At 64.5% G+C, this 57,671-nt stretch carries 26 protein-coding genes, 1 other RNA gene and 1 pseudogene (2 of these 28 only partly in view); 17 read left to right on the top strand and 11 right to left on the bottom strand.

The window, feature by feature from the left end; translation table 11 throughout:
• The 3 genes in view from KI241_RS18480 to KI241_RS18470 are tightly spaced (at most 50 nt apart) and all read left to right on the top strand, a layout consistent with a single transcriptional unit that may run on beyond the window.
• Positions 1–9,633, top strand: the 3' portion of a protein-coding gene (locus KI241_RS18480; protein WP_212802852.1) for a non-ribosomal peptide synthase/polyketide synthase. 2,721 nt of this gene lie to the left of the window's left edge; only the last 9,633 of its 12,354 coding nucleotides appear in the window; the start codon falls outside the window, past its left edge; it ends in the stop codon at positions 9,631–9,633.
• Positions 9,633–24,677 (top strand): non-ribosomal peptide synthase/polyketide synthase, encoded by a 15,045-nt coding sequence (locus tag KI241_RS18475; protein ID WP_212802851.1) that lies wholly within the window; start codon positions 9,633–9,635, stop codon positions 24,675–24,677. The genes KI241_RS18480 and KI241_RS18475 overlap by 1 nt, the downstream gene beginning before the upstream one ends.
• A 50-nt stretch (positions 24,678–24,727) precedes the next feature.
• Positions 24,728–25,678, top strand: coding sequence for an alpha/beta hydrolase (locus tag KI241_RS18470; RefSeq protein ID WP_212802850.1), 951 nt, complete (start codon positions 24,728–24,730; stop codon positions 25,676–25,678).
• A gap of 523 nt (positions 25,679–26,201) precedes the next feature.
• Here the strand turns inward: KI241_RS18470 and dacB are convergent.
• Positions 26,202–27,668 carry a D-alanyl-D-alanine carboxypeptidase/D-alanyl-D-alanine-endopeptidase gene (dacB, locus tag KI241_RS18465; protein ID WP_212802849.1) on the bottom strand — a complete coding sequence of 489 codons (1,467 nt, stop codon included), beginning with the start codon at positions 27,666–27,668 and terminating at the stop codon, positions 26,202–26,204.
• A 232-nt stretch (positions 27,669–27,900) separates the two neighbouring features.
• On the opposite strand from dacB, the gene KI241_RS18460 reads away from it, so the two are divergent.
• Positions 27,901–28,245 carry a YggL family protein gene (locus tag KI241_RS18460; RefSeq protein ID WP_042728048.1) on the top strand — a complete coding sequence of 115 codons (345 nt, stop codon included), beginning with the start codon at positions 27,901–27,903 and terminating at the stop codon, positions 28,243–28,245.
• Positions 28,246–28,404: 159 nt separating this feature from the next.
• Here KI241_RS18460 and KI241_RS18455 read toward each other — a convergent pair whose 3' ends face one another.
• A complete protein-coding gene (locus tag KI241_RS18455; RefSeq protein ID WP_047737812.1) occupies positions 28,405–29,595 on the bottom strand; it encodes a benzoate/H(+) symporter BenE family transporter in 1,191 nt (396 codons plus the stop codon).
• 272 nt (positions 29,596–29,867) lie between these two features.
• Between KI241_RS18455 and KI241_RS18450 the strand changes: the two genes are divergently transcribed.
• Positions 29,868–30,632 carry a GntR family transcriptional regulator gene (locus tag KI241_RS18450; RefSeq protein WP_042728046.1) on the top strand — a complete coding sequence of 255 codons (765 nt, stop codon included), beginning with the start codon at positions 29,868–29,870 and terminating at the stop codon, positions 30,630–30,632.
• A 138-nt stretch (positions 30,633–30,770) separates the two neighbouring features.
• Here the strand turns inward: KI241_RS18450 and guaD are convergent, their stop codons facing one another.
• From guaD to xdhA, 4 genes are all read right to left on the bottom strand, one after another.
• A complete protein-coding gene (guaD, locus tag KI241_RS18445; protein WP_042728045.1) occupies positions 30,771–32,075 on the bottom strand; it encodes a guanine deaminase in 1,305 nt (434 codons plus the stop codon).
• A gap of 21 nt (positions 32,076–32,096) precedes the next feature.
• A complete protein-coding gene (gene xdhC, locus KI241_RS18440; RefSeq protein WP_042728053.1) occupies positions 32,097–32,939 on the bottom strand; it encodes a xanthine dehydrogenase accessory protein XdhC in 843 nt (280 codons plus the stop codon).
• A gap of 116 nt (positions 32,940–33,055) precedes the next feature.
• Positions 33,056–35,455 carry a xanthine dehydrogenase molybdopterin binding subunit gene (gene xdhB, locus KI241_RS18435; protein ID WP_212802848.1) on the bottom strand — a complete coding sequence of 800 codons (2,400 nt, stop codon included), beginning with the start codon at positions 35,453–35,455 and terminating at the stop codon, positions 33,056–33,058.
• A complete protein-coding gene (xdhA, locus tag KI241_RS18430) occupies positions 35,448–36,902 on the bottom strand; it encodes a xanthine dehydrogenase small subunit (RefSeq protein ID WP_212802847.1) in 1,455 nt (484 codons plus the stop codon). The genes xdhB and xdhA overlap by 8 nt, the downstream gene beginning before the upstream one ends.
• Before the next feature lie 264 nt (positions 36,903–37,166).
• On the opposite strand from xdhA, the gene KI241_RS18425 reads away from it, so the two are divergent.
• From KI241_RS18425 to ffs, 7 genes are all read left to right on the top strand, one after another.
• Positions 37,167–37,826 carry a GntR family transcriptional regulator gene (locus KI241_RS18425; protein WP_042728042.1) on the top strand — a complete coding sequence of 220 codons (660 nt, stop codon included), beginning with the start codon at positions 37,167–37,169 and terminating at the stop codon, positions 37,824–37,826.
• 1 nt (position 37,827) lies between these two features.
• Positions 37,828–41,316 (top strand): chromosome segregation protein SMC, encoded by a 3,489-nt coding sequence (smc, locus tag KI241_RS18420; protein WP_212802846.1) that lies wholly within the window; start codon positions 37,828–37,830, stop codon positions 41,314–41,316.
• A gap of 248 nt (positions 41,317–41,564) precedes the next feature.
• On the top strand, positions 41,565–42,410 hold the full coding sequence (gene zipA, locus KI241_RS18415) for a cell division protein ZipA (protein WP_042728040.1): 846 nt from the start codon (positions 41,565–41,567) through the stop codon (positions 42,408–42,410).
• Between the two features lie 152 nt (positions 42,411–42,562).
• Entirely contained in the window at positions 42,563–44,920 is a 2,358-nt protein-coding gene (gene ligA, locus KI241_RS18410) for an NAD-dependent DNA ligase LigA (protein ID WP_042728039.1), read from the top strand.
• Positions 44,921–45,031: 111 nt separating this feature from the next.
• Complete coding sequence (locus KI241_RS18405) at positions 45,032–46,192, top strand: putative zinc-binding metallopeptidase (protein WP_042728038.1); 1,161 nt, start codon at positions 45,032–45,034, stop codon at positions 46,190–46,192.
• Between the two features lie 143 nt (positions 46,193–46,335).
• Complete coding sequence (locus KI241_RS18400; protein WP_144419431.1) at positions 46,336–46,734, top strand: hypothetical protein; 399 nt, start codon at positions 46,336–46,338, stop codon at positions 46,732–46,734.
• 401 nt (positions 46,735–47,135) lie between these two features.
• An RNA gene (gene ffs, locus KI241_RS18395) (signal recognition particle sRNA small type) lies at positions 47,136–47,232 on the top strand.
• 186 nt (positions 47,233–47,418) lie between these two features.
• On the opposite strand, the gene KI241_RS18390 is transcribed toward ffs, so the two are convergent.
• Positions 47,419–47,733 (bottom strand): helix-turn-helix transcriptional regulator, encoded by a 315-nt coding sequence (locus tag KI241_RS18390; protein WP_042728037.1) that lies wholly within the window; start codon positions 47,731–47,733, stop codon positions 47,419–47,421.
• 335 nt (positions 47,734–48,068) lie between these two features.
• On the opposite strand from KI241_RS18390, the gene KI241_RS18385 reads away from it, so the two are divergent.
• Complete coding sequence (locus tag KI241_RS18385; protein ID WP_047737802.1) at positions 48,069–49,811, top strand: GGDEF and EAL domain-containing protein; 1,743 nt, start codon at positions 48,069–48,071, stop codon at positions 49,809–49,811.
• On the opposite strand, the pseudogene KI241_RS18380 reads toward KI241_RS18385, so the two are convergent.
• Positions 49,763–50,529: pseudogene (locus KI241_RS18380) on the bottom strand (transporter substrate-binding domain-containing protein). The gene KI241_RS18385 and the pseudogene KI241_RS18380 overlap by 49 nt on opposite strands.
• Positions 50,530–50,672: 143 nt before the next feature.
• Here KI241_RS18380 and dnaX point away from each other — a divergent pair.
• From dnaX to recR, 4 genes are all read left to right on the top strand, one after another.
• Positions 50,673–52,748 (top strand): DNA polymerase III subunit gamma/tau, encoded by a 2,076-nt coding sequence (gene dnaX, locus KI241_RS18375; protein ID WP_042728034.1) that lies wholly within the window; start codon positions 50,673–50,675, stop codon positions 52,746–52,748.
• Positions 52,749–52,810: 62 nt separating this feature from the next.
• Positions 52,811–53,149 (top strand): YbaB/EbfC family nucleoid-associated protein, encoded by a 339-nt coding sequence (locus tag KI241_RS18370; protein ID WP_003183512.1) that lies wholly within the window; start codon positions 52,811–52,813, stop codon positions 53,147–53,149.
• A 198-nt stretch (positions 53,150–53,347) separates the two neighbouring features.
• Entirely contained in the window at positions 53,348–54,382 is a 1,035-nt protein-coding gene (locus KI241_RS18365) for an NADP-dependent oxidoreductase (RefSeq protein ID WP_212802845.1), read from the top strand.
• Positions 54,383–54,448: 66 nt separating this feature from the next.
• Positions 54,449–55,051: a recombination mediator RecR gene (gene recR / locus KI241_RS18360; protein WP_042728052.1), complete on the top strand. Its 603-nt coding sequence runs from the start codon at positions 54,449–54,451 to the stop codon at positions 55,049–55,051.
• A gap of 111 nt (positions 55,052–55,162) precedes the next feature.
• Here recR and KI241_RS18355 read toward each other — a convergent pair whose 3' ends face one another.
• From KI241_RS18355 to hemN, 3 genes are all read right to left on the bottom strand, one after another.
• Entirely contained in the window at positions 55,163–55,711 is a 549-nt protein-coding gene (locus KI241_RS18355; protein WP_042728032.1) for an adenine phosphoribosyltransferase, read from the bottom strand.
• 76 nt (positions 55,712–55,787) lie between these two features.
• Complete coding sequence (gene fnr, locus KI241_RS18350; protein ID WP_042728031.1) at positions 55,788–56,522, bottom strand: fumarate/nitrate reduction transcriptional regulator Fnr; 735 nt, start codon at positions 56,520–56,522, stop codon at positions 55,788–55,790.
• Positions 56,523–56,616: 94 nt separating this feature from the next.
• Positions 56,617–57,671, bottom strand: partial view of an oxygen-independent coproporphyrinogen III oxidase gene (hemN, locus tag KI241_RS18345; protein ID WP_212802844.1) — the 3' portion only. Its footprint extends 328 nt past the window's final position; the window shows 1,055 of its 1,383 coding nt (coding positions 329–1,383); its start codon lies off the right edge, out of view; it ends in the stop codon at positions 56,617–56,619.

Here is a 57,671-nt window from a genome sequence, read left to right as displayed (position 1 = left end):
CGCATCGAGCTGGGGGAAATCGAAGCGCGGCTGTTGCAGCAGCCCCAGGTGCGCGAGCTGGCGGTGCTGGCCCAGGACAGCGAGCAGGGCCAGCAACTGGCGGCGTTCATCGTGCCGAGCGACGCTGCCGTGCTGACCCAGGCCGAAGCCCAGGTGCACCTGCGCGAAACCCTCAAGGTTGCCTTGCGCGAACACTTGCCGGACTACATGGTGCCGACGTACCTGGTGTTCCTGGAACGCCTGCCCCTGACCCCCAACGGCAAACTCGACCGCAAGGCGCTGCCAGCCGTGGACGGCAGCGACCAGCAGCGCGCGTTCGTGGCGCCGCGCAGCCCCGTTGAGAAAACCCTGGCGGCGATCTGGCAGTCGGTGCTGAACCTCGCCGAGATCGGCCTGGACGACAACTTCTTCGAGTTGGGCGGCGACTCCATCGTCTCCATGCAAGTGGTCAGCCGCGCGCGGCAGGCCGGAATCACGCTCAACCCCAAGGCGCTGTTTCAACATCAGACCCTGCGTAGCCTGGCGCAGGTGGCAGGCGCGGGCGACCCGCAAGTGGTCGAGCAGGGCCCGGCCACGGGCGTGGTGCCGTTGACCCCGGTGCAGCATTGGTTCTTCGAGCGTGACATCCCCGAACGCCAACACTGGAACCAGTCGCTGTTGCTGGTGCCGAGCCAATGGCTCGACGCACCTGCACTGGACATGGCCCTGACTCACCTGACCGGGCATCACGACGCCTTGCGCCTGCGTTTCACCCAGGTGAATGGCCAGTGGCAGCAGGCCTATGTCGAACCGTCGGCGGCCAGCCTATTGTGGCAACGCCAGGCGAGCTCGGTGGAACAGCTCAACGCCCTGTGTGATGACGCCCAGCGCAGCCTGGACCTGGAAGACGGGCCATTGATGCGGGCGTTGCTGGTGGACATGGCCGACGGCAGCCAGCGCCTGTTGCTAGCAATTCATCACCTGGTGGTGGACGGTGTTTCCTGGCGCGTGCTGTTGGACGACCTGCAACGTTTCTACGGCCAGCTACATGCCGGCCAGCCGCTCCAGGCGCCCGCGAGGACCAGCGCCTACGGGGCGTGGTCGAGCCGGCTGCACGGCGACCTCGACCGGTTCATGCACAGCCTCGACTACTGGCGTGCCCAGGCGGGCACCGGCAATGACTTGCCGTGTGACTACCCGCAGGTGGCCCTGCAGGCTCGCGACGAGCGCAAGGTCCAGGTGAAGCTGGACGCCGAACAGACGCGCCAACTGCTGCAACAGGCCCCCAAGGCCTACCGTACTCAGGTCAACGACCTGTTGCTGACCGCCCTGGCGCGCACTCTGTGCCGTTGGACCGGTCAGGACCACGCGCTGATCCAACTGGAAGGGCATGGCCGCGAAGACCTGTTCGACGGCGTTGACCTGACCCGCACCGTCGGCTGGTTCACCAGCCTGTTCCCGGTCAGCCTGCGACCGGCCGCCGAACTGGGCGCCTCGCTCAAGGCCATCAAGGAGCAACTGCGCGCCGTGCCGGACAAGGGCCTGGGTTATGGCGTGCTGCGCTATCTGGGCGAACCGGCGGTACGCGCCGAGCTGGCGGCCCTGGCGTCGCCGCGCATCACGTTCAACTACCTGGGCCAGTTCGACCGTCAGTTCGACGACGGCGCGCTGTTCGTGCCGTCCAGCGAAGGCAGCGGTGCCGCCCAGCATGCCCGGGCGCCGCTGGCAAACTGGTTGACGGTCGAAGGCCAGGTCTACGGCGGCGAGCTGACGCTGAACTGGGGCTTCAGCGAGCGAATGTTCAAGCACCAGACCATCGAAACCCTTGCGGCGGCGTATCGCGCCGAGCTGAGCGCGCTGATCGAGCATTGCTGTGGCCTGCAAGCGCCGCAAGCGACCCCGTCGGACTTCCCCCTGGCGCGCCTCACCCAGGCGCAGCTCGACAGCCTGCCGGTGGACGCCGGGCAACTGGACGATCTCTACCCGCTCTCGCCGATGCAGCAGGGCTTGTTATTCCACAGCCTGTACGAGCAGACGGCGGGGGCGTACATCAACCAGTTGCGGGTGGACGTGCACGGCATCGATCCGCAACGGTTTCGCCAGGCCTGGCAGGCCACGCTCCAGGCCCACGACATCCTGCGCAGCGGCTTTGCCTGGCAGGGTGACCTCGAACAGCCGGTGCAGATCGTCCTGCGCCAGGTCCAATTGCCGTTCACGCACCTCGACTGGCGCGGGCACGAGCGGCTGGCCGATGCCCTGGATGAACGCGCCGAAGCCGAACGCCGGGAGGGTTTCGACCTGGCCCAGGCGCCGTTGCTGCGCCTGGTGCTGGTGCAGACCGCTGCCGATCGTTGGCACCTGATCTACACCCATCACCACATCCTGATGGACGGCTGGAGCAACGCCCAATTGCTGGGTGAAGTGCTCCAGCGCTACAGCGCTCGCCCAGTCGTGGCCAGTGGCGGACGCTATCGCGACTACATCGCCTGGCTGCAACGCCAGGACGCGCACCAGAGTGAAGCGTTCTGGACGGCGCAACTGGCCACCTTGCAAGAGCCGACGCGGTTGGCGCGGGTGCTGCCCGGCGCTGAAGCCGAGAGTGGTCATGGCGATCATTACCTGACCCTGGATGCCCCGCGAACCCAGGCCCTGGAACAATTCGCCCGCGCGCAGAAAGTCACCCTCAACACCCTGGTGCAGGCGGCGTGGCTGTTGCTGCTGCAGCGCTACACCGGCCATGCCAGCGTGGCCTTCGGCGCCACCGTGGCCGGACGTCCGATGGAACTGCCGGGCATCGAGCAGCAGGTCGGCCTGTTCATCAACACTTTGCCGGTGATCGCCGCGCCGCGCCCGGACCAGTCGGTCGCGGCCTGGTTGCAAGCCGTGCAGGCGCAGAACCTGAGCCTGCGTGAATACGAGCACACGCCCCTGGCCGATCTCCAGCGCTGGGCCGGGCAGGGCGGCGAGGCACTGTTCGACAACATCCTGGTGTTCGAGAACTACCCGATTGCCCAGGCCCTGCAACAAAGTGCCGAAGACGGTGTGGTGTTCGGCGAGGTCAGCCACCTGGAGCAGACCCATTATCCGTTGAGCGTGGCCGTGACCCTCGGCCAGACGCTGGCGTTGCACCTGTGTTTCGACCGCATGCAGTTCAGCCTGGCCGCCATCGAGGGCATCGCCGCCCAACTGGTGCATCTGCTGGAGCGCTTCGCCGAGTCAGCCGTGCGCCAACTGGGGGACATTGCCCTGGTCAGCGCCGAAGAGCAGGCCCGACAATTGGCGGCCAATGCGCCACAGCCGTACCCGACCGACGTCGCCGTGCACCAGCGCATCGCCCAGTGGGCCGCGTTGAGCCCGCAGCGTACGGCGGTGAAGTTCGACGGCGAATCGTTCAGCTACGGCGACATCGATCGCCGGGCGAACCAATTGGCCCATGCCTTGATGGCTCGTGGCGTCGGCCCGGAAAGCCGGGTCGGCGTTGCCTTGCCGCGCAGCGAAGGGGTGATCGTCGCACTGCTGGCGGTGCTCAAGGCCGGTGCTGCCTATGTGCCGCTGGACACCGGTTATCCCCGTGAGCGCCTGGCCTACCTGATCGAGGATTGCGGGCTGGCGCTGTTGCTCACCGATTCCCGGGTGTCGGCGCAACTGCCCCTCGAAGGCGTCGCCCAGGTGCTGGAACTCGATGGCCTCGACCTGAGCCGGCAACCGATGGACGCCCCTGTCGTGTCCATCGATCCGCAAAGCCTTGCCTACGTGATCTACACCTCCGGTTCCACCGGCAACCCCAAAGGGGTGAGCGTGGCCCATGGTCCGCTGGCGATGCACTGCCAGGCCATCGGCGAGCGCTATGAGATGCTGGCCAGCGATTGCGAGTTCCACTTCATGTCCTTCGCCTTCGACGGCGCCCATGAACGCTGGCTCACCAGCCTGACCCACGGCGCTTCGCTGCTGGTTCGCGACGACAGCCTGTGGACCCCGGAGCAGACCTACAACGCCATGCGTGAACACGGCGTGACGGTGGTGGCGTTCCCGCCGGTGTACCTGCAACAGTTGGCCGAACACGCTGAGCGCGAAGGCAACCCACCGAAGGTGCGCATCTACTGCTTCGGCGGCGACGCGGTGCCCAACGCCAGTTTCGAGCGGGTCAAGCGCGCCCTGGACCCGGACTGCATCATCAACGGCTACGGCCCGACCGAAACCGTGGTCACGCCGCTGATCTGGAAGGCCGGCCGCGAGGTGAGCTGTGGCGCCGCTTACGCGCCCATCGGCAGCCGCATCGGCGATCGCAGCGCCTACGTGCTGGACGCCGACCTGAACCTGTTGCCCCAAGGCCTGGCCGGTGAGCTGTACCTGGGCGGCAGCGGGCTGGCCCGGGGTTACCTGAACCGTCCGGGCCTGACCGCCGAGCGCTTTGTCGCCGATCCGTTTGGTGGCCGCGGCGGCCTGCTGTACCGCACCGGTGACCTGGTGCGCCAGCGCGCCGACGGGACCTTCGATTACCTGGATCGTATCGACAACCAGGTGAAGATCCGCGGCTTCCGTATCGAGCTGGGCGAGGTCGAAGCCCGCCTGCAAGCGTTGGCCGGCGTGCGCGAGGCGGTCGTGGTGGCCCAGGAAGGCACCGCCGGCAGCGGCAAACGCCTGGTTGCCTACGTGGTCGCCGACGCGCCAGCCCCTCGGGACGAAGCGTTCGCCGAACACCTGCGCGCGCAGCTCAAGGCGAGCCTGCCGGCGCACATGGTCCCGGCCTATCTGCTGGTGCTCGAACGCCTGCCGCTGACCCCCAACGGCAAGCTCGATCGCAAGAACCTGCCCAAGCCCGACGTCAGCCAACTGCAACACGCCTACGTGGCGCCGCGCAGCCTGCTGGAACAGCAATTGGCGTCCATCTGGCAGGACGTGCTCAAGCTGGGGCAGGTGGGCCTGCGGGACAATTTCTTCGAGCTGGGTGGCGATTCCATCGTTTCGATCCAGGTGGTCAGCCGCGCCCGCCAGCTCGGGATTCACTTCACGCCCAAGGATTTGTTCCAGCACCAGACCATCGAAGCGTTGGCCGCGATGGCGCGCCAGGGCGAAACCGCGCAAGGGGTCGACCAGGGACCGGTGACCGGCGAGCTGACGCTGCTGCCGGTGCAGCGGCTGTTTTTCCAGGAGGCGATCCCCGAGCGCCAGCACTGGAACCAGTCGGTGTTGCTCAAGCCGACCCAGCTTCTGGACGCCCGTGCGCTGGAGCAGGCCCTGGACGCCCTGGTGGTGCATCACGACGGCCTGCGCTTGAGCTTTGTCGATGACGGCAAAGGTTGGCAGGCCAGCTATCGGTCGCTGGCCCAGCAGCCCGAGGGTCTGCTGTGGGTGGCGGAGGTGGCCGATGCCGCGGCGTTGGAACACCTGGCCAACGAAGTGCAACGCAGCCTGGACCTGCAAGCCGGGCCGTTGTTGCGGGCCGCGCTGGCGACCCTCGCCGATGGCAGCCAGCGCGTGCTGCTGGCGATCCATCACCTGGTGGTGGACGGTGTGTCGTGGCGGATTGTGCTGGAAGACCTGCAGAGCACCTACCGCCAATTGTCTGCCGGCCAGGCGCTGCAACTGCCGGCAAAAACCACCTCGGCACAAGCCTGGGCCGACCGTTTGCAAGGCTACGCCCGCAGTGCCGCATTACAGGAGGAACTGGCGTTCTGGCAGGCGCACCTCGACGGTGCTGACGGCCGGTTGCCGCTGGACAACCCCCAGGGCGGACGGCAGAACCGCCTTGCCCTCACCGTGCGTACCCGCCTCGATGCGGCGCTGACCCGCCAATTGCTGCAGGACGCGCCCAAGGCGTATCGCACCCAGGTCAACGATCTGCTGCTGACCGCGTTGGCCCGGGTGATGGTGCGCTGGACCGGCACCGACAGCGCATTGATCCAGCTCGAAGGCCATGGCCGCGAAGCGGTGTTCGCCGACGTCGACCTGACCCGTACCGTCGGCTGGTTCACCAGCCTGTACCCGGCCCGACTGACGCCGACGGCGGACCTGGGGGATTCACTGAAACAGGTCAAGGAGCAACTGCGCTCGATCCCGAACAAGGGCCTGGGCTTCGGGGCCCTGGCTCAACTAGGGGATGCCACGGCGCAAGCCTGCCTGGCCGGGCTGCCCACGCCGGGCCTGACCTTCAATTACTTGGGCCAGTTCGACGCCAGTTTCGATGAGGCGCACGGGGCCTTGTTCGTGCCGGCCAGCGAAGGCGCCGGCGACGAGTTGCACGCCGATGCGCCGTTGTCCAACACCCTTGCCCTCAACGGCCAGGTGTTCGGCGGCGAACTGAACCTGGGCTGGACCTTCAGCCGCGAGCAGTTCGACGCGGCCACCGTGCAGGCCCTGGCCGATGACTACGCCCGGGAGCTGCAAGGGCTGATCGAGCATTGCTGTGACGGCACCCATGGCGGCGTCACGCCGTCGGACTTCCCGCTGGCTCGCCTGGACCAGCGACAACTGGACGGCCTGCCGATGGCGGCGGCGCAGATCGCCGACCTCTATCCGTTGTCGCCGATGCAACAGGGCATGCTGTTCCACAGCGTCTATGGCCAGGCCAGCGGCGCCTACATCAACCAGTTGCGCCTGGACGTCGAAGGCCTGGACCCGGACCGCTTCCACCAGGCATGGCAGGCGGCAGTGGACGCCCATGACATCCTGCGCACGCGTTTCGTCTGGCAAGGCGACCTGCCTGATCCGGTGCAGGTGGTCAGCAAACACCTGGCATTGCCTTACTGCCTGCACGACTTGCGCAACGATCCGCAGCGCGATGAAACCGTGGCGGCCCTGGCCGAGGCCGAACGCCGGCAACTGGACCTGGGCGCGCCGGCGCTGCTGCGGCTGGCGATCGTGCGCCTCGACGCACAGCGCTATCACCTGATCTACAGCCATCACCACATCCTCATGGACGGCTGGAGCAACTCGCAATTGCTCGGCGAAGTGCTGCAACGCTACAGCGGCCAGGACGTGCCCGTGCCGGTCAGCCGCTACCGCGATTACATCGCCTGGCTGCAACGCCAGGCCGTGACGGCCAGCGAGGCGTTCTGGACGCCGGCCCTGCGCCGCCTGGAGACGCCGACCCGGCTGGCCGAGGTGCTGGCAAAACCGGCGATGGATGAGACGGGGTATGGCGATCACGTGCATGGCCTGGACGAAGCGCTGACCCGGCGCCTGGAGGCCTTTGCCCGCGCCTCGAAAGTCACCGTCAATACACTGGTGCAGGCCGCCTGGCTGCTGCTGTTGCAGCGTTACACCGGCAAGGACACCGTGGCCTTCGGCGCCACCGTGGCCGGGCGTGCGGCGCAGTTGCCCGGCATCGAGCAGCAGATCGGCCTGTTTATCAACACCCTGCCGGTGATCGCCAGCCCACGGGCCGAGCAGACCCTGGACAGTTGGCTGCACGCGGTGCAAGAGCAGAACCTGGCCCTGCGCGAATTCGAGCACACGGCGTTGCTGGACATCCAGCGCTGGGCCGGGCAGGGCGGTGAGGCGTTGTTCGACAGCCTGCTGGTGTTCGAGAATTACCCGATTGCCCAGGCCCTGGAACAGGGCGCCCCGGACGGCTTGCGCTTCGGCCCGGCGGCCACCCGGGAGCAAACCAGCTACCCGTTGACGCTGTTGGTGAGCCTGGAGCGGCAACTGTCGGTGCACCTGAGTTACCAGCGCTCGAGTTTCGAGCCGGCCGCCGTCACGCGACTGGCCGCGCACCTGGCGCAACTGTTGGCGCAGATGGTCGATGGCGGCGAGCGCCGGCTGGCTGAGCTGACACTGCTCGAAGCCGACGAGTACCAGCGCCTGATCCACGACTGGAACCCGGTCGACGGGTCGTTCGAGCACAGCCTGTGCATTCACCAGGTGATCGCCCGTCAAGCGGCAGCCACGCCGGATGCCTTGGCCGTGACCTTCGCCCACACAACACTGAGCTACAGCGAGCTGGATGGTCGCGCCAATCGCCTGGCCCACAAGCTCATCGAATTGGGCGTTGGCCCGGAAGTCCGGGTCGGCGTGGCGATGCCGCGTTCCGAGCAGTTGCTGATCGCCTTGCTGGCGGTGCTCAAGGCCGGCGGTGCTTACGTGCCTCTCGATCCGGATTACCCGGCCGAGCGGGTGGCCTACATGCTCGACGACAGCCGTGCGCGGGTGCTGCTGACCGAACAGGCGGTGGCGGCGACCTTATCGGTGCCTGAGGCGACGGCGGTGTTGATGCTCGATCGTCTCGACCTGGACAGTTATTCACTTGCTGCCCCCTGCACCGGCGTGACCCCGGACAACCTGGCCTACGTGATCTACACCAGCGGTTCCACCGGCCTGCCCAAAGGCGTGGCGATCGCCCATCGCAACGTGTTGGCGCTGATCGATTGGTCGCGCGCGGTGTACCGCCGCGAAGATATCCAGGGCGTGCTGGCGTCCACCTCGGTGTGCTTCGACTTGTCGGTGTGGGAGCTGTTCGTGACCCTCGCCAACGGCGGTTCGCTGATCATCGCCCGCAATGCGCTGGAGCTGCCGCAACTGCCGGCCCGGGATCAGGTACGCCTGATCAACACGGTGCCGTCGGCCATCGCCGCGTTGCAGCGCAGCGGCGGGATTCCGGCCGGTGTGCGGATCATCAACCTGGCGGGAGAGCCGCTGAAGCAAAACCTGGTGGAGGCGCTGTATGAGTCGCCGACCCTTGAGCATGTCTACGACCTCTACGGCCCCTCTGAGGACACCACCTATTCCACCTGGACCCGGCGCACTGTCGGTGGCACGGCGAACATCGGCCGACCGCTCAAGCACACCGCCAGTTACCTGCTGGATGCCGACCTGCAAGCGGTGCCCCAAGGTGTTTCGGCGGAACTGTACCTCAGCGGTGCCGGCATCACCCGGGGTTACCTGGGTCGGGCGGCGCTGACCGCAGAGAAGTACGTGCCCCATCCGTTTTCCACTGCGGGCGAGCGGTTGTATCGCACCGGCGACCTGTGCCGTTATCGCGTCGATGGCGTGCTTGAATACCAGGGTCGTATCGACCATCAGGTGAAGATCCGCGGGTTCCGCATCGAGCTGGGGGAAATCGAAGCGCGGCTGTTGCAGCAACCCCAGGTGCGCGAAGTGGCGGTGTTGGCCCAGGACGCTCCGGGCGGCCCGCAACTGGTGGCCTACGTGGTCGTCCCGGCACTCGACCGGGACGCCAGCGAGCAGGCGCGCAGCTTGCGCGATCAACTCAAGGCCGGCCTCAAGGCGCATTTGCCCGACTACATGATCCCGGCCCACCTGCTGTTCCTCGACCAACTGCCCCTGACCCCCAACGGCAAGCTCGACCGCAAGGCGCTGCCGGCGGTGGACGCTGGCCTGTCCCAGGCCGGTTATGTCGCGCCGGCCAGCGCACTCGAACAGCAGGTGGCCGCGATCTGGGCCCAGGTGCTCACGGTGGAGCGTGTCGGCCGCGACGACCACTTCTTCGAGCTGGGCGGCCATTCGCTACTGGCGGTCAATGCCGTCTCGCGCATGGCCCTCGAACTGGGGCTGAGCCTGACCCCCCAACTGATTTTCCAGCACCCCGTCCTCAAGGCGTTTGTCGCGCAACTGGACACCGCGGACGGGCCAATCAATGAACAGAAACTGAACAAGCTGGAAGCCCTGCTTGATGAAATGGAGGAAGTCTGATGGACAAGAGTGTTGCTTTGAGGATTGCCAAGCGCTTTATCACTCTGCCGCTGGACAAACGCAGGCTGTACCTGGAGAAGATGCTCGAAGAGGGCGTCTCGCCGGCCAACCTGCCGATTCCCGAGGTGCGTTCCGGGTTCGAGCACATCGCGCTGTCCTACGCCCAGGAGCGCCAGTGGTTCCTGTGGCAGATGGACCCCCACAGCCCGGCGTATCACATCCCCACGGCCTTGCGCCTCAAGGGCCGCCTCGACGTGCCGGCCCTGGAGCGCAGCTTCAACGCCGTGGTCGAGCGCCACGAGAGCCTGCGCACCACCTTCATCGAACACGGCGAGCAGACCGTGCAGGTGATCCACCCGCACCTGTCGCTGCGCATTGCGATCGAGTCATTGGCGGGCGGTGCGCCGGCCAGCGAGGACGAGCGCATCAAGGCGTTCGTCGAAGATGAAACCGCGCGTCCCTTCGATCTGCGCCAGGGGCCGTTGCTGCGGGTGTCGCTGTTGGAAGTCGGCGAGGATGACCATGTGCTGGTGTTGATCCAGCATCACATCATCTCCGATGGCTGGTCGATGCAGGTGCTGGTGGATGAACTGGTGCGCCACTATGCGTTCCTCACGGCCGCCGACGGTGCCGATGCGGCCCTGGCGTTGCCGGAACTGCCGGTGCAATACGCCGACTACGCGATCTGGCAGCGGCACTGGCTCGAGGCCGGTGAGCGTGAGCGGCAACTGGCCTACTGGGTCGAGACCCTGGGTGGTGAACAACCTGTACTGGAGCTGCCCCTCGATCGGCCGCGCCCGCCCGTGCAAAGCTTTCGCGGCGCCCGCCTGGACCTGAACCTGCCACCCGCGCTGGGCGCGGCCCTCAAGCAGTTGGCCCAGCGCGAAGGGGCCAGCCTGTTCATGGTGCTGCTGGCCTCGTTCCAGGCACTGCTGCACCGCTACAGCGGCCAGTCGCAGATTCGCGTCGGCGTGCCGGTGGCCAACCGCAACCGGGTCGAGACCGAAGGCCTGATCGGTTTCTTCGTCAACACCCAGGTGCTCAGTGCCGAGGTCGACGGGCAGTTGCCGTTCGACCGGCTGCTCGACCAGGTCAAGCAGTCGGCCCTGGCCGCCCAGGCGCACCAGGACCTGCCGTTCGAGCAATTGATCGAAGCCCTGCAACCGGAGCGCAGCCTCAGCCACAGCCCGATCTTCCAGGTCATGTTCAACCACCAGAGCGCCAGCGCAGAACAGGCCCGGCAACGACAACTGCCGCAACTGAGCATCGAGGACCTGGTGTGGGAAGGGCGCACCGCTCAGTTCGACCTGACCCTGGGCACCTATGAAACCGAGCAAGGCGTTGCCGCTGAACTGACCTATGCCACCGACCTGTTCGACGCCCGGACCATCGAGCGTCTGGCCGGGCACTGGCTGAACCTGTTGCGCGGCATCGTCGAGACGCCGCAGCAACGCATCGGCGAACTGCCGCTGCTCGATGCGGCCCAGCAGCAAGTGGCCCGGCAGGACTGGTTGCGCACGGTCGAGCATGGCGACGCGGTCTGCGTGCACCAGCGCATCGCCGAACAGGCACGCCGCACGCCGGAGGCGGTCGCCTTGATCGTCGAAGAGCAGGTCCTGACCTACGGCCAACTGGAGGCGCGCGCCAACCAGCTCGCCCATCGGCTGATTGCGCTGGGCGTGACGCCCGACCAGCCGGTGGGCATCGCGGTGGAGCGCAGCGCCGAGATGATTGTCGGCCTGCTGGCGATCCTCAAGGCCGGGGGCGCCTACGTGCCCCTGGACCCGGCGTACCCCGAGGATCGCCTGGCCTACATGATCGAGGACAGTGGCTTGCGGTTGCTGTTGACCCAGGCCCGCCTGCAAGGCGTGCTGCCGATTCCGGCTGGCTTGCCGACGTTGTTGCTCGACCAGCCCGACGCGGCGTTGCAGCAGGCTCCGCACACCTGTCCGGTAGTGTCGCTGAATGCCGAGCACCTGGCCTACGTGATCTACACCTCCGGCTCCACCGGCAAGCCCAAGGGCGTGATGGTGCGCCATGGCGCGCTGGGCAACTTCATCAGCAGCATGATCGCCCGGCCGGGCCTGGACGCCAGCGACCGCATGCTGTCGCTGACGACGTTTTCGTTCGATATCTTTGGCCTGGAAATCTACGGGCCGTTGTCCGCCGGGGCCTGCGTCGTGTTGACCGGGCAGCATGTTCACCAGGACCCGCAAGCGGTGCTGGCGCTGGTCGAGCGCCACGCTGTGACGGTGCTGCAAGCCACGCCATCGAGCTGGCGCATGTTGCTGGACCATGAACACGCGGCACGACTGGCCGGACGCACCTTGCTGTGCGGCGGCGAAGCCTTGCCGCTGGCGTTGGCGCAACGGCTGCTGGCCCTGTCGCCGAAGGTCTGGAACCTCTACGGCCCGACCGAGACCACGATCTGGTCGGCCGTGCATCCGCTGAGCCTGGACAACAGCCGGCCGTTCCTCGGCACCCCCCTGGACAACACCGCGCTGTACGTCGTCGGCAGCGATCTGGCGCTCAACCCGCCCGGCGCTCCCGGTGAGTTGCTGATCGGCGGCGACGGCCTGGCCCGCGGCTATTTCCAGCGCCCGGCCCTGACGGCGGAGCGCTTCGTGCCGGACCCATTCTCCCGCACCGGCGCGCGCCTGTACCGCACCGGTGACCTGACCCGGTATCGGGCCGAAGGCGTGGTCGAGTACATCGGCCGCATCGACCATCAGGTGAAGATCCGTGGCCTGCGCATCGAACTGGGCGAAATCGAGGCGGCGCTGCTGGCCCTCGCCCAGGTGCGTGAAAGCGTGGTGGTGGCCCACGAAGGGGCGACCGGTGCGCAACTGGTGGGCTATGTGGTGCCCCGTGACCAGGCCATGCCGGATGCGCAAAACCAACAGGCGCTGCGCAACGACATCAAGGCCGCGTTGAAGGCGCAGTTGCCGGAATACATGGTTCCGGCGCACCTGGTGTTCCTCGCGAACCTGCCGCTGACCCCCAACGGCAAGGTCGATCGCAAGGCGCTGCCGGCCCCGCAAGCCAGCCCGTCGCAAGGCACTTACGCGGCCCCCCGCAGCGCCACCCAGCACATCGTGGCCGGCATCTGGCAAGACGTGCTCAAGCTTGAGCGGGTGGGCTTGGACGACCACTTCTTCGAACTCGGTGGCCACTCGTTGCTGGTCACCCAGGTGATGACCCGGGTGCGCCAGGCGTTGAAGGTCCAGGTGCCGCTGCGCACCTTGTTCGAACACAGCGTGCTCAGGGATTTCGTCGCGGCCCTGGGCGTGGAGCAAGCGCATCGGGAGCCGCCGCTGGTGGCGTTGCCGCGACAGCCGTTGATGCCGTTGTCGTATGCCCAGGAGCGCCAATGGTTTCTCTGGCAACTGGAGCCCACTAGCACCGCCTATCACATCCCGGCGGCGTTGCGCCTGCGCGGGGCGCTGGACCTGCCGGCGTTGCAGCGCAGTTTCGATGCGCTGCTGGCCCGTCACGAATCCTTGCGCACGCGCTTCGTCGAGCACGATGGGCAGGCGTGGCAGACCGTCGACCCTGTTGCTTCGCTGGACATCACTGTGCAGACGTTGCCCGCCGACCTCGACGACGCGGCGCTCTTGATGCGGGTGGCGGAAGAAACCCGCGGCCTGTTCGATCTGCACCAGGGCCCGCTGATGCGGGTCACGCTGATGCGTCTGGCGGCTGAGGACCACGTGCTGGTGCTGACCCAGCACCACATCGTCTCCGATGGCTGGTCGATGCAGGTCATGGTCGATGAGCTGATGGACACCTACGCTGCCTTCAGCACCGGCCAGGCACCGGCTTCGGCAGCGCTGGCGGTGCAGTACGCCGACTATGCCGCGTGGCAGCGACATTGGATGGACGCCGGTGAGCGCGAGCGTCAGTTGAGCTACTGGACCCAACGCCTGGGTGATAACCCACCGTTGCTGGAATTGCCCACCGACCGGCCGCGACCGGCCGAACAAAGCCATCGCGGCGCACGCTTGCAAGTGCCCTTGAGTGCCTCCCTGGCCGCCGACCTCAAGCAACTGGCCCAGCGGGAAAACGTCACCTTGTTCGTGGTGTTGCTGGCGGCGTTCCAGACCCTGTTGCATCGCTACAGCGGCCAGGCCGACATTCGCGTTGGCGTGCCCGTGGCCAACCGTAACCGGGTCGAAACCGAAGGGCTGATCGGCTTCTTCGTCAACACCCAGGTGCTCAAGGCCGACATCGACAGCCAGCAAAGCCTGCGTAGCCTGTTGCAGCAGGTGCGCGACAACGTGCTCGGGGCCCAGGCCCACCAGGACTTGCCGTTCGAACAACTGGTGGACGCGCTGCAACCGGAGCGCAGCCTCAGCCACAGTCCGCTGTTCCAGGTGTTGCACAACCACCAGGCGCGCCAGCCCCGCGGTTCGGTGGCGCAATTGGCGCACGTCGATGTCCAGGCCCTGACCTGGGACAGCGACACCGCCAAGTTCGACCTGACCCTGGACACCTACGAATCGGCGGACCAGCTCTGGGCCGAACTGACTTACGCCACCGACCTGTTCGAGGCCGCGACCATCGAACGCATGGGCCGGCACTGGACGAACCTGCTCCAGGCGCTGGTCGCCGACTGTGGACAACGCATCAGCCAGGTGCCGCTGCTCGATGCTGCCGAACAGCAGGCCATGTTGGGCCTGTGGAACCCGCAACGGGCGGATTTCCCGAGCCATGAATGCCTGCACCAGCGGATCGAGGCCCAGGCCCTGCGAGCCCCCGACGCCATTGCGTTGAGTCATTTGGACCAGCACCTGAGCTATCACCAGCTCAACGCCCGGGCCAATCGCCTGGCCCATCGGCTGATCGAGGCCGGTGTCGGGCCGGACGTGCGCGTCGGGCTGGGCATGGCGCGCGGCCTGGAACTGGTGGTGGGGCTGTTGGCCATCCTCAAGGCCGGCGGCGCCTATGTGCCGCTGGACCCCAGCTACCCCGAGGAACGCCTGGCCTACATGATCGCCGACAGCGGGATCGGGCTGCTGGTGACCCAGGCCCAGGTGCTCGACCGTTTGCCGGTGCCCGACAGCGTGCGCTGCCTGCGGGTGGATGAGGACCCGCTCGGCTACAGCGACGCCAACCCGGGCGTGGCCATGTCTGCGGACAACCTGGCCTACGTGATCTACACCTCCGGTTCCACCGGGCAGCCGAAGGGCACGTTGCTGGCTCATCACAATGTGCTGCGGTTGTTCGAGGCCACCGCGCAGTGGTTCGAGTTTGGCGCACATGACGTCTGGACCCTGTTCCATTCCTTTGCGTTCGACTTCTCGGTCTGGGAAATCTTCGGTGCGTTGCTGTACGGCGGCCGGTTGGTGGTGGTGCCGTACGACACCAGCCGTTCGCCGGAAGAGTTTCATGCCTTGCTCTGCCGCGAAGGCGTCACCGTGCTGAACCAGACCCCGTCGGCGTTCAAGCCGCTGATGCAGGTGGCTTGCGCCTCAGCCACGGATGCGCAAGCCCTGGCGCTGCGTTATGTGGTGTTCGGCGGCGAGGCGCTGGACGTCAAGCACCTGCGGCCATGGTTCGAGCGCTTCGGCGACCGCGCGCCGCGACTGATCAACATGTACGGCATCACCGAGACCACGGTCCACGTGACCTACCGTCCGCTGGGCGAAGCCGATTTGCAGCGCGACGTCAGCAGCCCGATCGGCGAGCCGATTGGCGACCTGTCGTGGTACTTGCTCGACGGCGACCTGAACCCGGTGGCCGCCGGGTGCATCGGCGAGTTGTACATCGGCCGCGCGGGCCTGGCGCGGGGCTACCTGAACCGTGCCGACCTGACCTGCCTGCGCTTTGTCCCCGACCCGTTCGGCGGCGAGGGTGGCCGGCTGTATCGCACCGGCGACCTGGCGCGCTGCCGCGCCGATGGCATGATCGAATACGTCGGGCGTATCGACCATCAGGTGAAGATCCGCGGCTTCCGCATCGAACTGGGGGAAATCGAAGCCCGGCTCCTGGCATTGGCGTCGATCCGTGCCGCGGCCGTGCTGGCGGTACCCGGCCTGAGCGGGCCGCAGTTGGTGGCCTACCTAGTGCCGACCGACGCCACCTTGGCGGGCGACCCGTCGCGCCAAGGCCAGTGGCGCGATGCAGTGCGCGCCGAACTCCGGGCGACCTTGCCCGAGCACATGCTGCCGGCGCACCTGGTGCTGCTGGAGCAACTGCCGCTGACCGCCAACGGCAAGCTCAACCGCAATGCATTGCCGTCGCCGGACACCGGCACCGTGACGCAGGCTTACCAGGCCCCGCAAAGCGAGCTGGAGCAGCGTCTGGCAAGCCTCTGGCAAGAGGTGTTGAAACGGCCGCAAGTGGGCCTGGACGACAACTTCTTCGAGCTGGGCGGCGACTCGATCATCTCGATCCAGGTGGTCAGCCGTGCCCGCCAGGCCGGTATTCGCCTCAGCCCCAAAGACCTGTTCCAGCACCAGAGCGTGCGGCGCCTGGCCCTGGTGGCGACGCTGGAGGACGATCAGGCCGGGATTGACCAGCAACCGGTCGAGGGGCCGGCGTTGCTGCTGCCGATCCAGCAGCAATTCTTCGACGAGGCGATCCCCACGCGTCATCACTGGAACCAGTCGGTGCTGCTCAAGCCTCGCATCGCCCTGGAGGCGGACAAGCTCGAACAGGTGCTGCGTGCCCTGGTCAATCACCACGACGCGCTGCGCCTGGGCTTTACCCAGCAGCCATCCGGCTGGGTGGCGGTGTATCGACCCCTTGAGCAGCCATCCGACGATTGGCTGTGGCAGGCCGACGTGGCCGACAGCGCGGAACTGGAAACGTTGGGCAACCGGGCCCAGCGCAGCCTTGACCTGCAAGACGGCCCGCTGCTGCGGGCGGTGCTGGCCAACCTTGCCGACGGCAGCCAGCGTCTGTTGCTGGTGATTCATCACCTGGTGGTGGACGGCGTGTCCTGGCGCATTCTGCTGGAAGACCTGCAAAACGCTTATCAACAGGTGCACCAGGGCCAAGCCTTGAAACTGCCGGTCAAGACCCATGCCTTCAAGGACTGGAGCGAACGGTTGCAGCGCTACGCCGCCAGCCCGGCGTTGCAGCAGGAGCGGGCGTACTGGCTGGACGGCCTGGGTGCCTGCGGCAACGACCTGCCGTGCGAGCGTCTCGACGCCGGCCAGCAGAACCGGCTGCAAGCCACGGTCATGACTCGCCTCGATGCGAACCTGACCCGCCAACTGCTGCAAGAGGCGCCGAGCGCCTACCGCACCCAGGTCAACGACCTGCTGTTGACCGCGCTGGCGCGGGTGATCGGGCGCTGGACCGGGCAACCTTCGGTGCTGATCCAACTGGAGGGCCACGGCCGAGAAGCGCTGTTCGACGACATCGACCTGACGCGCACAGTGGGCTGGTTCACCAGCCTGTTCCCGGTGTGCCTGACCCCGCTGGATGGGCCGGGCGAATCGATCAAGCAGATCAAGGAACAGTTGCGCTCGATCCCGAACAAGGGCATCGGCTTTGGCGTGCTGCGCCACTTCGGCGATGCGTCCACCCGGCAAGCTTTTGCCAACCTGCCCACGCCGCGCATCACCTTCAACTACCTCGGCCAGTTCGACGGCAGTTTCGCCGGCGATGACGGCGCGTTGTTCACCCCGGCCCAGGAAAACGCCGGCCTCGACCAGAGCGCCGATGCGCCGATGGGCAACTGGCTGACCCTCAACGGCCAAGTCTATGGCGGTGAACTGAGCATTGCCTGGAACTTCAGTCGCGAGCGCTTCCACCCTGCGACCCTCGAACGCCTGGCGGACGAGTACGCCCAGGAGCTGGCGCTGTTGATCGGCCATTGCGTGGAGCCTGGCAGCGTCGGCCTGACGCCGTCGGACTTCCCCCTGGCCGGCCTGACCCAGGCGCAGCTCGACGGGTTGCCGATGCCGGCGCGGCAGGTGGTCGATGTCTACCCGCTGTCGGCGATGCAGCAGGGCATGCTGTTCCACAGCCTCTATGAACACGCCGCCGGCGACTACATCAACCAGGTGCGCCTCGACGTCGAAGGCCTGGACCCGCAACGCTTCCAGCAGGCCTGGCAGGCCGCCGTGGAGGGCCACGACATCCTGCGCACCAGCTTCGTCTGGCAAGGGCTGGAGCGGGCCGTGCAAGTGGTGCACAAGCAACTGGCGATGCCGTTCACCGTGCTCGACTGGCGTGAGCGCAGCGACACCCACGCCGGCCTCGACGCACTGGCCGAGGCCGAACAGGCCCGGGGCTTCGACCTGACCCAGGGACCGCTGCTGCGCATGACGGTGGTGCAACTGGATGAGCGGCGTTGCCACCTGATCTACACCAACCACCACATCCTGATGGACGGTTGGAGCAACTCCCAACTGCTGGGCGAAGTGTTGCAGCGCTACGCCGGCCAGCCGGTGCCAGCCACGGCGGGGCGCTATCGCGACTACATCGACTGGTTGCAGCGCCAGGATCCGCAGCTCAGCCAGGCCTGGTGGTCCAGCCAACTGGCCGATCTGCAAGAGCCGACACGCCTGGCCCACGCGATCCAGCGGCCCGCCGACGATCAGCCGCGTGAGGGCCATGGCGAGCGTCATCAACTGATCGATGCGCTGCAGACGCGCCTGTTGAGTGAGTTCGCCCGCCAGCAGAAGGTCACCCTCAACACCTTGGTCCAGGCCGCGTGGCTGTTGTTGCTGCAACGCCTGACCGGGCAGCAGACCGTGGCGTTCGGTGCCACCGTGGCCGGCCGTCCGACCGAACTGGCCGGGGTCGAGCAGCAGATTGGCCTGTTCATCAACACCTTGCCGGTGATCGCCAGCCCGCTGCCGGCGCAGACCGTGGGCCAGTGGTTGCAGAGTGTCCAGGCGCAGAACCTGGCGCTGCGTGAACATGAGCACACGCCGTTGTTCGACATCCAGCGCTGGGCCGGCCAGAACGGTGAGGCGTTGTTCGACAACATCCTGGTGTTCGAGAACTACCCGGTGTCCCAGGCGCTGGAGCAGGGCGCCCCCGGGCAACTGCGCTTCAGCCACATCCAGAATCACGAACAGACCAACTACCCGCTGACCGTGGTGGTCAACGCCGGTGAGACCCTGGCGTTGCAGTACAGCTATCGACGCGAAGCGTTCGCCGAGGGCGTGGTCGAGCAGTTGAGCAGCCTGTTGGGCAACCTGCTGCGGCAAATGACCCAGTCGGCCGAGACGACCCTGGGCGAACTGGCGTTGCTGGACAGTGCGCAGGTGCAAGTGATCGAACAGTGGAACGCCACTGCCCAGCCGTTCGCCCTGGACCAGGGCGTGCACCGTCTGATCGAGGCCCAGGCCCTGCGCACGCCCGACGCCATTGCCCTGGTGTTCGGCGACCAGGCACTGGACTACCGCCAGCTCAACGAACGGGCCAACCAACTGGCCCACGCGCTGATCGAGCGTCAGGTCGGGCCGGACACGCTGGTCGGCATCGCGATGGAGCGCAGCCTGGAAATGGTGGTCGGCCTGCTGGGGATCCTCAAGGCCGGCGGCGCCTATGTGCCGCTGGACCCGGAGTACCCGCGTGAGCGGCTCGGCTACATGATCCAGGACAGCGGCATCGGCCTGCTGCTGACCCAGCCGCAGGTGCTCGGCGCCTTGCCGCTGCCCCAGGGCTTGCCAAGCCTGTGCCTGACACCCGCGGGCGAGGCCTTCGACGCCTACCCGAGGGCGAACCCCGAGGTGGCGGTGCAGCCGGAGAACCTGGCCTACGTGATCTACACCTCCGGTTCCACCGGCCAGCCCAAGGGCGCCGGCAATGCCCACCGGGCGCTGGTCAATCGGTTGGTGTGGATGCAACAGGCCTACGGGCTGACGCCGGCGGACACGGTCTTGCAGAAGACCCCGTTCAGTTTCGACGTCTCGGTGTGGGAGTTCTTCTGGCCGCTGATGGTCGGTGCGCGGCTGGTGGTCGCGGCGCCCGGCGCTCATCGGGATCCGGCGCGGCTGATCGAGTTGATCGAGCGCGAGCAGGTCAGCACGCTGCACTTCGTGCCGTCGATGCTCCAGGCGTTCTTGCAGGCTGCCGACGTCCAGCGTTGCACCAGCCTGACCCGCATCGTTTGCAGCGGTGAGGCACTGCCGGTGCAGGTGCAGGTGCAGGTGTTCGCCAAGCTGCCGGGGGCCGGGTTGTACAACCTGTACGGCCCGACCGAGGCGGCCATCGACGTCACCCATTGGACCTGCCGCGAAGAAGGCCGCGACAGCGTGCCCATCGGCCAGCCGATTGCCAACCTGTCGACCCATATCCTCGACAGCGGCCTGAACCCGTTGCCGGTCGGCGTGGCCGGCGAGTTGTACCTGGGCGGCGTGGGCCTGGCCAGGGGTTACCACCGTCGCCCGGGCCTGAGCGCCGAGCGTTTTGTCGCCAGCCCGTTGGGCGGCGGCCAGCGTCTGTACCGCACCGGTGACCTGGCGCGGTATCGCGCCGACGGGGTGATAGAGTACGTCGGTCGCATCGACCATCAGGTCAAGTTGCGCGGCCTGCGCATTGAGCTGGGGGAAATCGAGGCGCGGCTGATGGCCCATGCGGCAGTGCGTGAAGCGGTCGTCGTGGCGTGTGACGTAGCGGGCAGCCAGCAACTGGTGGCCTACCTGGTGGCCGTCGATCCGGCCGAGCCGGCACGCCATCCCCCACTCAATGGGCAACTCGACGCCTGGCTGGGGGAAAGCCTGCCGGACTACATGGTCCCGGCACACCGCGTATGGCTGGCGCAGATGCCGCTGAGCCCCAACGGCAAGCTCGACCGCAAGCGCCTGCCGGCCCTGGAGCCGGCCGCCGCAGAGCACGTGGCGCCAGCCAATGCCACCGAGCGCACGCTGGTGCAGATCTGGCAGGGCGTGTTGGGCGTCGAATCCGTTGGCGTCACGGATAATTTCTTCAATCTGGGCGCCGACTCGATCATCTCGATCCAGGTGGTCAGCCGCGCCCGTGAACAGGGCATCGACCTGAGCCCGAAAGACATCTTCCAGCACCCCACCGTCCGCCAACTGGCCGAGCGGGTCATGTCGGCGGAACCTGTCACTTCGGCGGCCAGCGCCCTGGTGGACATGCCGCTGCACGGCCTGACCGAGCAGCAGGTGCGCCAGTTGCCGCTGCCGCGAGGGCAGTTGGACGGGTTGTACCGTCTGTCCCCGATGCAACAGGGCATGTTGTTCCTCGGCTTGAATTCGCCGGAAGCCGACCTGTATATCAACCAGTTGAGCATCCCGGTCCAAGGCCTGGAACCGGCGCGTTTCCAGGCTGCCTGGGAGGCGGTGAGCCGGCGTCATGACATCCTGCGCAGCGGTTTTCTCTGGCAGGACATGGCCGAGCCGTTGCAGTTCGTCCTCGCCGATGCGCCGTTGCCCATCAGCCTGCTGGACTGGCGCGAGCAGGACGTTTCGGCCCAAGCCCTGCAACACCTGGCCGACCGTGAACGGGCCCGGGGCTTCGACCTGGATCGCCCACCGTTGCAGCGCCTGCTGCTGGTGCGGATCGGTGCGGACAGCTATCAACTGATCTGGACCTATCACCACATCCTGATCGACGGCTGGAGCAGTTCGCAGTTGATCGGTGAGGTGCTCAGCCTCTACTCGGGGCGCGATCTGCCCGAGGCGGTGCCGTACCGTCACTACATCAACTGGCTCGCCCAGCAGGATGCCAGCGGCGGGGAACGTTTCTGGCGCCGGCACCTGGCCGAGCTCGACGAACCGACCTACCTGGCCGACGCCGTGCCGCGCAAAGAAGAAGGGCAGGGCAGGGGGCATGAAGCGCTCTACAGCCGCCTGGGCGAAGCCCGGACCGAACAGCTCAAAGCGTTTGCCAGGGACCAGCAAGTCACCCTCAATACCCTGGTGCAAGGCGCCTGGCTGGTGCTGCTCAGTCGCTACAGCGGCCAGCGTTGCGTGGCGTTCGGTGCCACGGTGGCCGGCCGTCCCGCCAGCCTGCCGGCGTCGGAATCGATCCTGGGGTTGTTCATCAACACCCTGCCGGTGATCAAGCAGGTGTGCGCCGAGCAACCGGTGGGGCCGTGGTTGCGGGACCTGCAGGACTACAACCTGGACATGCGCGAGCGCGAATACACGCCGCTGACCGACGTCCAGCGCTGGGCCGGGCGCGCCGGGCAATCGCTGTTCGACAGCATCATCGTGTTCGAGAACCACCCCATCGACCAGGCGCTACGCGAGTGGCGCGATGACTCGTTGAAGTTTGGCGAGAGCAGCGCTGCCGGCCTGACCAACTTCCCGATGGACCTGATGGTCACCCTCGAAGACGGGCTGGTGATCGAATACATGTTCCTGCGCGAGCATTTCGACCGGGCCACGGTGGAAGGCATCCGCGCCAACATGGAAGGGCTGTTGGCGGCGCTGTGCGAGGACGCCGCACGGCCCCTGGGCCGTCTCGGCCTGGACACCGGGCAGGCACTGGCGGCCCCGGCGGCCGAGCCATCGCTGGTGCCAGTGCCAGTGCCGGTGCACGTGCGCATCGGCCAATGGGCTGCCCGCGACAGTGAGCAGACGGCGGTCATCTTCGACGGCCAGCGGTTCAGCTACGGCCAGATCGAGGCCCGGGCCAATCGCCTGGCCCACGCCCTGATAGCCGAAGGGGTCGGGCCGGACGTGCGGGTCGGCGTGGCCTTACCCCGCAGCGAGCAGATGATTGTCGCCTTGCTGGCGGTGCTCAAGGCGGGCGGTGCCTACGTGCCGCTGGACGCCACTTATCCACGGGAGCGCCTGAGTTACCTGATGGACGATTCGGGCATTGCCCTGTTGCTCAGCGACTCGCGCCTGGACGCCGTATTGCCGACTCGGGCCAATCTTCATGTGCTGGCGCTGGACCGTCTGAACCTCGACGACCTGCCGGGCACGGCGCCCCAGGTGACGGTGCAGCCGGAAAACCTTGCCTACGTGATCTACACCTCCGGCTCCACCGGTTTGCCCAAGGGCGTGGGCGTGGGCCATGGTGCCCTGGCGATGCACTGCCAGGCCATCGGCCAGCGTTATGAAATGAGCACGGCCGATTGCGAGTTGCACTTCATGTCGTTCGCCTTCGACGGTGCCCATGAGCGCTGGCTGACCCCGTTGACCCATGGTGCGCGGTTGCTGATTCGCGATGACAGCCTCTGGACTGCCGAGCAGACCTTCAACGCCTTGCATGAGCATGGCGTGACGGTGGCGGCGTTCCCGCCGGTGTATTTGCAGCAACTGGCCGAGCACGCCGAGCAACAGGGCAACCCGCCGCCGGTGCGGGTCTACTGCTTCGGCGGCGATGCCGTGCCGCAAGCGAGTTTCGAGCTGGCCAGGCGGGCCCTCAAGCCGCGCTACATCATCAACGGCTACGGTCCGACCGAAACCGTGGTCACGCCGCTGATCTGGAAGGCGGGCGCCGAGCAGACGTGCGGCGCGGCGTATGCGCCCATCGGCACGCTCGTCGGCCAGCGTTGTGGCTACGTGCTGGACCACGACCTCAATCGCCTGCCGGTCGGCGTGGCGGGCGAGCTGTACCTGGGCGGGGCGTTGGCCCGAGGTTACCTGGGGCGCGCCGGCGGCACGGCCGAACGCTTTGTCGCCGATCCATTCGGCGGCGCCGGTGCCCGCCTGTATCGCACCGGCGACCTGGTGCGACAACGCGAGGATGGCACCCTTGACTACCTGGGCCGTATCGACCAGCAAGTGAAGATCCGGGGCTTCCGTATCGAACCGGGGGAAATCGAGGCCCGCCTCAAGCAACTGCCAGGGGTGCGTGACGCGGCGGTGGTGGCGCGTGACGGCGCCAGCGGCAAGCAATTGGTCGGCTACGTGCTGCCCGTCGATTCGACATCGGCCGGGGAGTGGTGCGAGGGCCTGCGCGAACAGCTCAAGGCGAGCCTGCCGGACTACATGGTGCCGGCCCACCTGATGCTGCTCGAACGCCTGCCGCTGACACCCAACGGCAAGCTCGACCGCAAGGCACTGCCGGCGCCGGGTGCCGATCCGGCGCGCCAGGGCTACGTGGCACCGGACAGCGCGCTTGAAAAAGCCCTGGTGGACATCTGGCAGGACGTGCTGAAAGTCGAGCGGGTCGGGGTGACCGATCACTTCTTCGAACTGGGCGGTGACTCGATCCTCAGCCTGCAAGTGGTGGCCCGCAGTCGGGGGCTCAAGGCCCAGGGCTTGAACCTTAAGCTGCGCGACCTGATGCAGAAACCGACCATCGCCCAGTTGGTGGCGGGTTTGCAGGGCCAAGCCTCGACGCCTTCCACTGTGTTGGCGATGAACGCCGAGGTGCGGGGCACGGCACCGCTGTTCTGCATCCATGCCGGGTTTGGCACGGTGTTCGACTATGAACCGCTGGCGCGGCGCTTGAGCGGTGTGCGCCAGGTGCTGGCGGTGCAGTCGGCGATGCTGCTGGATCCGGCGTGGCGCGACGCATCGCTGCCGGCGATGGCCAGCGCCTACGTGGCCCAGATCCGCGCACGGCAACCGCAAGGGCCGTATTCGCTGCTGGGTTGGTCCCTGGGTGGCACCCTGGCCTTGTTGATGGCCGCGCAACTGGAGCGCGAAGGGCAGCAGGTCGAGTTCGTCGGCCTGGTCGACAGCTTCGTGCCTTCGGCCGCGGTGGATCGCCACGCAGTGGATGACTGGCGCGCCGACCTGCGGGATTTCGTGCGGGTGACGTTGCCCGACGCCAGGTTGCCGCAGTTGATCGAGGGCGAGGAAACGGCGACGAATCTGCGCGCGTTGCTGGCGACGGCGATGGCCGGCGAGGGCGTTGCCTCCACCTACCTGGCCTTGGGTGCCGATGAGCTGGCCCATGTCTTTTGCGTCGCCCGCCACCTCAAGCACCTGTCGCTGCAACTGGACCGGTGCCCGACGGTGGCGGTGGAGCCGACGTGCTGGTGGACGCCGGGGCGCGAAGCCGAAGGGCTGGAACTGGCTGCGCAGGTGGGGCAGCCGGTGCAGGGTGAGCGGATCGACTGCGGTCACTTCCAGATTCCCCGGGATGAACGATTCCTGGCCAGGGCTGAAGAAATCCTTGCCGAGATCGTTGAATCAGAAGTCTTGTCCTGAACCTGTGGCCGGCCGGGCGTTGTGCCCGGTCGGCGTGGAGAGTGTGCTCAATGTCGTTGAACCCTGATATCGCTGCATTCCTGGAACTGGTGGGCAATGGCCGCGCCAGTGGCAAACGCGTGCCCATGCACCAGATGAGCCCGGACCAGGCCCGTGAACAATTCGATCAGTCGTCGCAGTTGATGGATGCCGGTGGCGAGGCACTGGAGGTGGTCGAGCCCCTGCACATTGCAACCCGCGACGGTGCCCGGCTGGCAGCCCGGCTGTACAGCCGGCGCCCGCTGGAGCAAGGGCTGGTCCGACCGGCGCTGCTGTATTTCCATGGGGGCGGCTATGTGGTCGGCAGCCTCGATTCCCATGATTCACTGTGCCGCAACCTGGCGGCGATGGCCGACTGCGTGGTGGTGTCGGTGGCTTATCGACGGGCGCCGGAGTTTCGTTTTCCCACCGCCGTCGAGGATGCCCTGGACGCCTGGACGTGGCTGGTGGCCGAATCGGACAGGCTCGGCATCGATACCCGGCGCCTGGCCGTGGGCGGCGACAGCGTCGGCGGCAGCCTGGCCACGGTGCTGGCGACGCAGCCGCTGGACACCGCGCCGCTGTTGCAGGTGCTGATCTATCCGGTGACGGATGCCAGCCGCAGCAGGCCGTCCATCGAGCGCTACGGTGAAGGTCATTTGCTGGAAAAGGCATCGTTGGAATGGTTCTACAACCATTACCAACGCGACGCCACCGACCGCCACGACCCGCGCTTCTCACCGCTGCTGGGCGAGATCCCGCCGAACCTGCCGCCGGTGCTGCTGATCCTCGCCGAATGCGACCCTCTGCATGACGAAGGCGTGGCGTATGCGCAGCACCTGCAACAGGCCGGGGTGGCAGTTGAGCTCAAGGTGTATGCCGGCATGACCCATGACTTCATCCGCATGGGCGCCATCGTCGACGACGCCGAAGAGGCTCAGCAACACATCGCCCAACGATTGAGGGCAGTGTTTGCTCACTGATAAACATCACCTGAACAGACAGACCGCTTTCGCGAGCAAGCCCGCTCCCACCATTAAATGGGGGATGTCCATAAAATCTGCGCCTGGCAAAGGTCCCTGTGGGAGCGGGCTTGCCCGCGAAGGCGCCCGCCCAGCCAACATCACCGGTCCAGGCAGACCGTTTTCGCGAGCAAGCCCGCTCCCACCATTAAATGGGGGATGTCCATAAAACCTGCGCCTGGCAAAGGTCCCTGTGGGAGCGGGCTTGCCCGCGAAGGCGCCGGCCCAGCCAACATCACCGGTCCAGACAGACCGCTTTCGCGAGCAAGCCCGCTCCCACCATTAAATGGGGGATGTCCATAAAACCTGCGCCTGGCAAAGATCCCCGTGGGAGCGGGCTTGCCCGCGAAGGCGCCCGCCCAGCCAACATCACCGGTCCAGACAGGCCGCTTTCGCGAGCAAGCTCGGTCCCACCATTGGATTGGGGTGAGTTCCGAGTTTTGTTGCCCCCGGCTACCCATTGGGAACCGGGGGCGGTCCCCGGTCAGAGTACCGAGGCGGTCTGTGGCAGTTTCGGTTGGCGGTACAGGTCCAGCAGGACCTGGTCCAGTACGGACGAAGCGCCCCAGGGTTTGGGGTCGTTAAGGATGGCTACCACGGCCCAGGTGTTGCCGTTGATGTCACGGCTGAAGCCGGCAATGGCGCGGACGGTGTTCAGGGTGCCGGTCTTGACGTGGGCTTCGCCGGCCATGGCGGTGGTCTTGAGGCGCTTGCGCATGGTGCCGTCGGTGCCGGCGATTGGCATCGAGCTGATGTACTCGGCGGCATAAGGGCTGCGCCAGGCGGCTTGCAGCATCGCCGCCATTTCCCGGGCGCTGACACGTTCGGCGCGGGACAGGCCGGAGCCGTTCTCCATCACCAGGTGTGGCGCGGTGATGCCTTTCTTGGCCAGCCACTGGCGCACGACCCGCTGCGCGGCCTTGGCGTCGTCACCGTCGGCTTCGTTGCGAAACTGCGCGCCGAGGCTCAGGAACAACTGCTGGGCCATGGTGTTGTTACTGTATTTGTTGATGTCACGGATGATTTCCGCGAGGTCCGGCGAGAAGGCCCGGGCCAGCAGCTTTGCACCGCCCGGAGTCGCGGCGAGGCGATCCTTGCCCTGGATGCTGCCGCCCAGTTCCTTCCAGATGGCTCGCACGGCGCCAGCGGTGTAGGTGGCGTGGTCCAGCAGCGACAGGTAGGTCTGGGAGCTGCACCCCTCGCCGAGCTGGCCGCCGACAGTCACGGTCACGCTGCCGTCCGCCTGGGGCACCGGGTTGTAGCGCACGCCGCCGGTGCATTGCTTGCCGTTGACGGCCTTGACCTGGTTGTCGATGCGAATGCTGGCGATCGGCGGTTCCACCGACACCAGCACCCGGCCGGCGTCATTGCGGGCGACGAAACGCAGGGCCTTGAGGTTGACCAGCAGGGCGTCGGGCTTGACCAGGAACGGTTTGTTCTCGTCGTTGCCGTCGTCGTTGAACTCCGGCAGTTGCGGCTGGATGAAGAAACCGCGGTCCAGCACCAGGTCGCCGGTGACCTGCTGTACGCCATTGGCCCGCAGGTCGCGCATCAGCAGCCAGAGTTTTTCCATGTTCAGCTTGGGGTCGCCGCCGCCCTTGAGGTACAGGTTGCCGTTGAGGATCCCGCTGTTGAGGGTGCCGTCGGTGTAGAACTCGGTTTTCCACTGATGATTGGGGCCGAGCATCTCCAGGGCCGCGTAGGTGGTCACCAGTTTCATGGTGGACGCCGGGTTGACCGAGACGTCGGCGTTATAGACGGTCGGGGTGCCGGGGCCGTTGAGCGGCACCATCACCAGGGACAAGGCGTTGTCTTGCAGTTTGCTGGTCTTGAGGGCCTTCTGCACGTTGGGTGACAAGGCGGTGTTGATCGTGGCGGCGCTGGTGGAAACAGGGAGGGCCAGGGGAAGAAGAAGGCTGGCCAGAAGCAATGGACGCAAAGATTTGATCATTTGAAATAAAACCCTACAGGCGAGGGGGAAAAGACGAGGACATGAAAATGAACGCCCTCAACGGTCATGAAAGTGTCGGCATTATGCCCCAAGCTGCAACGGCTTGGCCCGTACCCTGGCCCTTCGCGACGCTATTTTTTACCGACGGTAGGTCGATCCCCCCGAACAGTCGGGCAATTGATGCACCAAACTGGTAAAGTGCCGGCCGTTATTACTTAAGAGGATTGTTCCAATGGCGACTAACCGTTCCCAGCGTCTGCGCAAAAAACTGTGCGTGGATGAATTTCAAGAGCTGGGTTTCGAATTGAACCTGGATTTCAAAGAAGATCTGGCCGACGAGGCTATTGACGCTTTCCTCGACGCTTTCTTGAAACAAGCCATGGAAGCCAATGGCCTGGGCTACGTGGGCGGCGACGACTACGGTCTGGTTTGCCTGCAGAAGCGTGGCTCGGTTTCCGAAGAGCAGCGTGCGGCCGTCGAGGCCTGGCTCAAGGCGCGTCCTGAGCTGACCAGCGTTGAAGTCAGCCCGCTGATGGACGTGTGGTACCCGGAAAAGCCGATCAACGCCAAGGCGTGATGATCTGAGCCGGCAACCCTTCGGGGTGCCGGCTTTTTTGTGCCTGCTTATCGGGTGATTGCCAGGCCGCCTTCGCGAGCAAACCCGCGCCCACAGGGGCATGCGAACGACACAAATCCAATGTGGGAGCGAGCTTGCTCGCGAAGCTTTCAGAGGCAATCAGGCCTTGCGCCAATTGAGGATCAGCAAGGTCAACACCCCCGCCACGATCCCCCAGAACGCCGACCCGATGGAAAACAGCGTCAACCCCGACGCGGTGACCATGAACGTCACCAGCGCCGCTTCCCGTTCCCGGGCTTCGCTCATGGCGATGGTCAAGCCATTGATGATCGAGCCGAACAATGCCAGGGCCGCGATGGACAGCACCAGTTCCTTGGGCAACGCCGCGAACAACGCCGCCAGCGTGGCGCCGAACACCCCGGCAATGCCGTAGAAAATCCCGCACCAGAGCGCCGCCGTGTAGCGCTTGTCGCGATCCTCGTGGGCGTGCGGGCCGGTGCAGATGGCGGCGCTGATGGCTGCCAGGTTGATGCCGTGGGAGCCGAACGGTGCCAACAGCAGCGAGGCAATGCCGGTGCTGGTGATCAGCGGCGAGGCTGGAACGTTGTAGCCGTCGGCCCGCAGCACGGCGATGCCGGGCATGTTCTGCGAGGTCATCGCCACGACGAACAGGGGGATGCCGATGCTGATGGTGGCGGCCAGGGAGAAGTGCGGCGTGGTCCAGACCGGTGTCGCGACTTCCAGGGCAAACCCGCTGAAATCCAGCAGCCCGAGCAGGCCGGACAAGGCCGTGCCCACCAGCAGCGCGGCCAGCACCGCGTAGCGCGGCGACAGGCGCTTGACGATCAGGTAAGTGAAGAACATCCCCAGGACCAGGCCGGTGCGATGCTGGGTGGCGACGAAGATCTCGCTGCCGATCTTGAACAGGATGCCTGCGAGCAGGGCTGCCGCCAGGGACGCCGGGATGCGCTTGACCAGGCGCTCGAAACTGCCGGTCAGGCCGCAGATCGTCACCAGCACCGCGCAGGTGATGTAGGCACCGATGGCCTCGCCGTAGCTCACGCCGCCCAGGCTGGTGATCAACAGCGCCGCGCCGGGTGTCGACCAGGCAATGGTGATCGGCGTGCGATAGCGCAGCGAAAGGCCGATGGTGCACACGGCCATGCCGATGGAAATCGCCCAGATCCACGATGAAATCTGCCCGCTGGTCAACCCTGCTGCCTGCCCGGCCTGGAACATCAGCACCAGGGAGCTGGTGTAGCCGGTCATCATGGCAATGAACCCGGCGACGACGGCCGATGGCGATGTGTCGGCGAGCGGACGAAGTGGCGTAGTCGTGACTTCGGTCATAGCGGGCGATGATCCTTGTTATAAATTTGGCAAAGCCTGGAACAACCCTGTGGCGAAGGAGCAAGCGCCCTCGCCACAGGGTTGCGGTTTAAGCCTAAACTCAACCCCGTGAGCGATTGCAATACAGCCAGGCCCGCAAACAGCCGTACAGTCGTGTTGCCATCAGAGGTTGTGTACAATCGAGGTGTTTTTTACGCGATACTTGCCAGCGACCGGCTGTGCCGTATTACAGTCACGGTCAATTCGCCGCAGTTCTCCCGACTCGAGTGCCCATGAACGAACAGTTGCAGCCCCTCAAGAAACAACCGCGAGCCGGTAAGGCCGGTCGCAGCGGTACCCAGGACGATATCGTCTATGCGCATATCTTCGAGGCCATTCTCGAACAACGCTTGGCGCCCGGTACAAAGCTGAGCGAAGAGGCACTGGGGGAGATTTTCGGGGTCAGCCGCACGATCATTCGTCGGGCGTTGTCGCGCCTGGCCCATGAAGGGGTGGTGCTGCTGCGGCCCAACCGCGGCGCCGTGGTCGCCAGCCCGAGTGTCGAGGAGGCTCGCCAGGTGTTCATGGCCCGGCGCCTGGTGGAGCGGGCTATCACCGAACTGGCGGTGCAGCATGCCACCGCCGAGCAGCTTGCCGAGCTGCGGCAGATGGTCAACGACGAGCGCGACAGTTTTTCCCGGGGCGACCGTGGCGCCGGCATCCGCCTGTCGGGCGAATTCCACCTCAAGCTGGCCGAAGCGGCAAAGAATGCGCCGTTGATCAGCTTCCAGCGCAGCCTGGTGTCCCAGACCTCGCTGATCATTGCCCAGTACGAAAGCGGCAACCGTTCCCACTGCTCCTATGACGAGCACACCCAGTTGATCGACGCCATCGAGGCGCGCGACGCGACGCTGGCGGTGGACCTGATGATGCACCACATGGACCACATCGACAGCAAGCTCAACCTCGACGAAGAAAGCGCCTCGGACGACCTGCACGCGGTGTTCTCGCACCTGTTGCAGAGCAAGAAGCCAGGACGGTCGACGGCCAAGCTCTGATTGAGTTGAGTCAGCGGCACCGAGTTCCCCCCTTCGCGAGCAAGCCCGCTCCCGCATTCGACCGTGTTGTCATGACATACGCGGATCAAATGTGGGAGCGGGCTTGCTCGCGAAAGCGGTGTAACAGGCGAAGGAAATCTACCGCTGATGCACCAATTTACCGGCCGCGTAAGTCTGCATCACCGTCCGGTCATCCCCCAGGGTCATCAGCACGAACAACCGCTCGGCAATGTCGTTGGCCTGTTTCAGGCGATAGCCCAGCAGTGGCGTCGCGTTGTAGTCCAGTACCAGGAAATCCGCATCGGTGCCCGGCTGCAAGGTCCCGATCCGCTCTTCCAGGCGCAGTGCCCTGGCGCCGCCGAGTGTCGCCAGGTACAGCGACTTGAACGGGCTCAACCGCGCACCCTGCAACTGCATCACCTTGTAAGCTTCGTTCAGCGTGTGCAGCAGTGAAAAACTGGTGCCACCCCCCACGTCGGTGCCCAGGCCGACGTTCACCTTGTGCTTCTCGGCCATGGGCAGGTTGAACAGGCCGCTGCCCAGGAAGAAGTTCGACGTCGGGCAGAAGGCGATGGCCGAACCGGTTTCGGCCAGGCGTGCGCATTCGTCGTCGCACAGATGCACGCCGTGGGCGAACACCGAGCGCTCGCCCAGCAGTTGGTAGTGGTCGTAGACGTCCAGGTAACCCTTGCGCTCGGGAAACAGCGCCTTGACCCATTGCACTTCCTGCAGGTTTTCACTGATGTGGGTCTGCATGTACAGGTCGGGGTACTCGCTCAGCAACTGCCCGGCCAGCGTCAATTGTTCCGGGGTGCTGGTGGGGGCGAAGCGGGGCGTCACGGCGTAGTGCAGGCGGCCCTTGCCGTGCCAGCGCTCGATCAACGCCTTGCTCTCGGTGTAGCTGGATTCGGCGGTGTCGGTCAGGTAATCCGGGGCGTTGCGGTCCATCATCACTTTGCCGGCGATCATCCGCAGGTCCAGCTTCTGGGCCACTTCGAAGAAGGCATTCACCGACTGTGGGTGCACGCTGCCGAACACCAGCGCCGTAGTGGTGCCATTGCGCAGCAGTTCCTTGACGAAAAGATCGGCCACGGCCGCGGCATGGGCCGGGTCGGCGAACTGGCTTTCGCAGGGGAAGGTGTAGGTGTTGAGCCAGTCCAGCAATTGCTCGCCATAGGCGCCCACCATGCCGGTTTGCGGCAGGTGGATGTGGGTGTCGATGAAGCCGGGGGTGATCAGCGCGTCGGGGTAATGGTTGATCTCGATGTCCGCGGCCAGGGTCGGCAACAGGTCATGGGCGTGGCCGATGGCGCTGATCTGGCCGTTTTCCACCACCAGCAGGCCGTCTTCGAAATACTCATAGGAGGCTTCGATCCCTACTTCGGCCGGGTCGGCGAGGCTGTGGAGCAGGGCGGCGCGGTAGGCTTTGCGTGTCAGGGGCATGAAAGGTTTCTCAATGAAGAATCAACGGTTGGCCTGGCTGCGGCGCGAGGCCGGCAGCAGCTTGGCGATCGGTTCGGCGCGCGCGGTGTGCTGGCCGAAGTCGGCGTTATAGGTGGCGATGATTTCGCCGGCGATGGAGATGGCGATTTCCACAGGCAGCTTGCCTTTGACTTCGCCGATGCCCATCGGGCAACGTAGGCGTTGCAAGGTGCCGCTGTCGAAGCCGCGATCGCGCAGGCGATGTTCGAACTTGACCCGCTTGGTCTTCGAACCGATCAGGCCGAAGTAGGCGAAGTCGTTGCGCTTGAGGATCGCGGCGCTCAGTTCCAGGTCGAGCGCGTGGTTGTGGGTCATGACGATGCAGTAGCTGCCGGCGGGCAGTTCGTCGACTTCATCCAGTGGCTCTTCGGTGACGATCTTGCGTACGCCGTGGGGCAAGTGTTCGGGGAATTCCGCCTCCCGCGAATCGATCCAGCGCACCTTGCAGGGCAGGCTCGCCAGCAACGGCACCAGGGCGCGGCCGACATGGCCGGCACCGAACACGGCAATCTGCGCCTGCACCTGGCCCATGGGTTCGAACAGCAGCACCGTTACGCCACCGCAGCACTGGCCGAGGCTGGCGCCGAGGCTGAAGCGTTCCAGGTGGGTAGCCTGCTGGCCGCTGGCAAGCATCTGCCGGGCGATTTCCATGGCCTTGTATTCCAGGTGCCCGCCGCCAATGGTGTCGAACGTCTGGCTGGCGCTGATGACCATCTTCGAACCGGCGTTGCGCGGCGTGGAGCCGAGCTCTTCGATGATGGTCACCAGCACGCAGGGTTCGCCGCGGGTTTGCAGGTCGGCGAGGGCGCTGATCCAGTTGTACATGTTCACCTCGACATCTTTGTTGTCTGTTCGGCGGCCTTCGCGAGCAAGCCCGCTCCCACACTTTGGAATACGTTTCCCTGTGGGAGCGGGCTTGCTCGCGAAGGCGGCGCTGCGGTCTACAGCGAAGCCAACTCGGTTTCAGCGGGTTCAGTCGCAACGACCTTCAACCCACGCATCTGCTCGCAACCCCACAACACCCGTTCCGGTGTCGCCGGCGCGTCGATCTTCGGCTGGTGCCGGTAATCCCCCAGGCTCGCCACGGCGTCCTTGATGGCGCACCAGGCGGCGATGCCGAGCATGAACGGCGGCTCGCCCACGGCCTTGGAGTGGAATACAGTGTCTTCGGGGTTCTTGCGGTTTTCTACCAGCTTGACCCGCAAATCGAGCGGCATGTCGGCCACGGCGGGGATCTTGTAGCTGGCCGGACCGTTGGTCATCAGCTTGCCCTTGTCGTTCCACACCAGCTCTTCCATGGTCAGCCAACCCATGCCCTGGATGAAGCCGCCTTCGACCTGGCCAATGTCGATGGCCGGGTTCAGCGAGGCACCGACGTCGTGGAGGATGTCGGTGCGCAGCATCTTGTATTCGCCGGTGAGGGTGTCGACGATCACCTCGGCGCACGCCGCGCCATAGGCGTAGTAGTAGAACGGCCGGCCACGGGCCTGGCTGCGGTCGTAGTAGATTTTCGGGGTCTTGTAGAAGCCGGTGCTCGACAGCGAGACCTGGGCGAAATAGGCCTGTTGGACCAACGCCTCGAAGGTCAGGATGTGATCGCGCACCCGCACATGGCCGTTGTGGAAGACCACGTCTTCCTCGCTGACCTTGTACTGCCGCGCGGCGAACTCCACCAGGCACCGCTTGATGATCTCGGCGGCATTCTGCGCCGCCTTGCCGTTGAGGTCGGCACCACTGGAGGCGGCGGTGGGCGAGGTGTTGGGGACCTTGTCGGTGTTGGTCGCGGTGATCTGTACCCGGTCCATTTCCACCTGGAACACTTCGGCCACCACTTGCGCGACCTTGGTGTTCAGGCCCTGGCCCATTTCGGTGCCGCCGTGGTTCAGGTGGATGCTGCCGTCGGTGTAGACGTGGATCAGGGCACCGGCCTGGTTGAGGAAGCTGGCGGTGAACGAAATACCGAACTTCACCGGCGTCAACGCCAGGCCCTTTTTCAGGATCGGGCTGTTGGCGTTGTAGCGCCGCACCGCTTCGCGGCGTTCGGCGTACTGGCTGCTTTCTTCCAGTTCGCGGGTCATTTCCTCGAGCATGTTGTGCTCGACGGTCTGGTAGTAGTGGGTGACGTTGCGCTCGGTCTTGCCGTAGTAGTTGGCCTTGCGCACGGCCAGTGGGTCGAGCGCCAGGTGCCGGGCGATGGCGTCCATGACTTCTTCGATGGCCACCATGCCTTGGGGACCGCCGAAGCCGCGGTAGGCGGTGTTCGAGGCGGTGTTGGTCTTGCAGCGATGGCCGTTGATGGTCGCGTCGCCCAGGTAATAGGCGTTGTCGGCATGGAACATCGCCCGGTCGACAATCGAGGCCGACAGGTCCGGCGAGCAGCCGCAGTTGCCGGCCAGTTCCAGGGCGATGCCGTGCAGGCGCCCGGTGCTGTCGAAGCCCACGTCGTATTCGATGTAGAACGGGTGGCGCTTGCCGGTCATCAGCATGTCTTCGACCCGCGGCAGGCGCATCTTGGTCGGCTGCCCGGTGAGGTGGGCGATCACCGCGCACAGGCAGGCCGGGCTGGCGGCCTGGGTTTCCTTGCCGCCGAAGCCGCCGCCCATGCGGCGCATGTCCACCACCACCTTGTTCATCGACACGCCCAGCACTTCGGCCACCAGCTTCTGCACTTCGGTGGGGTTCTGGGTGGAGCAGTAGACGATCATGCCGCCGTCTTCGGTGGGCATCACCGAGGAGATCTGGGTTTCCAGGTAGAAGTGTTCTTGCCCGCCGATGTGCAACGAGCCCTGGATGCGATGTTCGGCGCTCGCCAGTGCGCCGGCCGAGTCACCGCGCTGATGGGTGTGGCTGTCGAGCACGAAGTGGCGCTTGCGCAATGCTTGGACCACGTCCAGCACCGGTTCCAGGTCTTCATATTCGACGATGGCCGCCATGGCTGCCTTGCGTGCGGTTTCCAGGTCCCGGGCAGCGACGGCCAGCACCGGCTGGCCGACGAATTGCACATCGTCGATCGCCAGCAGCGGGTCGCCGGGCAGCAACGGGCCGATGTCCTTGAGGCCCGGGATGTCTTCGTGGGTGATGGCGATGCGCACGCCTTCGAAGGCATAGCAAGGCGTGGTGTCGATGCGCAGGATCCGTGCATGGGCACGGTCCGAGAGGCGCGCGTAGACGTGCAACTGGTTGGGGAATTCGAGGCGGTCGTCGATGTACTGCGCCTCGCCGGACACATGCTTGGCGGCGCTGTCGTGCTTGACGCTGCGGCCTACACCGGTGCTCAGGTCGCGGGCGAACAGCTCGGCCAGTTCGGCTTGGGTCTTCTCTACGGCGTGATGGTTAGACATAAGCGGTCACCCGAGTCTCGATGTGCGGCGTTTGCAGTTCGATGAAGTACTTGCGCAGTAGGTTGCGGGCGCTGAGCAGGCGGTATTCCTTGCTGGCGCGAAAGTCCGACAGAGGCGTGAAGTCCTCAGCCAGGGCCGCGCAGGCGCGTTCGACGGTGCTGTCGTTCCACGGCGCACCGATCAGCACGGCTTCGCAATGGGTGGCGCGCTTGGGGGTCGCGGCCATGCCGCCGAAGGCCACGCGGGCATCGCGGACCACGCCGTTGTCGATGCGCAGGTTGAACGCCGCGCAAACGGCGGAAATATCGTCGTCCAGGCGCTTGGACACCTTGTAGGCGCGGAACGCCTGCTCGGCGCTGGCCCGGGGCACGATGATCTTCTCGATGAACTCGCTTTCCTGGCGGGCGGTCACTCGGTAGTCGATGAAGTAGTCTTCCAGCGCCAGGGTGCGGCGGGTCTGGCCCTTGCACAGGACGATCTGCGCGCCGAGGGCGATCAGCAGGGGCGGCGAGTCGCCGATCGGCGAAGCGTTGCCAATGTTGCCGCCCAAGGTGCCCTGGTTGCGGATCTGCAAGGAGGCGAAGCGTTGCAGCAGGTCGCCAAAGTCCGGGTATTCGGCCTTCAGGGCTTCGTAGCAGTCGGACAGCGCGGTGGCGGCGCCGATCTCCAGGCGATCGTCGAACCGCTCGACGCGCTTGAGTTCGGCGACGTTGCCGACGTAGATCATCACCGGCAGGGTGCGGTGGAACTGGGTGACTTCCAACGCCAGGTCCGTGCCGCCCGCCAGCAGGCGCGCCTGGGGGTAGGCGTCATAGAGGTCGGCCAGGTCGGCCACGGTCAGGGGCACCAGGCAGCGCTTGTCGCCGCTGTTGAGTTCGCCGGTTTCGGTGGGGGCGATGGCTTTGAGGCGGGCGATGGTCTGGTCTTGGCGAGCGTCGAACTGATCCGGCTGGCTGGCGCAGCAGGCCTGTTCGGCGGCGGCCAGAATCGGCCGGTAGCCGGTGCAGCGACACAGGTTGCCGGCGAGGGCTTCATGGGCCTTGTGGGCGTCGGGTTGGGCGCTGTTCTTCTGCAGGGCGAACAGCGACATGACAAAGCCCGGCGTGCAGAAGCCGCATTGCGAGCCATGGCAATCGACCATCGCTTGCTGGACGCTGTGCAACTGGCCCTGGTGCTTGAGGTCTTCGACGCTGATCAGCTGTTTGCCATGCAGGGACGAGACGAACGTCAGGCATGAGTTGAGGCTGCGATAGCGCAGGCCTTCGCGGCCGTTGCCGTCGGTGTGCAGTTCGCCCACCACCACGGTGCACGCGCCACAGTCGCCGCTGGCGCAGCCTTCCTTGGTACCGGATTTGCCGAGGTGCTCGCGCAGGTAATTGAGCACGGTCAGGTTCGGGTCCAGGGCATGCTCGCTACGGAGCTCCTGGTTGAGTAAAAACTGGATCACGGAAGGCCTCGCAGACTCATTATTGTTGTATCGACGTGGGCCGAATTTAGCAGGTCTGACTTTTCGGTCAATGATTTTCTGACTTAAAGGTCAGGAAAATTCGGTTTGTCGATTTACAACGGGTGAATTGAGTATTGACCCTCGGGCCATACCCTGCTTTTTTTGCTTATATCGTGCCAAAACCCGGTACAGGCCCTGCGCCATGACGTAGTGAGTGCGCTACACTGCGCCGCTTGTGCAAATCGAAGAGTTTGAAGGAAAACCATGACGTTCAAGGCCCCGGACAGCCTCGCCGAGCAAATCGCCCACCATCTCGCCGAGCGCATCATTCGCGGTGAAATGAAGCCGGGAGAGCGCATCCAGGAGCAGAAGGTCACCCTGGCGCTCAATGTCAGCCGTGGGTCGGTCCGCGAGGCCTTGTTGATCCTGGAGCGGCGCCACCTGGTGGCGATCCTGCCGCGCCGTGGCGCCCACGTCACCGAACTCACTGAACACAAGGTGCGCAGCCTGTGCACGCTGATGAGCGAGCTGTACATCCTGCTGGGCAATGCCGTGGCCCATGGCTGGCAGCAACCGGCCGACATGGCGCCGTTCGTGGCGATCCAGCAGCGCCTGACGGACGCCTTCCAGCGCCAGGACATCCGCACCTTCGTCGATGAAAGCTTCAGCGTGATGCGCGCGGCGTACCCCTTTGCCAACAACCCGTACCTACAGGAAACCGTCGAGAACCTGCAACCGGCCATGAGCCGTGCCTATTTCCTGGCGCTGGACCAGCGCAAGGCCGAAATGAGCGAGTTCCTCGATTTGTTCCAGCGCCTGCTCGTCGCCGTGCTGGCCCGTGATTTGCCGCAGATCCGCATCGTGCTGACGGCCTACGCCCAGCGCAGTTGCGACCTGGTGGTTTCTGCCCTGACGGCGGCCTGACGTGCGACTCAAGTGCATCAAGCTGGCGGGGTTCAAGTCCTTCGTCGACCCGACGACGGTGAACTTCCCCAGTAACATGGCGGCGGTGGTCGGGCCCAATGGTTGCGGCAAGTCGAACATCATCGACGCCGTGCGCTGGGTGATGGGCGAGAGCTCGGCCAAGAACCTGCGCGGCGAGTCGATGACCGACGTCATCTTCAACGGCTCCACCAGCCGCAAGCCGGTCAGCCAGGCCAGCATCGAACTGGTGTTCGATAACTCCGACAGCACCCTGGTGGGCGAGTATGCGGCCTATGCGGAGATTTCCATTCGCCGCAAGGTCACGCGCGACAGCCAGAACAGTTACTTCCTGAACGGTGCCAAGTGTCGGCGCCGGGACATCACTGACATTTTCCTGGGGACCGGCTTGGGCCCGCGCAGCTACTCGATCATCGAGCAGGGCATGATCTCCAAGCTGATCGAGGCCAAGCCTGAAGACCTGCGCAACTTCATCGAAGAAGCCGCCGGTATTTCCAAATACAAGGAACGACGCCGGGAAACGGAAAACCGTATCCGCCGCACCCATGAAAACCTCGCCCGCCTGACCGACCTGCGCGAAGAGCTCGAACGGCAGCTCGAACGCTTGCACCGTCAGGCCGAGGCGGCCAAGAAGTACCAGGAATACAAGGGCGAGGAGCGTCAGCTCAAGGCCCAGCTCTCGGCCCTGCGCTGGCAGGCGTTGAACGAACAGGTCGGCCAGCGTGAGGCGGTCATCGGCAACCAGGAGGTCAGCTTCGAAGCGCTGGTGGCCGAGCAGCGCAACGCCGACGCGGCCATCGAACGGCTGCGGGACGGGCACCATGACCTGTCCGAGCGCTTCAATCTGGTGCAAGGACGCTTCTATTCCGTGGGCGGCGACATCGCTCGGGTCGAACAGAGCATCCAGCATGGCCAGCAGCGGCTGCGCCAGTTGCAGGATGACTTGAAGGAAGCCGAACGCGCGCGCCTGGAAACCGAGTCCCACCTGGGCCATGACCGCACGCTGCTGCTGACCCTTGGCGAAGAGCTGGAACGGCTCACGCCGGAGCAGGAAATCACCAGTGCCGCCGCCGAAGAAGCCGCCGCGGCCCTGGAAGAAGCCGAAGTGACCATGCACGGCTGGCAGGAACAGTGGGACAGCTTCAACCTGACTTCGGCCGAGCCACGCCGCCAGGCCGAGGTCCAGCAGTCACGCATCCAACAGTTGGAAACCAGCATGGAGCGCCTGGCCGAGCGCCAGCGCCGTTTGGCCGAAGAGCGCGCGTTGCTGGCGGCGGACCCGGAAGACGCGGCGATCCTGGACCTGAGCGAGCAACTGGCGACCAGTGAAGCCACCCTCGAAGACTTGCAGGCCAGCGAGGACGCCCAGGTCGAGCGCCTGGAGCAGTTGCGCCAGGCCTTGCAGGCGGCTTTGCACAACCAGCAGCAGGCCCAGGGCGAATTGCAGCGGCTCAATGGCCGTCTTGCCTCGCTGGAAGCCTTGCAGCAGGCCGCGCTGGACCCGGGCACGGGCACAGCCGAATGGCTGCGCGACCAGCACCTGGCCGAGCGGCCGCGCCTGGCCGAGGGCCTGAAGGTCGATGCCGGTTGGGAACTGGCGGTGGAGACCGTGCTGGGTGCCGATTTGCAAGCGGTGTTGGTGGACGATTTCGGCGGCTTCGACCTGTCGGGCTTCAGCCAGGGCGATTTGCGCCTGCTCAGCCCGGCGGGCGACGGGGTGCGCGTGCCCGGCAGCTTGCTGGACAAAGTCGAGGCCCAGGTCGACCTGTCGCCCTGGCTGGGCCAGGTCAAGCCGGTGGAGAGCCTCGAACAGGCGTTGGCGCTGCGAGGGCAACTGGCGCCGGGCGAGAGCCTGATCAGCCGCGACGGGTACTGGGTTGGCCGGCACTTTCTACGGGTGCGCCGGGCCAGCGAAGCCGAGAGCGGGATGCTCGCCCGTGGCCAGGAAATCCAGCGCCTGGGTGCCGAGCGTGAAGAGCGCGAGGCCAGCGTCGAAGCCCTGGAAAGCGAATTGCAGAACCTGCGGGCGCAACAGCGTCAGCAGGAGAACGGCCGCGAACACCTGCGACGGCTGTTGCAGGACGAAGCTCGCCAGCAGGGCGAACTGAAGGCTCAGTTGTCAGCGGGCAAGGCCAAGGTCGAACAACTGGCGCTGCGCCGCACGCGGCTTGAGGAAGAGATCGCCGAGCTGGGTGAGCAGCGGGCGCTGGAGCATGAACAGATCGGCGAGGCGCGCCTGCAATTGCAGGAAGCCCTCGATGCCATGGCCCAGGACACCGAGCAGCGCGAGTTGCTGCTGGCCCAGCGCGACAGCCTGCGTGAGCGCCTGGACCGGGTGCGCCAAGAGGCGCGGCAGCACAAGGATCACGCCCATCAACTGGCCGTGCGCCTGGGCTCGCTCAAGGCGCAGTACGATTCCACGCGCCAGGCGCTGGAACGCCTGGAAATGCAGTCCGAGCGCCTGACCGAAAAACGCGAGCAGTTGAGTCTCAACCTGGAGGAGGGCGAGGCGCCGCTGGAAGAGTTGCGCCTCAAGCTCGAAGAGTTGCTCGACAAGCGCATGACCGTCGACGAAGAACTCAAGACCGCGCAGATCGCCCTGGAAGACGCCGACCGCGAGCTGCGTGACGCCGAGAAGCGCCGCAGCCAGGCTGAGCAGCAATCCCAGTTGATCCGCACCCAGATGGAACAGCAACGCCTGGAATGGCAAGCCCTGACCGTGCGCCGCAAGGCCCTGCAGGACCAGTTGCTGGAGGATGGCTACGACCTCGACGGCGTGCTCGCTACCCTGGTGGCCGGCGCGAACGAGAAGGACGCCGAGGAAGAGCTCGAACGCATCGCCCAGCGCATCCAGCGCCTGGGCGCCATCAACCTGGCGGCCATCGACGAATACCAGCAGCAGTCCGAACGCAAACGCTACCTCGATGCGCAGAATGATGACCTGGTGGAAGCGCTGGAGACCCTGGAAAACGTCATTCGCAAGATCGACAAGGAAACCCGCAACCGCTTCAAGGATACCTTTGATCAGATCAACGGCGGTTTGCAGGCCCTTTTCCCAAAAGTTTTCGGTGGCGGCAGCGCGTACTTGGAACTGACGGGCGAAGATTTACTCGATACAGGGGTGACAATCATGGCGCGTCCTCCTGGCAAGAAGAACAGCACCATCCATTTGCTCTCCGGCGGCGAGAAGGCGTTGACCGCCCTGGCCCTGGTTTTTGCCATTTTCAAACTGAATCCGGCGCCGTTCTGCATGCTCGACGAAGTCGATGCACCCCTGGATGACGCTAACGTGGGCCGTTACGCACGGCTGGTGAAGGAAATGTCCGAAACGGTGCAGTTCATCTACATCACCCACAACAAGATCGCCATGGAAATGGCCGACCAGTTGATGGGCGTGACCATGCACGAGCCAGGTTGCTCGCGGCTGGTGGCAGTGGATGTGGAGGAGGCCATGGCAATGGTGGATGCGTGAAGGGTGGGCCTGTAGGGCATCTACTTGGAGCGCTGTAGGTATTTTTTACCCTGACGCCTTCACAGATTGGCACAAGGCCATGCGACAGACGGTGTAAAGTTATCTTTGGTCGTGCTAGTTTAATGTCAATTTTTCGTATGCGTGGGCAAAAGGCCATTCAGAACATAGAGTTGGCGCCACGTTTTAAAGCGGTTTGCAAATAGCTAAGCCCCTTATTTTTCAGCATTTTTATAGAGGCACGGGATTACATGGAAATCGGTCTGCGCGAGTGGCTGATCGTCATCGGCATCATTGTCATTGCCGGTATTCTTTTCGACGGCTGGCGCCGCATGCGCGGTGGCAAGGGGAAACTGAAGTTTCGCCTGGACCGCAGCCTGTCGAACCTGCCGGATGACGATGGCAACGCCGAACTGCTGGGCCCGCCCCGAGTGCTCGACACGCATAAAGAGCCACAGCTCGATGAGCACGACCTGCCGTCGATGAGCGCCCCGGTGCGCGAGCCCCGGGAGTCTGGCTCCAAGCGCGGCAAGCGCAACAGCGAGCCATCCCAGGGCGACCTGAACCTCAACCTGGACCTGGACGGCGGCCCGAGCCTGAACAGCCGTGACGACGACTTCCCGGACGAGAACAGGACATCGAACGCCGACAAGGATCAGGCCCAGGCCGAGGAAGTGCTGGTGATCAGCGTGATCTGCCGCGACCCGGCCGGCTTCAAGGGCCCGGCGCTGTTGCAGAACATCCTGGAAAGCGGCCTGCGTTTTGGCGAGATGGACATTTTCCATCGGCACGAGAGCATGGCCGGCAACGGCGAGGTGCTGTTCTCCATGGCCAACGCCGTCAAGCCGGGTGTATTCGACCTGGACGACATCGACCATTTCAGCACGCCGGCGGTGAGTTTCTTCCTCGGCCTGCCGGGCCCGCGTCATCCCAAGCAGGCCTTCGATGTGATGGTGGCCGCAGCCCGCAAGCTGTCCCAGGAGCTCAATGGCGAACTGAAGGATGACCAGCGCAGCGTGCTGACCGCCCAGACCATCGAGCACTACCGCCAGCGCATCGTCGAGTTCGAGCGTCGGGCGTTGACCCAGAAGCGCTGAAGTCATCAGAGACGTGTAGCTGAGGGACTTTTGTGGCGAGGGGATAGATCCCCTCGCCACAGGTTCTGTATGGGTAGGTTCGGGTGCGAACTGCCGACGATTTTAAAAGATTGAGCAGCCTAGGCTGCTCTTTTGCTTTATGAGAGAACACTATGAAAGCCGCTGAAACCCGCATCCTAGAGCTGCGCACCGAACTGGATCAGCACAATTACCGCTACCACGTCCTCGATGAGCCGAGTATTCCGGACGCCGAGTACGACCGCCTGTTCCACGAGCTCAAGGCCCTGGAAGAGCAACACCCGGAGCTGGTGACCAGCGACTCCCCGACCCAGCGGGTGGGCAGCGTGGCGCTGTCGGCGTTCAGCCAGGTGCGGCACGAGATCCCGATGCTCAGCCTGGGCAACGCCTTCGACGAAACCACGATGCGCGAATTCGACCGCCGGGTGACCGAAGGCCTCGATTTGCCGATGGGCGATCTGCTGGGTAGCGGGGCGGCGGTGGAGTACAGCTGCGAACCCAAGCTCGATGGTCTGGCGGTCAGTCTGTTGTACCAGGATGGCGTGCTGGTGCGCGGTGCCACGCGCGGTGATGGCACCACCGGCGAAGACATCAGCGTCAATGTGCGCACCGTGCGCAACATCCCGCTCAAGTTGCAGGGCAGCGGCTGGCCGCCGGTGCTGGAGGTGCGTGGCGAGGTGTACATGTCCAAGGCCGGCTTCGAGCGCCTCAATGCCTCGCAGCTGGAGGTGGGTGGCAAGACCTTCGCCAACCCGCGCAACGCGGCGGCGGGCAGCTTGCGACAACTGGACTCGAAGATCACTGCCAACCGTCCCCTGGAATTCTGCTGCTACGGCATTGGCCAGGTCAGTCGCGACATCGCCGACACGCACATCGGCAATCTCAAGCAGCTCAAGGCCTGGGGCATGCCCATCAGTCGCGAGCTGAAGCTGGCCCATGGCATCGATGAGTGCCTGGACTACTACCGCGACATCGGCGAGCGGCGCAACGCACTGCCCTACGAGATCGACGGCGTGGTGTTCAAGGTCAACAGCATCGCCTCCCAGCGCGAACTCGGTTTTCGCGCCCGTGAGCCACGTTGGGCGATCGCCCATAAATTCCCGGCCAGTGAAGAGCTCACCGAACTGCTGGACGTCGAGTTCCAGGTCGGTCGCACCGGCGCGGTCACGCCCGTGGCCCGGCTCAAACCGGTGAAAGTGGCTGGCGTGACCGTGGCCAACGCCACGCTGCACAACATGGACGAAGTGGCGCGGCTGGGCCTGATGATCGGCGACACGGTGATCATCCGTCGCGCCGGTGACGTGATCCCGCAGGTGGTGCAAGTCGTCACCGAGCGGCGTCCGGAACATGCCCGCCCGGTGGAAATCCCCCAGCAGTGTCCGGTGTGCGGTTCCCATGTGGAGCGCACGCAACTGATCAAGCGCAGCAAAGGCCGTGAGACCATCAGCGAAGGCGCGGTGTACCGCTGCGTGGGTCGCCTGGCGTGCGGGGCGCAGCTCAAGCAGGCGATCATCCATTTCGTCTCGCGCCGGGCCATGGACATCGAAGGCCTGGGCGAGAAGAGCGTCGAGCAGTTGGTGGATGAAGGCCTGGTGGGGTCGCCGGCGGATTTGTATGCGCTGACGTTCGAGCAGGTGGTCGATCTGGAAGGCTTCGCCGAGCTGTCGAGCAAGAACCTGCTGGCGGCGATTGCCGACAGCAAGAAACCGAGCCTGGCGCGTTTCGTCTACGCGCTGGGCATCCCGGACGTGGGCGAGGAAACCGCCAAGGTCCTGGCGCGCTCCCTCGGCTCCCTGGAGCGCGTCCAGGCGGCCCTGCCGCAAGTGCTCACCTACCTGCCGGATATCGGCCTGGAAGTGGCCCACGAGATCCACAGCTTCTTCGAAGACCCGCATAACCGCCAGGTGATCAAGGACCTGCTGCGCCATGGCCTGGACATTCAGGATCAGGGCGAGCTGGGCGCCGAGTTCTCTGCCAGTACCACCCTCGGTGGCTTCCTCGACAAGTTGCACGTGCCGTCGGTCGGGCCGGGCGGGGCGCAGAAACTGGCGGATAAGTTCGGTTCGCTCGAAGCAGTCATGGACGCCGACTGGCTGGACATGCGCCAGGCGTTGCCGGAAAAACAGGCCAACGCCGTGCGCGAGTTTTTCGCCATCGCCGAGAATCGCCAGCAAGCGCAGGCCGCCGAGCAGCAGTTGCGCGATTTCGGCATGCATTGGCAGAGCGAGAAGAAAGTCGTCGAAGGGTTGCCCGAGGCGGGTCACACCTGGGTGTTGACCGGTTCGCTGGAACTGATGAGTCGCGACGTCGCCAAGGAGAAGCTGGAGGGGCTGGGGGCCAAGGTCGCCGGTTCCGTGTCGGCGAAGACCCATTGTGTCGTGGCCGGGCCGGGCGCGGGTTCGAAGTTGACCAAGGCCAATGAGCTGGGGCTCAAGGTGCTGGATGAAGAAGCGTTTGTTGCGTTTCTTGGCCAGCATGGCATCACGGTCTAGCTGGCAGCGACCGGGGTGGCTGTGCCGCCCAGCGGGAGCGAGCTTCCTCGCCACGGGAACGATCGGGGGATGTGGATGATCTAGTCTTGCAGACTCCCGGGAGAGATCGCCATGTACCGCTTCTTCGAACAACTGAGCTCACGCATCGCCGCGCCGTTCCTGGGGGACCGTTCGCGTAACAGCAAGGTCTGGCCGTGTCGGTGCGGGCAGTCATTGTTTTTTCGCAACAGCCAATGCCTGGCGTGCCTGGCGGTGCTGGGGTATCAACCGGAGCAGAGTCGTCTTTCGTCATTGCAACCAGGCGAACAACCCGACACCTGGACCCTGGATGCCGACCCGCAAGCCGGGTTGTTCCGTCGTTGCGCCAATCTGGACACCCCGGCCGGGTGCAATTGGTTGCTGCCAGCCAACGACCACGACACCTTGTGTATCGCCTGCCGCCTGAACCGCACCATCCCCGACCTGTCGATCCCGGAGAACCCCGAGCGCTGGCGCAAGGTCGAGATCGCCAAGCGTCGCCTGGTAGCGCAGTTGATCACCCTCGGCTTGCCGGTCGTCGCGAAAACCGTCGACGAAAAGGCCGGCCTGGCTTTCGATTTCATCGGTGTCGACCCGGACGGCAAACCGCCGATGACCGGCCACGCCAGTGGGCTGATCACCCTCGACATCAAAGAGGCGGACGACGCCCATCGCGAATACGTGCGCCAGCAAATGCGCGAACCCTATCGCACCTTGCTCGGGCATTTCCGTCACGAGGTGGGTCACTATTACTGGGATCGGTTGATCGCCAACAGCCATTGGCTCGAAGCGTTCCGGGCGCTGTTCGGCGACGAGCGCGCCAGCTATGCCGAAGCCCTGGATCGCCACTACCAGCAGGGCGCGCCGCTGGACTGGCAAACGCACTACGTCAGCGCTTACGCGACCATGCACCCTTGGGAAGACTGGGCCGAGACCTGGGCGCACTACCTGCACATGATGGACGCCGTGGACACCGCGCTAGGCTTCGGCATGAGCGCCCGGGAAATGGATTTCGACTACCAACCGTTCCCGCCCGAGACCTTGTACGACCCGGGGCATGCCGGGGGCGCGGCCTTTCTCTCGTTCGTCAACGCCTGGATCGAACTGGCTGGCATGCTCAACGAACTTTCGCGCAGCATGGGCCAGCCGGACTTCTACCCCTTTGTCGTACCGGCTGCGGTCATCACCAAGTTGCATTTCATTCATCTGGTGATTCAGGAGGAGGGTGGTCGAGCGGATGAGGTGTTGTTGTAGCCTGCGAACTTTTTGGGTGTAACAAACTTTGTAATAAAGACGCAGAATATAACCTGTCGGTGTTGCGACTGCTGGCAATTGTTACTATCTGTTCTGATAGTATCTCGCTCACAAAATTTCCCTTACTCTGAGACGAGTCGTGAATGGCGGTTTTAGATATTTGGGAGAGTGTTATGAAAGATAAGGCAACAGATAAGCCCGCTACACCCGGTAAACGTGCAACCATCCCCAACGCACCTCGCAACCTTGCTCAAGCCGGAGCAGGTCGATACACCATCATGTTGAGCTGGCTGATTTCGGACAACGTCAGGCCCGATGAAATTGCCAGTCACACGTTTAAAGTGACCAAGACAGAAAATGGCCAGGAACAATTCGTACCTGCCGCCAGAATACAACCGGACAGTAATGGCCAGTATGCGCATACGATCGAAGTCAGTGGAGGTGCGCAACCTGTTAAGTTCAATGTTCAAGTCAGGGCTCAGGCGCTTAATGCGGAGTATGGTCCTTACTGTCCGGTATTAATCTGTTCCACTGCAGTTTAGGGTGTGTGCGAAATAGCTTAGAACGCCAACCTAAGCGTGCGTATTGAATAGCTGATGGATTCTTCAGGTGTTTGTCCCATTGCCTTGGGGGAGCAAAGCTTGCTCGCGACAGCGAGGGGCCTTTTTCCTTCAAGGTCGAATATGCCTGAGCCATCGTGAGCAGGCTCGCTCCCGTTCCGGGCTTGTAGGCCCCGAGCCCCATGAGAGCGAGCCCCCGCTTGCGAAAGCCCCTATCAGGCGACCCCGATGCCGAACCCGCCTCCACCCTCCCAAGCGCCAACCGCTCCCCCAGCAAGTGCTTGAGCCCCTTCGATTTTTAATCCATGGCGAACGGTTGTAACTTCTCGCCAGATAGGTACAATGGCGCGGCTCGCCGTCAGGCAGCGTCGTTATGGTGACCCCATCGGTCCCCCCGCAACGATTACCCGTGAACCTGGTCAGATCCGGAAGGAAGCAGCCACAGCGGGAACATTGTGTGCCGGGGTGTGGCTGGTGGGGTTGCCTCCATAACGCCCTCAAGCCTTCGTTCGCAAGGTTCGTGAAATTCCCTTTTTTAGTTGCCCGATCAACAGGTCGCTGCTTTCTGCTGCCCGGACATCGGCTGGCAGGGCAACCGATTGCCCACGCAAAAGCCTGGCTGCCGTCTCGCCGGCAAACCAGGCTTTTTTGTGTTTCACAACTGCATCAAGGCTTGGACATGGCCTGGTCAACCGCTGCGATCAGCTTTCCCAGATCCTTCGGGGTGGCTTTGTGTATGACACCGAACAGATACGCTCGCTGTTCTTCTTCATCGGCCATGTCGCTAAAAAAGGCCTTCAACTGCACATCCAGTACGTCGGCAAGCATGAACAAGGCTTCGACGCTGGGGGTGTAGGTGCCGGTTTCGAAACGGCTGATGGTTTTGGGGTCAAAACCGGTTTTTTCGCCAAGTTCAGCCTGAGTTAGCCCCGCTACTTTGCGATAGCGTCTGATGGCTGGACCCAAACTTGAAATTTGCATCGCTTAATTCCCATTTAGAATCAAGAACTTAACGATAGATTTTTGCATTAGGCAACCGCATGATTCATCACCTTGCTTTGCAAAATGTGATGTGTTTCGTAGAATCGGCCTTTGGTATGGGCATTTGGTGACCTGCTGCAGAGGTCGGCATGCGCGAAAAGAATGCGCCATGCACGTCAGCTCGTGACCAACGGCATGGGGGTTGGTCCCCCGGATCGTGCTGCCAGGGCCCGGATCCAGCTTACCTCAAGGTCTTTGAGCCTAGTTGATTTTCGCCTCTGCGAGGGCGGCAACCGCGCGCGCCAAATGAGCCTGACTCATGGATGACTGCTTCGATGGATAAGAAGTACCGCAGAGCCGTTGACGCTGCCGCGATTTTCTCCGAAACCGATTTGAGCGGGCGCATTACCTACGTCAACGAGCCGTTCTGCCAACTGTTCGGCTATTCGCGTGACGAGCTGCTGGGGGCGAACCATCGCCTGCTCAATTCCGGCCAGCACCCTGACGAGTTCTTCAGTGCCATGTGGCGCACCATTACCTTGGGGCAGGTCTGGAAAGGCGAGATCTGCAACCGGGCCAAGGACGGTACGTTGCATTGGGTCGATACCACCCTGGTGCCGGTGATCGACGACGATACCGGGCAGATCGAGCGCTACCTGGCGATTCGCTTTGACGTCAGCGAAAAGCGCCGGCTGCTGCACTCGTTGCAATGGCGAGTCGGCCATGACGTGCTGACGGGCTTGCCCAATCGCACCTACCTTTCCGAACTGCTGGACCAGGCCCTGGCGTTTTCCCGGGCCGAAAACCTGCCCCTGGCGGTCTGCATGCTCGATCTTGATGGATTCAAGGCCGTCAACGACGGGCATGGCCATGCCAGTGGCGATCAATTGTTGGTGGAGGTCGCCCGGCGCCTGCGTAGCATTGTGCGTGGCGAGGACGTGGTCGCGCGGCTGGCTGGGGATGAATTTGTGCTGGTGTTGCGCCATGTGCGCGGCATCGATGAACTGAACGCGGCGTTGAACCGGGTGTTGATCGCCGTTTCCATGCCGTATGCCATTGATGGCAAGAGCGTCAAGGTCTTCGCCAGCATCGGCGTCACGCTGTTCCCGTGGGATGACGAAGACGCCGAGACCTTGTTGCGCCACGCCGACCAGGCGATGTACGTGGCCAAGCAAAGCGGCCGCAACCGTTTCCACCTGTTCGATGTATCCCGCGACAAGGAAGTGCGCGCCACCTATCAAACGGTCGAGCGGGTACGGCAGGCACTGGTGAACGATGAGTTGCGCCTGCATTTCCAGCCCAAGGTCAACATGCGCAGTGGCACCGTGGTCGGCCTGGAGGCGTTGCTGCGCTGGAAGCATCCGCAACGGGGCCTGGTGCCGCCTGGGGAGTTCCTGCCGCTGGTGGAGGAAACCGACCTGATCGTCGAGATCGGCGAGTGGGTCATGGGGCAGGTCCTGACCCAACTGCAACAGTGGCAGCAAGCGGGGCAGGGGTGGCCGGTGAGCATCAATATCTCGGCCCGGCATTTCCAGCGGGCGGACTTCGTCGAGCGGCTGCGGCAGGTGCTGGAGCGGCATCCGGCGGTATCGCCGCGCTTGCTGGACCTGCAGATCGTCGAGTCCGTCGCCGTGGAAAACCTCGTCAATGTCAGCGCCTGCCTCCAGGCCTGCCAGGCGCTGGGTGTAAGGTTTTCACTGGGCGGCTTCGGCACCGGTTTTTGTTCGCTCAATGACCTCAAGCACTTGCGCACGCAAACCATCAAGATCGACAAGGCGTTCGTCCGTGACATCCTGCATGATCAGGATGATCTGGCGCTGACCGAAGCGGTAATTGGCCTGGCCCGGGCGTTTGGCCGCGAGGTCGTGGCCGAGGGGCTGGACAGCCTCGAACATGGGCAACTGCTGTTGCGCCTGGGCTGCGAGGTCGCCCAGGGGTACTTCATTGCCCGGCCCATGCCGGCCGAACGGGTGCCGGGCTGGGTGTCGGGCTTCAGTCCACCGACGCAATGGCGGCAGCGACCGGACGGTCAAGGCGATCGGGTGTCGCTCGCCGACTCCACGTCGCGACCGGTGTAGAGCTGGATGATCGCGTCGATTTCCCCTGACAGTTTCATTTTCAACAGGGTACGCAGGATGCGTTGGGCGGGGATTGTCGGATCGTTGCGCACATAACAGCTCAGTTCCCGCTCCTGGAGCACCGCTACCTCCTGTAATTGCCGTTCTGCGGCGTGCCGTTGATTGAACCAGTCCAGCGCCCATTGGTTGCTCACCGCATAGCGATACCGCCCGGCCAGCAGTTTCGCCAGCACCTGGTCCTGGCTACGGGCGTCGTCCCGCCGTAGCTGGCCGCTGTCGAACAGCGGTTGCAAGGTTGGGTAGGAATAACTGAGCACGGTGCCGATGGGTTGCGGTTCCAGTCGCGCCGGTACCACGCGCTCGGTGCCGCCCGGGGGCCGACGAGCAGGTCGCGCTGGAAGAACAACGGGATGCTCCAGAGGTAATTGCGACTGTCGTCATGCACCCATTCCGGGGTGACATAACAGCGCAAGTCGGTTTCACCGTTTTTCATGGCGCCGTCAAGGCGGGCGCGGGACAGCACGTGGAATTCGGCCGGCATGCCGACCTGGGTGGCCAGGCTGATCATGATGTCGGGCAATATGCCCTGGGTCGGACGGCCGCGTTCTATCTGCACCATGGGCATGGCCCAGCCGTCGGTGATGGCGATACGCAAGGGTACTTCTTCTGCCAGACAACTGGTCCCCAGCAACAGCAAAGCCCCCATGGCTGTGCGCATAAACTCTCCTGACCAAGCCAAACCGTGTCGACAACCGAGCCCCAGACCCAAGCTTAGACATATTAGACGAGCGCACCGGATGCAATTTCGCCCCTGCTCCGCTAGCATTAGCCGCTTATGTTCCTTCGTTGCGACGGTTTTCGATGAGTTATCAGGTTCTTGCACGTAAATGGCGTCCGCGCTCGTTCCGCGAAATGGTCGGCCAGACCCATGTGCTCAAGGCTCTGATCAATGCCTTGGACAGCCAGCGGCTGCACCACGCCTACCTGTTTACCGGAACCCGTGGCGTGGGCAAGACCACGATCGCGCGGATCATCGCCAAATGCCTGAACTGTGAAGCCGGTATCACTTCGACCCCGTGTGGCGAGTGTTCGGTCTGCCGGGAAATCGACGAAGGCCGTTTCGTCGACCTGATCGAGATCGACGCCGCCAGTCGCACCAAGGTCGAGGACACCCGCGAGCTGCTCGATAACGTGCAATACGCCCCGAGCCGTGGGCGCTTCAAGGTCTACCTGATCGACGAAGTGCACATGCTCTCCAGTCATTCCTTCAACGCGTTGCTCAAGACCCTCGAAGAGCCGCCGCCCTACGTCAAGTTCATCCTGGCGACCACCGACCCGCAGAAACTTCCTGCGACGATCCTGTCCCGCTGCCTGCAGTTCTCCTTGAAGAACATGACCCCGGAGCGGGTGGTCGAGCACCTGACCCACGTCCTGGGCGTGGAGAACGTGCCTTTCGAGGACGATGCATTGTGGCTGCTCGGTCGCGCCGCCGATGGCTCGATGCGCGATGCCATGAGCCTGACCGACCAGGCCATCGCGTTCGGCGAAGGCAAGGTCATGGCGGCCGATGTGCGGGCCATGCTCGGCACCCTCGATCATGGCCAGGTCTATGACGTGTTGCAGGCGCTGATCGAAGGCGATGCCAAGGCTCTGCTCGAAGCCGTGCGTCACTTGGCCGAGCAAGGCCCGGACTGGAGTGGCGTGCTTTCGGAAATCCTCAACGTGCTGCACCGGGTCGCCATCGCCCAGGCCTTGCCCGAGGGCGTCGACAATGGCCACGGCGACCGTGACCGGGTGCTGGCCCTGGCTCAGGCACTGCCGGCCGAAGACGTACAGTTCTACTACCAGATGGGCCTGATCGGCCGACGCGACCTGCCCCTGGCGCCGGACCCGCGCGGTGGCTTCGAAATGGTCCTGCTGCGGATGCTCGCGTTCCGCCCGGCCGACACGGCGGACGCCCCGAGGCAACCGCTAAAGCCAGTGGGGATCAGCCAGGCCACAGCTGATTCCGCCAAGCCAGTGGCTGCCGCGCCCGTCGTTGCGCCGGCAGTGGCTTCTGCTCCGCCAGCGCCGGCCCCGGTCCCGACGCCGGTCGTCGCACCTGCCGCGCCCGAGCCTGAGACAGTGCTCGAGGCCGAACCTGAGCCTGAACCCGAGCCAGTCGCCGAAGCGGTGATCGATTTGCCCTGGAACGACCCGGTCGAGCCGCCCATCGTCCAGCAGCCAGCGGTGGAGCCCGTACTGGAAACCGTCGCCGAGCAGCCCGAGTTGCCGCCGATGCCCTTGCCGACACCCGACAGCGTGGTGCCCGAGGCGCCCGAGTGGGTCGCCGCCCCGGTGCCGGAGCCGACAGTGGCCGACGTCGCGATCGCCACGCCGGGCATGGACCTGGATGACGAACCGCCGCTGGACGAAGACTACATCGAGCCGGACCTGGACTCGGCCTACAGCTACCTGGACGAGCTGGCCAGCGAGCATGCCGCCGAGCCGGCTCCCGAGCCTGAACCGGAACCGGCGGCAATGCCGGCCACCGGGCTGGCCTTGCAATGGCTGGAGCTGTTCCCGAAACTGCCGATCACCGGCATGACCGGTAGCATCGCCGCCAACTGCACATTGATTTCCGTGGAAGGGGACCACTGGTTGCTGCACCTGGACCCGGCCCACAGCGCATTGTTCAACGCCACCCAACAGCGTCGCCTGAACGAGGCGTTGAACCAGTACCACCAGCGCACCCTGACGCTGAGCATCGAGCTGATCAAACCTGAGCAGGAAACCCCGGCCCAGGCCGCGTCCCGTCGCCGTGCCGACCGTCAGCGCGAGGCCGAGGAGTCGATCCACGGTGATCCGTTCATCCAGCAGATGATGCAACAGTTCGGCGCGGTGGTGCGTCACGATACTATCGAACCTGTCGAGGCCCCGGTCACCCAGGGCTCATAACTGAGGGCGCCGGCCGAACGGGCCGGCGTTTTGTTTACCCAAGTACTTTCGAGGTGATTCCCATGATGAAAGGTGGCATGGCCGGCCTGATGAAGCAGGCGCAGCAGATGCAGGAAAAAATGGCCAAGATGCAGGAAGAGCTGGCCAACGCCGAAGTCACCGGCAAGTCCGGCGGCGACATGGTGACCGTGGTCATGACCGGCCGCCATGACATCAAGCGCGTCAGCATCGACCCGAGCGTGGTCGAAGGCCTGAGCGAAGATGACAAGGAAATGCTCGAAGCGCTGTTCGCCGCTGCCGTGAACGACGCGGTGCGCAAGATCGAAGCCAACAGCCAGGACAAGATGTCCGGCATGACCGCTGGCATGCAACTGCCACCGGGCATGAAACTGCCGTTCTGATTCGCCATCCCGCTCGGGATGGGCTACACACAATGCCAGGCATCGCGCCTGGCATTTTTGTTTCTGCTGCGCAGCGGGCATCGTTGTGGGAGCGAGCCTGCTCGCGAAGGGGTCCCTGCGAACAAACATCGAACGCCACACCCCCGGCAATGGTCTGCTCCCTATAGCGGTTCACTCAACGATCAAGGAGACGCTTCCATGTCACAAGCATCGACCTCCAACCAGCGCATCGTCCTCGCGTCCCGTCCCAAGGGGGCTCCCACCGCGGAGAACTTTCGCATCGAGCAAGTGACGTTGCCTGACCTGGCGGACGGACAAATCTTGCTCAAGACCCTGTTCCTGTCCCTGGACCCCTACATGCGTGGGCGAATGAGCGATGCGCCTTCCTACGCGGCGCCGGTGCAAATCGACGAGGTGATGACGGGTGGGGCGGTCAGTCGCGTGGAGCGTTCGCGGCATCCGAAATTCCAGGAGGGCGACCTGGTGGTCGGGGGCACGGGCTGGCAGAGCCACAGCATCAGCGACGGACGCAACGTGATCCCTGTCCCGTCCGGGCTGCCCAGTCCGTCGATGGCCCTGGGCGTGTTGGGCATGCCAGGCATGACCGCCTACATGGGACTGATGGACATCGGCCAACCCAAGGCCGGGGAAACCCTGGTGGTGGCGGCAGCCTCGGGTGCCGTTGGTTCGGTGGTCGGCCAGGTGGCGAAGATCAAGGGCCTGCGTGTGGTCGGCGTGGCCGGCGGCGATGAGAAATGCAAGTACGTGGTCGACGAGCTCGGGTTCGACGCCTGTATCGATCACCGCAGCGAACATTTTGCCGAAGAGCTGGCCCAGGCCTGTGACAAGGGCATCGACATTTATTACGAGAACGTCGGCGGCAAGGTTTTCGATGCCGTGGTGCCACTGCTCAACGCCAAGGCACGGATTCCACTCTGTGGCCTGATCGCCTCCTACAACGAACATCAGCCCCCCAGTGGCCCGGATCGCTTGCCGCAATTGCAGCGGACGTTGCTGACCAAGCGCGTGCGGATACAGGGCTTCATCGTGTTCGACGACTACGGTGACCGGCAGCCGGAGTTCATCAGCGCCATGGCGCCCTGGGTCCGGGACGGCAAGGTCAAGTTCCGCGAAGACGTGGTCGATGGCCTGGAAAATGCGCCGCAAGCCTTCATCGGCCTGCTGGAAGGACGCAACTTCGGCAAGTTGGTGGTACGGGTCGCTCAGGATTGAGTATTTGACGCTAATCGGAGGCGCGGGTATAAACCGCGTCTCGTTGTCATGTCGGACATTTCCTCGATGAGCTTCAGCCCTTTGATTCGCCAACTGATCGATGCCCTGCGAACCTTGCCGGGTGTAGGTCAGAAAACTGCCCAGCGCATGGCGTTGCAATTGCTCGAGCGTGATCGCAGTGGCGGTTTGCGTTTGGCCCAGGCCCTGAGCCAGGCCATGGAGGGGGTCGGGCATTGCCGTTTGTGCCGCACCCTCACCGAAGATGACCTGTGCCCTCAATGCGCCGATTCGCGCCGGGACGACAGCCTGTTATGCGTCGTGGAAGGGCCGATGGATGTGTACGCGGTGGAGCAGACCGGGTTCCGCGGGCGCTATTTCGTGCTCAAGGGGCATTTGTCGCCCCTCGATGGCCTGGGACCGGAAGCCATCGGCATCCCTCAATTGATTGCGCGCATCGACGAGGCGGGCACGTTCACCGAAGTCATCCTCGCCACCAACCCCACGGTCGAAGGTGAGGCCACCGCCCATTACATCGCCCAACTGCTGAACAACAAGGGCCTCATCGCCTCTCGCATCGCCCATGGCGTGCCGCTGGGCGGGGAGCTTGAGTTGGTGGACGGCGGGACGCTGGCGCACTCGTTTGCCGGGCGCAAGCCGATTACCCTCTGACAAACACCCGAAAACTCCTGTGGGAGCGGGCTTGCCCGCGAAAGCGGTGGATCAGCCACATTTATCTGGCAGACACACCACTTTCGCGAGCAAGCCCGCTCCCACAGTCGATTAGCGTTCGCTCAGGGAAAACTGCGTCAGGCAATACGTAGGGATGCCCATGTCTTCCAGGCGCTGGGAGCCCAGCAGTTCCGGCAGGTCAATGATCGCTGCCGCCTCGTGGATCTTGGCGCCCATGCGGCGGATCAGGTTGGCGGCGGCGATCAGCGTGCCGCCGGTGGCGATCAGGTCATCGAACATCACCACCGAGTCCCCTTCGCACAGGCTGTCGGCGTGCACTTCCAGGAAGGCTTCGCCGTATTCGGTCTGGTAACCCTCGGCCAGCACGTCCGCTGGCAGCTTGCCTTGCTTGCGAAACAGCACCAGCGGTTTGTTCAGTTGATAGGCCAGGATCGAGCCGATCAGGAAGCCGCGCGCGTCCATCGCACCGATGTGGGTGAACTCGGCCTCGACATAGCGGTGGGCGAAGCTGTCCATCACCAGGCGCAGGGCGGTCGGGGACTGGAACAGCGGGGTAATGTCGCGAAAGATCACGCCCGGCTTGGGGAAGTCGATCACGGGGCGGATCAGGGATTTGATGTCGAAGGAATCGAAGACCATCGTCGAAGTGTCCTGGCAGGGCTGCAAACGCGGCAGTATAGCGCGGCTGGGGCAATCCCTCAGCCGCGCTCGTCCATCAACCGTCGATCGAGCCGCCGGCCAGGGCGCAGAGCTGGATTGGGTCGAGGATGTGAATTTCCTTGCCTTCGGCGGCAATCAATTCGTTCTGCTGGAAGCGGGTGAAGACCCGGGACACGGTTTCCACCGCCAGGCCCAGGTAGTTGCCGATTTCGTTGCGCGACATGCTCAGGCGGAACTGGTTGGCCGAAAAGCCCCGGGCGCGAAACCGTGCGGAGAGGTTCACCAGGAACGTGGCGATGCGCTCGTCGGCGGTTTTTTTCGAGAGCAGCAGCATCATCTGCTGGTCGTCGCGGATTTCCCGGCTCATCACCCGCATCAACTGGCGACGCAACTGCGGCAATTGCAGCGCCAGTTCGTCGAGGCGTTCGAACGGGATTTCGCACACCGAAGTGGTTTCCAGCGCCTGGGCCGAAACCGGGTGGCTCTCGGTGTCCATGCCTGACAGGCCGACCAGCTCGCTGGGCAGGTGGAAACCGGTGAGCTGTTCTTCGCCGCCATCGCTCAGGTTGAAGGTTTTCAAGGCGCCCGAGCGCACGGCGTAGACGGAATCGAAGGTGTCGCCCTGGCGGAACAGGAATTCTCCTTTTTTCAACGGGCGTCCCCGTTTAACGATCTCGTCCAGCGCGTCCATGTCCTCCAGGTTCAACGAAAGTGGCAGGCAGAGGGGGGCCAGGCTGCAATCCTTGCAATGAGCCTGGTTGTGGGCGCGCAGTTTGACTGGCTCGGACATTTCTTAAATCCTTGTGGGAAAACACACATAGGCCGTAAGGGTACCCCAGCACAGGGGGTTGGGCCAGTGTGGTTTTACCGTCAAATTGTCGCGCTTAGATGACGCGGGAGAATCTTTGTCGGGTGTGCTGCTCCAGATAGGCGTCAAAAACCATGCACACGGCGCGCACCAGCAGGCGTCCGGCGGGCAGCACGGCGATGTGGTGGTTGTCGAGTTCGATCAGGCCGTCCTGCGCCATGCTGAGCAATTGCGGCCACAGCGGTGCGAAGTAGGCGCGAAAATCGATGCCGAAGGCGTGCTCGATGTCGGCGAAGGTCAGGTCGAAATGGCAGATCAACTGCTGGATCACCGCGCGCCGCAGGCGGTCGTCGGCGTTGCAGATCAACCCGCGGCTGGTCGCCAGTTGGCCGTCGGCGAGGGTGTTCTGGTAATGGGCCAGGTCGCTGCTGTTCTGGCAATACACGTCGCCGATCTGGCTGATGGCCGATACGCCGAGGCCGATCAGGTCGCAATGGCCGTGGGTGGTGTAGCCCTGGAAGTTGCGTTGCAGGGTGGCTTCTTCCTGGGCGATCGCCAGGTCGTCGTCGGGCAGGGCGAAGTGGTCCATGCCGATGTAGCGGTAGCCGGCGGCGGTGAGTTGTTCGATGGTGCCTTGCAGCATCGCCAGTTTCTGCTCCGGGTTGGGCAGGTCCTGGCCGTTGATGCGCCGTTGGGGCATGAAGCGTTCCGGCAGGTGGGCGTAGTTGAACACCGACAGACGGTCCGGTTGCAGGTGGATGACTTCTTCGACGGTGCGGGCGAAGTTTTCCGGGGTCTGCTTGGGCAGGCCGTAGATCAGGTCGATGTTGATCGAACGGAACTGCAAGGTGCGCGCGGCTTCGATCACGGCGCGGGTTTCGTCCAGGCTTTGCAGGCGGTTGACCGCGCGTTGCACGGCGGGGTCGAGGTCTTGCAGGCCGACGCTGACCCGGTTGAAACCCAGCTCCCGCAACAGCCCCATGGTCGACCAGTCGGCTTCCCGGGGATCGATTTCGATGCCGTAGTCGCCCGAATCGTCGTCCAGCAGGTTCAGGTGCTTGCGCAGCTTGCCCATCAGTTGGCGCAGTTCGTCGTGACTGAGGAAGGTCGGGGTGCCACCGCCCAAGTGCA

This window comes from Pseudomonas sp. Cab53, from assembly GCF_018325965.1.
Lineage (GTDB): Bacteria > Pseudomonadota > Gammaproteobacteria > Pseudomonadales > Pseudomonadaceae > Aquipseudomonas > Aquipseudomonas chlororaphis_E.
The sequence above is the reverse complement of the archived record's forward strand: the minus strand, read 5'-3'. Positions and strand labels throughout refer to the sequence as shown.

What these genes read in the sequence shown, in the direction of transcription:
- KI241_RS18475 (WP_212802851.1), top strand. Translation starts at nt 9,633, where the DNA reads ATGGACAAGAGTGTTGCTTTGAGGATTGCCAAGCGCTTTATCACTCTG.
- KI241_RS18470 (WP_212802850.1), top strand. Translation starts at nt 24,728, where the DNA reads ATGTCGTTGAACCCTGATATCGCTGCATTCCTGGAACTGGTGGGCAAT.
- dacB (WP_212802849.1), bottom strand. Translation starts at nt 27,668, where the DNA reads ATGATCAAATCTTTGCGTCCATTGCTTCTGGCCAGCCTTCTTCTTCCC.
- KI241_RS18460 (WP_042728048.1), top strand. Translation starts at nt 27,901, where the DNA reads ATGGCGACTAACCGTTCCCAGCGTCTGCGCAAAAAACTGTGCGTGGAT.
- KI241_RS18455 (WP_047737812.1), bottom strand. Translation starts at nt 29,595, where the DNA reads ATGACCGAAGTCACGACTACGCCACTTCGTCCGCTCGCCGACACATCG.
- KI241_RS18450 (WP_042728046.1), top strand. Translation starts at nt 29,868, where the DNA reads ATGAACGAACAGTTGCAGCCCCTCAAGAAACAACCGCGAGCCGGTAAG.
- guaD (WP_042728045.1), bottom strand. Translation starts at nt 32,075, where the DNA reads ATGCCCCTGACACGCAAAGCCTACCGCGCCGCCCTGCTCCACAGCCTC.
- xdhC (WP_042728053.1), bottom strand. Translation starts at nt 32,939, where the DNA reads ATGTACAACTGGATCAGCGCCCTCGCCGACCTGCAAACCCGCGGCGAA.
- xdhB (WP_212802848.1), bottom strand. Translation starts at nt 35,455, where the DNA reads ATGTCTAACCATCACGCCGTAGAGAAGACCCAAGCCGAACTGGCCGAG.
- KI241_RS18425 (WP_042728042.1), top strand. Translation starts at nt 37,167, where the DNA reads ATGACGTTCAAGGCCCCGGACAGCCTCGCCGAGCAAATCGCCCACCAT.
- zipA (WP_042728040.1), top strand. Translation starts at nt 41,565, where the DNA reads ATGGAAATCGGTCTGCGCGAGTGGCTGATCGTCATCGGCATCATTGTC.
- ligA (WP_042728039.1), top strand. Translation starts at nt 42,563, where the DNA reads ATGAAAGCCGCTGAAACCCGCATCCTAGAGCTGCGCACCGAACTGGAT.
- KI241_RS18405 (WP_042728038.1), top strand. Translation starts at nt 45,032, where the DNA reads ATGTACCGCTTCTTCGAACAACTGAGCTCACGCATCGCCGCGCCGTTC.
- KI241_RS18400 (WP_144419431.1), top strand. Translation starts at nt 46,336, where the DNA reads ATGGCGGTTTTAGATATTTGGGAGAGTGTTATGAAAGATAAGGCAACA.
- KI241_RS18390 (WP_042728037.1), bottom strand. Translation starts at nt 47,733, where the DNA reads ATGCAAATTTCAAGTTTGGGTCCAGCCATCAGACGCTATCGCAAAGTA.
- KI241_RS18385 (WP_047737802.1), top strand. Translation starts at nt 48,069, where the DNA reads ATGGATAAGAAGTACCGCAGAGCCGTTGACGCTGCCGCGATTTTCTCC.
- dnaX (WP_042728034.1), top strand. Translation starts at nt 50,673, where the DNA reads ATGAGTTATCAGGTTCTTGCACGTAAATGGCGTCCGCGCTCGTTCCGC.
- KI241_RS18370 (WP_003183512.1), top strand. Translation starts at nt 52,811, where the DNA reads ATGATGAAAGGTGGCATGGCCGGCCTGATGAAGCAGGCGCAGCAGATG.
- KI241_RS18365 (WP_212802845.1), top strand. Translation starts at nt 53,348, where the DNA reads ATGTCACAAGCATCGACCTCCAACCAGCGCATCGTCCTCGCGTCCCGT.
- recR (WP_042728052.1), top strand. Translation starts at nt 54,449, where the DNA reads ATGAGCTTCAGCCCTTTGATTCGCCAACTGATCGATGCCCTGCGAACC.
- KI241_RS18355 (WP_042728032.1), bottom strand. Translation starts at nt 55,711, where the DNA reads ATGGTCTTCGATTCCTTCGACATCAAATCCCTGATCCGCCCCGTGATC.
- fnr (WP_042728031.1), bottom strand. Translation starts at nt 56,522, where the DNA reads ATGTCCGAGCCAGTCAAACTGCGCGCCCACAACCAGGCTCATTGCAAG.